Below are 57428 nucleotides of genomic sequence, written 5' to 3'. Positions count from 1 at the left end.
TTCTGGGCGAGCGCCGCCTGCGCCGCGGTGACCGACGCCATCTGCTGCTTCGTGGGCGGCGGGCGCGCCGGCCCGAGGACTTGCCGGGCCTCGGCGAAGGTCTTCTCGAGGTCCTTCGTCGCCCACTGCTTGTCGAGCTTGACGTTCGCGTCTTCCTTGAGGGCCGACTCGAACGCCTTCTTCGCCGCGTCGAGCTTCTTCTTGCCCGCGCCCTGCACGACGCCGATCGCCATCTGGATCTCGGCGCGCACGCTCGGCTCGCAGGCCTTGCCCTTGCACGCCTTGAGCGCGGTATCGAGCCGAGACAGGGCCTTGTCGTACTTGCCCTCGACGAACTCGTTCATCGCCTCGGCGACCGCGACGAGCCCATCAGCGTCCTTGTCCCCCGCGTACGAGGGCCCGGCGTCCGTGAGCCCGACGAGCGCGAAGACGGCCGCCGGCAGCAGGAACGCGCGGATCAGTTGTCGGGCGCGCCGCACTTGATCCACTCCTCGATGGTGGTGAACTCCATCTGATTGATCCGGGCATCATCGACGGTGTCGTCGGGATCGACCTGCGGCATGAGCGCGCCGCAGTTCGGCGGCTTCACGACCCCCATCTCGACACGCAGGTTGCAGAGCATCTTCGAGTCTCCCGGTGTTTCACACGCGATGTACGGGCCCCCCACCACGCTGATCCCGAGGAGCTCGGTGCGGAGCTTCTCCGCGTCGCCCGCGGTCAGCGTGAGCGTGCCTGCGCCCATGCCGTGACACTGGGCGTCCGCGCACTTGCCCTTCGTTTCGAGGATCGGGAGCACGTCGGTCGCGAAGCTCACGGCGCACATGGGATCACTCATGCACGTGCCGCCGCCCGAGGACGAGGAAGCCCCCGCGCCTCCCACGACCTTCGCTGGATCGCCGTAGGGCGGGATCTCCTCGGTGGCGCATCCAGCGATCGCCATCGGGAGCGCCGCAACAGCGGCGAGAAGAAGGATGAATGAGGGCTTGTGCATCTTACCGGGCAGGTTCGCCATCATAGCCGGGCCCGCGAAAGAGGGACAAGCTCTCCTATCAGGGATCGGCGGCGGCTTTCCGGATCGCCGCGAGGACCTCCTCGACGGTGCAGGGGCCCGAGAGTCGCGCGACCTCGCGCCCCTCGGCGTCGAGCACGACCGTCGTCGGCACGGAGCTCGCGCCGTACCGCGCAGCCCATAACTCGGCGTCCGGCGTCTCCTCCGTGAGATCGATGCGCAGCGCCACGATCGGCATGCGCTGGAGCTGGATGCGTGGATCGGACCAGACCTCCCGCGCCATGGCGATCGACGCCGCGGACCAAGCGGCCGAGAGGTGCACGACGAGCGGCACCCCTTCCCGCGCGGCGCGGGCGCGGGCGCGAGGTTCGTCCGTCTCCCACACCCACGGATGAAGCCGCGGCGAGGACGCTGTGCCTTTCGGATCTGGATCTCCGACGGCGACCACGGCAGGCGCGCCGCCGGGGATCGCCACGACGGGCGCAGGCTCGGGCGCGCGCGCGGCGCACGCGACGAGGCATGCGCTCGCGGCGAGGACAAACGCGCGTGGATCGATCGTGGGTTTGGAGAAACGAACGGGGAAGAAGCGGGCGGGGCTCCGCGGATCCGCGGGTCGGGAGCCCCCTCCCGGAAGGGTCACTTGCCCTTGGCGGAGCAGCGCATCGCGCACATGAGATCGCCAGGCGCGCAGCCGCAGGAGCTCGGCTTCGCCGTGGGCTTCGCCGTGGACGCGGGCGCCGTACCGCCGCCGCTCGTGGGCGCCGTGCCGGCCTTCGTCGTCGTGCCGCCCGCCTTCGACGTCGTGCCGCCCGCCTTCGACGTGCCGCCCTTCGAGTTCGCAGCGAGCGCGGACGCGCTGGCCGCGGGCGCTTCGGTCTCGGCGACGGTAGGCGTCGGCGCGGGCGGCGCGGTCTCGAGCGGAGGCGGCGTGTTCGCGGGCGCGGCCGACTGCGCCGTCGTCTCCTCCGGCGGAGGCCCGCCGTTCATGACCATGAACGCACCGACGATCGCGCCGACGGCGACGAGCGCGCCGATGCCGATGAAGAGCGGCGTGCGGTTCTTCTGCGGCTTCGTCTCCTCGGGGATCGGGATCGGGGCCGCCGCGGGCGCCGTGACGGGCGGCGCCGCGAGCTCGAACAAGCCGCCGGAGTCGCCGAGCAAGCTCGCCGCAGCGGACGTCGTGGACGGCGCGGCGGACGCGCCGGCGGCGAGCGCCTTCAGGTCGATGAGGCCGGAGTCATCGGAGTTCATCGACTTCGACGGCGTCGACGCGAGCGCGCCGAGGCTGCTGAGGCTGCTCGCGGCCGAAGAAGAAGTCTGGCCTGCGCGGTTCGTCAGCGCGCTGAGCGAGAAGAGCGCGGATTGCTCTTCCTTGCCGGCGCCGATGCGCATGGGCGCGGCCGCCGCGCGGGGCGAGGAGCCGCCCATGCCCGAGGCGCTCGTCGACACGTCGGAGGCGCCGTCGGAGCCGAAGAGATCGCGCGCTCCGCCGCGGGCCCCGTCCTTCTTGACGGCAGCTCGCGCGGGCTCGGGCGCAGGCTGCGGCGCGCTTGCGCCTTGCGCGGCCGCGTTGAGCGCGTCCACGATCGCCGGCACCTGGCCGAGGGGCTGCCAGTCGCCCATGCCATCGGCCCAGACGTACGTGTCTGCGGTGATGACCGAGCTGTTGTAGGCCTGGACGATCTCTTGCAGCGACATCGTTCGCTGATCGCCCTCGGCCACGTTGACCTGGTACGCCCCGCCGTCCGCCGCCGCCTCTTCGGCGCCCGCGGCCGAGGCGGCGTCAGCGTTCGTCGTGGTCGCCCCGCTGCTGTTGACGAGGATCGTCGCGCCGCACTTACGGCACTTGATCTTGACGGTCTTGCCTTGGACCTTCTCGTCCGAAACCGTGTACTTCGACTGGCAAGATTGGCAGGTGATCTTCATGTCGCGTCTGGTTCGGAGGGTCGACTGTTTACCTCGGGTCGGTCTTCGCTCGAAGACTCTACCAGGGCGCCCTGTCGTTTCGGACCTTTCCTGACGTATCAGCCACGAGGAAGACTCGAATCTGCCAAAAATTCGTCTCCACGTGCAATTTCTTGGAGCTCGATCCAAAAAAGCGCTTGCAAGCGTGTCGAAAGCGGCCCCCATCGGGAAGCGGGACCGCAAGACAGCGGACGAACCCGACCGGCGAGGCCCCTCGCCGCCGGGTCGACGCACGCTGGATCAAGGGAAGGATCAGGAAAGACAGCGGCCCGCGTCGAGGTCGCCCGCGGCGCTGGGAACGCTCGGCGCTTCTTCCGAGGCGGGCGGCGGCGCCTCCTCGGCGCTGTCTTGCGGGCTCTCGGCCTCCTGCGCCTCCTGCGCCTCGGGCGCCTCGTGGCTGCCGACGTGCTCGCCGTACGCCTGGAGCTTCGAGTAGAGCCCACGCCGGCTGATGCCGAGCACGCGCGCTGCGCGCTGCTTGTTGCCGCGCACGGCCTCGAGCGTCAGCAGGATCAGCTTGCGCTCGGCGTCGGCGAGGCGCGTGCCCACGGGCAAACGCAGCACGAGCGGGTGCTCGCTGCGATCGCCGCCCTCGCGGGCTTCAAGGTCGTGCGACGACGGCGTCGTCGCGCGGATCGGCGCCTGGGCAAACGACGCGGACGCCGACGGCGGCGGCGGCTCGGTGAGCGAAGGCGGAGGCTCGCGCCCCTCGAGCTCCGCGATCGCCGGCGGCGGCGTCGTCGTGATCGGCGCCGTCGGCACGTGGTGCTCCGGCTCCGCGTGCGGCGGGTTCGCGTGGACCTGGAGGTCGTGGTGCGAGCGACGGCCCGTGCGCCGCTCGATGCGGCCCTGGCCGATCTGGACCTCCTCCGGCGCGACGATCTCGCCCGCCGCGAAGAGCGCCGTCTGTTCGACGACGTTGCGGAGCTCGCGCACGTTGCCCGGCCAGTCGTGCCCGTAGAGCCTCTGGATCGCGCCCTCGGAGAAGCGACGCGCGGGCGTGCCGTAGCGCTTCGCGAACTTCACGAGGAAACGCTCGGCGATCGGCAGGATGTCCTCCACGCGTTCGCGCAGCGGAGGCAGCGTGATCGTGAAGACGTTGAGGCGGTAGTAGAGGTCCTCGCGGAAGACGTTCTCGTCCACCAGATCGAGCAGGTCCTTGTTCGTCGCGGCGACGATCCGGACGTCGGCCTCGATCTCCTTGCGGCCGCCGACGCGCGTGAAGCGGTAGGTCTCGAGCACGCGCAGCAGGCTCACCTGCACAGCGCTGTCCATCGTGCCGACCTCGTCGAGGAACACGGTGCCGCCCGTCGCCGCCTCGAACTTGCCCTCGGCCGAGGAGAAGGCGCCGGTGAACGAGCCCTTCTCGTGACCGAAGAGCTCGCTACCGATGAGCTCGCGCGGGATCGCGCCCGTGTGCACGGGGATGAAGGGTCCGTTCTTGCGCGGGCTGCGGTTGTGGATCGCGCGCGCCACGAGCTCCTTGCCCGTGCCGCTCTCGCCCACGATGAGCACGGGCGCCATCGTCGATGCGACCCGGTCGATCCGGGCGAACACCTCGCGCATGCCGCGCGATCCGCCCACCATGCCCTCGAACACGAGCGGCCCGGCCGCGGCGTCGTCGTCCTCGCCTTCGGCCTCGCGGACGTTGTCCGAGGACAAGAGCTCGCGCACGAGCGAGACGAGCCGCGCCGGATCGAGCGGCTTTTGCAGGTAGTCGGCCGCGCCGAGCTTGAGCGCGTCGACCGCGCTCGACACCGAGCCCGACCCCGTCACGACCACCACCGCGGGCGCGGGCGTGGTCGTCTTGATGGCCTCGTCCTCCGTCGGAGGCGTGAGGCGACGCATGAGATCCATGCCGGTCATCCCGGGGAGGTTCAGATCGGTCACGAGCACATCGGCGGGCGTCCGGTGCTGGATCTCGAGGGCCTGCTCGCCGCTCGAAGCGACGAGGACGTCCAGCCCCTCGTGCCGGAGCACGGCCTCCAGGATCGCAGCTTGATCGGGCTCGTCCTCGACGAGCAAGACACGCCCCGTATGGTGCCCGGCCGCCCGGTGCGCGCGGAGCATCGATCCCCTCGCATGCACTGAAGCGCTCGCTCCCAAGCTTTTCCTCCCCGGAGGTTCTCCGCGCGATCTACGCGGCGCCTCCACGCTTTCGGTGAAGGAACTCTAGCGAAGAGGTTCGCTCACGCCACCCGCCGGGATCAATTCAGGATCCCCCTCGTTTGGGTATCGCGATACCCCGAGGTGCGTGTCAGGTACGGCCTGGACGCTCGTACGGAATGCCTCAGGGCGCCCGCGTGTCGGACGTCTCCTTGCGACGATAGATGCACCAGGCGAAGCCCGCGTCGAGCGGCACTTTGCCTGCGATCTCGTACGCCGGCAGGAAGCGTCGATCGCGGTAGATCACCTGCGATCCCGGGACAGACGGGTGCTTGCAGTCGATGTTCGAGGAGATGAGCAGGAAGTAGTCCGGGCGCTTGTCGAAGAAGCGATCGAGGAATCCGGGGCCGAGCTTGCGCGTGTAGCCGCCCTCGAGCTTGCTGATGACCGGATCGACGAGGCCGAGCAGATCGAGGATGGGGTAGTCCGTCGCGTACCCGACGTACCCGATGTCGCCGATCGCGATCTCGCCGGGCTTGCCGTTCTCGAGGAACCACTTCGCCGTGCCGCCCGCGGCCATCGTCCAGAAGCGCTCCTCCTTCTCGAGGATCTGCCGCTGCGCGCTCTGCATGTTCCCGACCCGCAAGGAGAAAGCGATGGTCAGGAACGCGGCGAGCGCGAGGTTCGCGGCGCGGCTCCGTCGATCGACGATCGCGCGCGTCGAGACGCAGATGAGCAGGAACGCGAACGGCTCGAAGGGCGCCATGAAGCGGAAGAACGGCATCCAGTCGCCGCCGACGAGCACGACGTAGAGCATCACGAAGATCGCGATCGCGGAGACCGCGAGCAGATCCCGACGCCGCCACACGAGGCCCATCGCGACCGCGAAGATCCCGAGGTAAAGCACGGGTCCGGCGTGGTTGACGTAGTTCCGGACGTAGTCGGCGCCGCCGTCGATCTGCGCCGACCAGTTGCCCGTCTTCGCCGAGAACGTGTTCGGCACGAACGAGCCGTAGTACGCGCGCCGGAACGCGAGGTGCGTCCCGACAGGCAGGACGAACGCCACGCCGCGCAGGAGGTTCTGCTTGCCGAGGAAGCCGCTCGGCGCGGTGAAGACGCGAGCCGCGACGTCTTTCGTGCCGAACGCATCCCGCCCGAAGGTCAGCACGAGCATGAGCAACCCGACGAACGCAGGCGCCTCGGGCCGCGTGATCCCGGCGAGGCCGAAGACGAGGCCCGACCAGGGGAAACGGAAGGTTGTTTTGGACGAACCTTCCGCGTCGGGATCGATCTCGCCGAGGAAGAGCCACGTGCCTGCGAGCAGGAGGAAGACGAAGAACGCGGTCTCGAGGCCGAAGACCGCGTACCCCGAGAAGACGACGGTGGTCGCGGCGAGCCACGTCGCGAGGCAGGGCGCCGCCGCGAGCGGCCGGAGCCGATCGGAGAGGCGGTACATCATGACGAGCGCGCCGAGCGCGGAGGCGGCGCCGAGGACCTTCGCCGTGACGTCGGGATCGAGGCCGATCTTGATCGCGCCGGCGAGGATCACGGTCCAGAGGAAGTTCGTGTAGCCCTCGATGCGCTCGCCGGCGTTGTAGACAAGGCCGAGGCCCTGCGCGAGGTTCCGCGCGTAGCGGTAGGAGATGTAGGCGTCGTCGATGGTGAACGAGAGGACGCGGCGCGCGTTCGCGAGCATCACGATCGCCGGAAGCACGAGGCCGAGGACGAGGTGCACGAACCGCGGCAAAGGCGCCCCCGCGGCCCAGTCGCGGAGCGTCACCGCCGGCGGACGTTTCCACGGGGGATCGGCCGCGTCGGGATCGGGATCATCGCGATCGTCGTCGGATTCCGGTTCTTCCGCGTCTGCGTCTGCTTCCGCTTCCGCGTTTGCTTCCGCTTCCGCGTTTGCTTCCGCCTCCGCGTCGCTTCCTCGCTCGTCGCCCTCGGGCTGCCTCTTCACGCCACGGCCATACCACCGGAGGGCCCGGTCTTGGCAAGCGTCGCCGTGCTTTCCGCCGCGACGAAGGCCAGGTATGGGCCGCTCCTCGATGTCGACCCGCGAAAACGGCCCCGTTGCCGCCTCGCCCGAGGCCCCCCCGACGAGCGCGCTTGCCTCCCTCCGCGCCTGGCTCGGCGGCGCGCCGCTCTCCCAACCCACGCACCTCGCGCTCGGGCTCGTCCTGCCGATGATGCTCGTCGTCGCGAACGCCTACCGCGTCGCGGGCTTCACGATCGACGACGCCTACATCTCCTTCCGCTACGCGCGGAACTTCGCGGAGGGACACGGGCTCGTCTACAACCTCGGCGAGCGCGTCGAGGGCTACACGAACTTCCTCTGGACCGTGCTCCTCGGCGTCTTCGCGACGCTCGGCGCGCGCCCCGAGATCACAGCGAAGGTGCTCGGCGTCGTCTGCGCATGCGCCTCGCTCGTCCCCGTCTACCGCATCGCGCGCAGGCTCGCGCCGCTCGGGTGGTCGCCGTGCCTCGCCACGTGGCTCTGCGCTTCGAGCTTCCCCCAGACGGGGTACGCCGTCTTTGGCCTCGAGTCGCCGCTCTTCGTCCTGCTCGTCCTCCTCGGCACCGAGCGCTTCCTCATCGAGGCGCACGACGACGCCGACGTCTTCCCCTGGTCGGGCCCGCTCTTCGCGCTCGCGGCCCTCACTCGCCCCGAGGCGCCGCTCTTCCTGCTCCTGCTCTACGTCTGGCATCCGGACAAACCCTTCTCCCGCCGGAGCCTCACGCGCCTCGCCACCGTCGCCGTCCCCGTCCTCGCGCACCTCGCGTTCCGCCGCCTCTACTACGGCGGCTTCTTCCCCAACACGCTCACCGCGAAGACGGGCGACATGAACCAGCAGCTCCACGGCGGCCTCGACTACCTGCGCCGCTACGCGATGCACGCCGGGCCCGCGCTCTGGGCCGGGGTCGCCGCCATCGCGGTCTTCGTCGTCCGCAAGCGACGCGACGGGCTCGCCATCGCGGCCATCGCCCTCACCTTCGGCCTCTACGTGCTCCTCGTCGGTGGCGACTGGATGCCGTACTACCGGTTCCTCGCGCCCGCCGAGCCCTTCGCGTTCCTGCTCGTCGACGCCGCCACGCGCACTGTCGCCGAGCGCAGGGAACGGGCCGTGGCGCTCGCCGTCGCCCTGTTCGTGATCCTCGTGGGCTTCACGCGCGTGGGCTCGCTGCGGGTCGCGCAGCGCGACATCTTCGAGAAGGACAAAGCCTTCTGGGACGACGCCGGCGGCCGGACTGCGGCATGGCTCTCGACGCACGGAAAACCCGGGCCCGTGGCCATCGCCGACATCGGCTACGTCGGCTACGCGACGGGTTTTCCCATCGTGGACATGCTCGGCCTGCTCGCGCCCGAGATCGCGCGCCTCCCGGGCGGCTACACGAACAAGACGGGCGCGGGATACGCCGACGCGATCTTCGCGCGCGACCCGCGCGCGAGGTAGGCCGGCACGCCGTCCTTGAATTGCAGGCTGATCTCCGCGCCTGCGGGGTTGTTCACCACGTTGATCGAGGCGATCCGCTTGTCCTTGCGGGCGAGCTCCGTCGCCGACGAGAGCGCGCGCCGGCCGGGCAGCGAGACCGTGAAACCCATCGCGCCTGCCGCGCCGTTCACCGTCTCAATCGGCCCGTCCATCTTCAGCTTCAGCACGATCGGGCTCCGCACGTTGCCCTTGCCGTACTGCTTGCCGTCGCCTTGCGTCTCGGCCTCGTCCGCGTCGCCGCCTTCGCTGTCGTCCGCCGCGGCCTGCGCGCCGTCGCCCTCGGGCGCGGGCGGCGGCGTCTGCGCGATCGTCCCATCGGGCTGCGTCGGCATCGCCGGCACCGGCTCCGTCGTCGAGAGCGGCGTCGCCCCGAAGAGCGGCACGTTCACGTTCGGCACCACGTTCGGATCTCCGGCCGCCATGTTCGCCGCCGTCGGCGCGGGCAGCGCTGCGGCCGATCCTGCCGCGTTCGCCTCCATGCCTTGTGCATCGGTCGGCGCCGCCGCGCGCGACGCACCGAGCAGCCGGATCCCGCCCACCACGACGAGCACCGCGGCGAGCCCGAGCGCGCTGCCCATGAGCGCGGCTTTCCGGCTCGATCGGGCCTTCGGAGCGGCCTCGGTCGTCTCCGCCTCTTCCTTGTCACGCACGAGCTTCTTGCCGGCTGCGCGCAGCGCGCCCGTCGGCGGCGCTGCGGTCGTTCGCCGCGTCGCTTGACCGTCCGTCGCCTCGGCTGCCTCCTCGCCGCGCCGCTTCCGGATCGCCGCGAACAAGCCTGACATCGCGCCCTTCGCGCGCGTCCCGATCCCACCCACGGCCGGACCGATCGCGCCGAACGCGGCCATCGTCGCGCCCTTGGCCTTCTCGGTCGCCCCGCGCAGCGCCGCGGAAAAGTCCTTCTTCGCGCCGACCGCCGGCGAGTCCAGCGACGGATCGTTTGCCTCGGCGGCCTCGTCGTTCTCCTCCTCGACCGCCGTGCGCAGCGCTGCGGACTCGGCCGACGCGCTCGGCCGCGTGGCCGGCGGCTTCGACCGCATCTCCTGCGTCCGGGCACGCGAGGGCACGACCGGCGACGAGAGAAGCTCGGCGCGAGCCTCCTTCTCCTTGGCCTCCTTGGCCTCCTTGGCCTCCTTGGCCTCCTTGGCCTCGCCGCTCCCCGCGCTCACCTCGGTCTTCGCGGCCGGACCCACGCCCGGCGTCGTGCGCTTGATCAGCGCGCCGAGCCCGAGGGACGGAGCTTCCTTGCTCGACTCCTTCTCCGGCGCCTTCGACGCGACCGCCTTCTCCGGCTCCTTCGCCGCGGCGACCGCCTTCTTCGACTCCTTCGCCTCGCCGAAGCGCAGCGACACCACGAGCTGCGGCACCTTCGTCGACGGGTCGATCTCCACCTTCACGGCGTCGACCATCGCGGCGCGTTTGTCGCCGTGGTCCATGTCCTCGAGCTCGAGCGACCGACCCACCTTGAGGAACTCCAGGTTCGAGCCCACGAGCACCTCGCCGCCCGCGGCTTCTCGCACCCGCGCCTTCATCGGCGAGCCGAGCCCGTCGATGTGCAGCCGCACGCGCGTCCCGGGGATCCCCATCGCGCCGATCCCGCTGCTCCCTTCGGTGGTCCCGCCGAGATCCTGGCACAGGCTGCGCAGCGTCGCCTCGGCGTCGGGGCTGTCGAAGCCCACGAAGCGCAGGCCGAACTCGCCGCCGCGGGGCGCTTCGCGGCGCCAGGTCACCTCGCCGTCGGCGACCACCTCGCCCGCGTCGCCTTCGAACCGGCACACGAGCCGATCGCCGATCTGCGGCAGGTAGGCCGTGCGCAGGCGCATGCCTTCGGGCGAGACGTCGATCGACTCGGCTTCGAAGCCGCCGCTGCCCTTGGCCTCGCCCACGGCCACCAGCGCCTCGAAGTGGACCCGGTGGTGGCCCGCGCGCCGGTCCGGCGTCCCGGGCGTCCCGGGCGTGGCCGTCGTGTTTGCCCGGCCGTTCGTGCCTTCCGCGGAGTCCTCTGCGCCTCGCATGCTCATGACAATCCTCCAAGGGGCTTGGGGCGCTGCTCGGCTTGTCCGAGCGCAGCTCCAAACGCCAACCGGTAGGGACTGGACAGACCCCGTCCCTGCCGCGCCCCACGCGGCTCACTCGCTTTCGCCCCGACTAAGTCACCCCGAGGAAGAGGGCCAAGTTTGCGTGTCGGGAAGAAACCGCCCCCGCGCAGGTTGTCCCGAAGAGCGGACGAGACCGGCGCCCCCGTCAGGGCGCAGGGACCTGGTCCAGGCTCCGCCATCGCGGACTTTTTTCCGTGATGACGACGGAAAGGCCTGGACAGTCCCGCTACGGAACCTTAGATCATCCGCTATAGCGGACAGTCGGCTACCGGGAGCACCGAGTTGCTTCTTGGGGTGGCCGTCGAGGAGGCCCCATGCGCATTGGTTGGATCGGGGGAGTCGAGCGTTACGAGGTGCAACTGGAGCGGCTCGCGAAGGCGGCCGGGCACGAGCTCGAATATCACCGAGGCGACGTGCGCGGCCGTGGGGCGCAATCGCTCGAGGGGCTCGTGGAGCGCTGCCAGATCATCGTGATCCTGACGGAGACGAACAGCCACGGCGCCGTCCAGCTCGCGCGCAAGCTCGCACGCCAGCGCGGCCGCGGAACGCTCCTCCTGCGCAAAAGCGGCATCGCCCGCTTCGCGCGATTGCTCGAGGCCATCGACCAGGCGACGGCGAAAGGCCTCTTCCACGCAGACGGCTCGGTGGGCACGGGCTACGAAGCGGCCCTGCTCGGTGCGTGACACGCCGCGTGTGCTCGGCCTTCCCGAGCGAAGCCGGGGCGCATCGCGGCTGCGATCTGCCCGAAACGTGACAAGCTTCCCGCGTGAGTGACGAGCCTGAAGCGCCCGAGCCGCCGTCCGCCAAGAGCGAGGTGACGGAGTCGAAGGCCGAGGACGTGGTGATGATCCACAGCCCGATGTCCGACGGACAGGGCTACCACGTGCTGCGGCTGCGCGAGGGCAACGTGGAGCTCGGCGCGATCCGCAACATGCGCGAAGGCGCGCCGGTGCACGGCGACGTCGTGAAGCTGTCGCAACGCAAAGAGCACGAGCGTTTCTATGACGTCGAGGTCCTCGTGAAGAGCCCGAGACCCCCGGAGGCGCCCCGATCGGGCCCGGCGCAGGTCGCGACGGACGCGTACCGGGCAAACTGGGACGCGATTTTCGGAGCGGGACGCGGGGACGGCGGCGGCGAGACGTTGAATTGAGCCCCTCGCGATTGCGGGACCCCGTGGCCATTGCGAGAGCGGGTCTTCCGCCTCGACGAGGTTTTGCTCCCCCTTGACCCCTCGCCGCACCCCGGCTTCCCTCCGCGCGCATGGATCCCCTCGCGCCCATCGCCGGCCTCTCGCTGGAGCAATACGCCGAGCTTCGCGCCCTCTGCGCGGATCACCCTGACGACGCCGACGCCTGCGCGCGCGTCGTGCAATCGAAAAACGTCTCCCGCGAGGACTGGCTCGCCGCGCATGCGGGCTGGCTCGCGCGGCTCGAGGATCCCGCGCTCGGCGGCGCCATCGCCGTGCGGTTCGTCCCGGCCTACCAGGCCGCGCTCGGCCGCGCCAAGGGCGCCGCGCCCGCGCTCTCGTTCGAGGAGTACGTCGGGCTCTCCGCGCAGATCATGCACGCGGGCCTCTCGTCCACGCTCGCGCGCCAGGACCTGGATCTCTTCCGCTACACGCAGATCGCGTTCCACTGGAACGCCGCCATGTCCCGCGACATGCAGCAGTTCGTCGCGTACGTGTGCGCCGTCGAGCAGGAGCTTTTGCGCCTGCACCGCGGCGGCGAGCGTCGCCCCATTCCCACGCTCGCCACGCTGATTGGCACACAAGCCACGGCCTACGCGCCCCCCTCGGAGGCCCCCGCGGCCCCCGCGGACGACCCCACGCCCGCCTCCATTCCTGCGCCTGCGCTCGCTGCCGTTCCTGCGCCTGCGCTCGCTGCCGTGCCTGCGCCCGCGCCCACGCCCGCCGCCATTCCTGCGCCCGCGCTCGCTGCCGTTCCCGCTCCCGCTGCCGTTCCCGCTCCCGCTGCCGTTCCTACACCCGAGCCCGTTCCCGCTCCCGCTGCCGTTCCCGCTCCCGTGCAACAGCCGAAGACCCTAGAGCAAGAGGCGAGCGACGCGGCCCACGCCGTCGGCGGCGCGCTCAAGAGCGGGTTCGACAAGCTCGGCCACGCGCTCGATTCGTTCGGCAGGAGCCTGTCCAAACCGGGCGTCGGATCGGCCGTGCTCGTCGCGTGGTCGGACGGAAACAAGTACCCGGGGACGGTCGCGCAAATCGCACAAGGTCAGTACTTCGTGACGATGTCCAACGGCGAGCAGTATTGGGTGGCCGAGCCGTACATCTCGGCTCCGTAGTCCCCGCACGCTTCGTGCTACACCCGCGGCGAACGATGCCCGCGACCGAAAAGGCAACCAGGGGCGCAGAGCTCCGCGCTTCCCTCGGCGAGATCGCCGGTGTCGAGGCCCTCGACGTCGAACTCGATCGCCCCGATCTAACGCCGGTCGAGCCCCTCCCCTCGTACGAACTCCCGCTCGATCGGCCGATCACCGCAACGCGTGATCTCGCCGCGCGTGTCCTCGGCGCGAAGGGTCCCACGATCCACGTCGTCTCCGTCGCGGGCGGCGCCACCGCGCTCGTCCTCCGCGCCCTCGCGAAAGCCACGCGCCGAAAGATCATCGCCGTCACGGCGGATCTCGAAGCCGCGCGCGCCCTCCACGCCGACGCATCGTTTCTGCTCGCCGGCGCGGATGCCGAGGAGCCGGACGCGGGCAAGACCACGCTCGGCGAGGTCCTGCTCTTCCCGCCGAACGAGTCGAGCCCCTACGCCGACGTGAACCCCGATCGCCGCGGCGCCGAGGCCCGCCTCGCCGCGCTCTTCCACCTCGCCGTGGATCTGCCGTGGCGCGCGCTCGTTTGTCCCGTCTCCGCCTTCGCCCGCAAGGTCGTCCCGCAGCCGGAGGTCCTCGAGCATGCCGAGCTCGTCGTGACCGAGCAGGAGATCGAGCGGGACGCCTTGATCCGCAGGCTCGCGCAGGCCGGCTACGTCCGGAGCCCGCTCGTCGAGGACCCCGGCACCTTCGCCGTGCGTGGCGCCCTGCTCGACGTCTGGCCGCCGAACGCGAGTTTTCCCGCGCGCATCGAGTTTTACGGCGACCTCGTCATGGGGATCAAATCGTTTGACCCCGAAGGACAAAAGACGATCGCCGACATCAAGGAGGTCTGGCTCCCGCAGGCGCGCGAGGCCGTGCTCACGCCCGAGAACGAGTCCCGCGCCCGCGAGCGCGTGCGGGCCGCGTGTGATGCGGTCGATCTTCCGTCGGTGAAGGCCCGCGCCCTCGTCGACGACGTCACGAGTGGTCGCACGTTCTTCGGGGCCGAAGGGTTTCTCCCGGCGTACCTCGACCTCGCGCCGCTCGCCTCGTACCTGCCCGACGACGCCATCGTCGTGCTCGAAGATCCCGCGGCGATCACGCGATCCTTGCGCGACGAGCTCGGCCGCGCCCTGGCCGATCTCGCCCACAAGTCACGTGACGCGCACTTCCCGCTCGACGCGTTCTACGAGACCGAGGGCGGCATCGCCGCGTGGATCGAAGGCCGCACGCACGTCGCGCTCCATCGGACCGGGATCGCCGGAGACGCGCCGGATCCTGCGTCCCTCGAACGTTTCGAGGTCGCGCCGGAGGAGGCGCCCTCGCTCGCCACCTTCGATCAGGGCGACCTCGAACGCGCCATCAAGGCCGCGCGTGCTTCCCGGGGGAAGACCGGCGCGCTCGATCCGCTCGTGCGCCGCATCCTCGCCTGGCAAGAGCACGGCATGCGCGTCGTCGTCGCGGCGCGCGCGGAGACGCAGGTCGAGCGCCTCGTCACGCTCCTGCGCCACCAGGGCGTCCGCGTCCGCGCCCGCCTCGGCGCGTTCGACCCCTCGCTCCTCGACGAGCAGGATGCCGAGGCCGCGCGCACCGCGCTCGTCGTGCGAGGGGGGCTCGCGCGGGGTGTCGTCGCGCCGGCAGAGCTCCTCGCGCTCGTCACCGAGGAAGAGGTCTTCGGCGCCCGCGCGCATCGGCGCGCCGCGCGTGGCGGCAAGGACACGAAGGCCTCGGCCCGACCCTTCCTCGAAGACCTGCGCAACCTCTCCGTCGGCGACTACGTCGTGCACGCCGATCACGGCATCGGCCGCTACCACGGGCTCGTGCACAAGCAGGTCGGCGGCATGGTCGTCGACCTCATCACGGTCGAGTATGCGGGCGGCGACAAACTCTACCTGCCCGTCTATCGCCTCAACCAGATCCAGAAGTTTCAGGGCGGCGAGGGCGCGCCCAAGCTCGACAGGCTCGGCGGACAAACGTTTGCCAAGACGAAGGCCAAAGTCGAGAAGAGCCTTCGCAAGATGGCCGACGAGCTGCTCCGCCTCTACGCCGAGCGAAGGAGCGCGATCGGCGAACCCACGGCTCCGCCCGACGACGACTACGCCGCGTTCGAGGCGACGTTCCCCTTCGACGAGACGCCCGATCAGGCCCGCGCGATCGGCGAGGTCTCCTCCGATCTCGAAGCCGCACGCCCGATGGATCGGCTCGTCTGCGGCGATGTCGGCTTCGGCAAGACCGAGGTCGCGATCCGCGCCGCGTTCCGCGTGGCCGCTTCGGGCCGCCAGGTCGCTGTCCTCTGCCCGACGACCGTGCTCGCGCAGCAGCACTACCTGAACTTCAAGGCCCGCATGAGCCCGTACGCGCTCGAAGTCCGGGCCATGTCGCGCTTCCAGTCGAACAAGGAGCAGGACGAGGTTACGCGGGGCCTGCGTGACGGCAAGGTCGACGTCGTCATCGGCACGCATCGTTTGCTCTCCAAGGACGTCCACTTCAAGAAGCTCGGCCTGCTCGTGGTGGACGAGGAGCAGCGGTTTGGCGTGACGCACAAGGAGCGCATCAAGGCGCTGAAGACGAACGTCGACGTCCTCACGCTCACGGCGACGCCGATCCCGCGCACGCTCCAGATGGCCGTCACGGGGCTGCGCGACATGTCCATCATCACCACGCCGCCCGCGGAGCGCCGCGCGATCCGGACGATCGTCACGCGGCACGACGAGAACGTCCTGCGCGAGGCCGTCGAGCGCGAGCTCGGCCGCGGCGGGCAGGTGTTTTACGTGTACAACCGCGTCGAGGGCCTCTACGAGCGGGCCGCGCGGCTCCAGGAGCTCGTGCCCTCGGCGCGCATCACGATCGCGCACGGGCAGATGAGCGAGACCACGCTGGAGCAGGCGATGCTCGACTTCGTCGAGGGCCGCTACGACATCCTGTGCTCGACGGCGATCATCGAGAGCGGCCTCGACATCCCACGCGCGAACACGATGATCGTCGATCGCGCCGACATGTTCGGCCTCTCGCAGCTCTACCAGCTCCGCGGCCGCGTGGGCCGCTCGAAGGAGCGCGCCTATTGTTACCTCGTCGTCCCGCCCGCGAACGCGATGACCGACGAGTCCCGCTCGCGCATCGAGGCGCTGGAGCGGCACACCGAGCTCGGCTCGGGCTTCCAGATCGCCTCGCTCGATCTGGAGCTGCGCGGCTCGGGCGACATCCTCGGCGCCGAGCAGAGCGGCAACGTGGCGCAGGTCGGCTTCGAGCTCTTCTGCCAGATGCTCGACGAGGCCGTGCACGAGCTCCAGGGCGAGCCCGTGGTGCACGAGGTCGACCCCGAGCTCGCCTTCGACGCGGACGCGCTCTTGCCCGAGGACTACGTGTCCGATGTCGGCGTGCGTTTGTCCTTCTACAAGCGCCTCGCGAGCGCATCGAGCCCGGACGAGGTGCAGGATCTCGCGAACGAGATGGAGGATCGCTTCGGCTCGCCGCCGATCGAGGCACGAAGGCTCGTGCACCTGATGAGCCTCAAGACCGAGCTCCGGAAGCTCCGCGCGCTCGCGTGTGAGGCGACGGCGAAGGGCGTGACGTTGCACCTGCGCGACGACACGCCGCTCGATCCCGCGAAGGTGATGAAGCTCGTGCAGCCCAAGGGCTCGCCGTACAAGCTCTCGCCGGACATGCGTTTGTCGAGGAGAACACGGGACACGGAGGTCTTCGCGAGCGGGCTCGAAGCGACGGACAAACTCCTCGCGGAGCTCGCGTCGTGCATGAAGGCGGGGGCGTAACGCGCGTCAGGAAGAGGCGTCCTCATCGCCCTCGTCGTCGTCCTCGTCTTCGTCCTCCTCCCAGTCGTCCTCGTCTTCGTCCTCGTCGTCTGCGCCTCCGTCGACCCAGTACTTCGCAGCCTCGTTCGGCGCGCGGAGGAGATGGAGCATGACATCGCGCGTGTCCTCCACTTGCACCCGCGGCAGGACCTCGGCGAACAGCTCCTCCATCCCCTCCGGCTTCCGGAGCCACAAGGGATCGTGCAGCTCCTGGGTGACCCGTGGATCGGGCGAGATCAAGCACGCGGCGACGTGCTGCCGGTAGCTCGCGAGCGGGACCTTGTTGTCGATGAGCGCGCCGCAGATCGCGGCACGCGCGCGGGCCGGGGCTCGATCCAGGATGCCCGGGAGCCGCGCGTCGTCCTCCGCGAGGATCTCCTGCCAAACCAGCACATACGCCGCTTCGGCCGCCGCCGCGCCGCCTCGCGCAGTCGAGGCGAGCACGCGCGTGAGCGCTTCGAGGATCGGCGCGGGCGAGGATTTGCGGACGAGCCTCGCGGCGAGGGCAAACAGCGGCGCCTCGGGCTGCGCGAGCGCAGACAGGATCCACGCATCGTCGAGGCGGTTGGCCTGCACGAGCGCCAAGGCGGCGCGGTAGACCGGGCCGAACGCCTCGGGATCGCCGTCGTAGGCGGACAGGGCGGCCGGCGCGACGTCCAGCACCTCCGCCGCCTTTCGCTCCGACCCGAGGTACATCAGCCGATCGAAGAGCTCGAAGCGCTTCTGCTGGAGCGCCTCTCCTGCCGCCGTCGCGATCCGCGCGTCGAGCCACGGGGCCTCGGTCACGTCGCGCAGCACGATCATCGCCCATCGCGACGCATCCGCGTTCGACCGCACCCCCTTGCTCCGTGCGTCCGCGGGGTCGTCCGGCGCGATCAGGATCGACCAGAGCCGCTCCACGCAGTCCTCCGGCGCCCCCACGACCGAGAGCGTGAGGAGCGGCCCCGGCGCGTTGTCCCACGCAGGCGACGCGAGCGCCGCGCGCGCGATGTCTCGCAGCCGCTCGCGCTGCGCTGGGCCAAGCATCCCTTCCCGCGCCGCGCTCGTGAGCGCATCGAGCCAGCCGCGGGCGACCCCCGCGAGGGCCGACGCCTCCGCGAGGCTCGCGAGCCCCTCGAACGCGAGCGTGCCGAAGCGCCGGAGCAGCAGCTTGGCCCAGTCGGCCTCCCCCAGGTTGCCCAGCGTCGGGTGCTTGTAGAGCCTGCCGGACGTGCGCAACGTGAAGAGCAGCAAGGCGAGCGCTTCACGCTGGGACGAAGAGAGCTGCGCAGGCGGCGCGCTCGCCTCGGGCGCCTCGGCGAGCAGCGCGTCCACCATCGTGAAGCGCGCCTCCTGCGAGGCGCCGCGGAGCACGGTCAGGCACGCGGAAAACCGATCGCTCGGCGGCCCTTCGAGCAGGAACACGGGCACCCCGGCGAGGGGCGACGCCGGCAACGCGCCCCCGAACCGCTCGAACCAGATCCCCTTCACACGCTCGACGAGGTCGTGGTCGGAGCCCCCTGCCGCCTCGAGGAGCCGCGGACGCGCGACCTCCTCCGGCAAGAGCACGAGCGCGCTGATGGCGGCGTACCGATGAAGGCCGCTCGGCTCGGCGAGCACACGATCGATCCGGTGGATGGCCCGCTCTGGATAACCGGCGGCGAGCGCCTTCAGCGCCCAATCGGCGTCGAGCCCGGGTCGGTCCCGGGAGATGTGCGCACCGCCGCCCTCCACGATGATCTCGAGCGGCTTCCACCCTTCCGCCGGGGGCGCCCCCCGGAGCGCGTCGATCAGCGCCTCCTCGTACTCGTCGATGCGATCAAAGGCGCTCATCCCAGCGCCGCGGTCGAGCGGGTGGCGCACGGCGTCTTCGAGCAGCCAGAGCACGTCTTCCTCGCGCTGCGTCCATCCCTTCATCTGCGCGAGGATGAAGAGCGCATAATACCGAAGGCGCGCGTGGGGCGTCCGGAGGGCGCGGCGAAGCGCAGGGATCGCCACCGGATAGTCGTCGAGCGAGAGCCATCGGATCGCGAGCGCGCGGACGTCCCATACCCGCGTCGTGTCGGCGAGCTCCGCGAGCCGCGCGCCGAGGTCGGGGTAACGTCCTTCGAGCTCCTTCTCGGCCACGGTGCGATCGACGACGAACGCGAGGTTTTTGTCGCCGGAGCGCGCGGCCTCGACGATCAGATCGACCACCTCGGGGTGGCGATCCGGGATGGGCAGCCACGCGAGCTGGAACATGTCGGTCTTGCGGATCGGCGTGGCCTTGATGTGACGGGCGATCAGCCGAAGCAAGCGGACGGCCTCCAGGGGATGCCGGGACATGCCGAGGATCTCGAAGCCGATCCGCCGCGCAAAGCGCTTCAGGCGCGCCGCGGCGGCGGCCTGCGCCGGCGGAGACGCGAGCGCCCATGCTTTGCGCACGTCCTTCGCGAGCTCCTCGCAGACGAGCGCCGCGTGTTCGGCGAAGCCTTCCGAGGCTGCCGGATCGAGGTTCGGCGCCGGAGGGGCATCGGCTTGCGGTGGCGGCGCTTCGGGCGGCGGCGCCATGCGCCAGGCGAAACGCGAGGCCAGCGCGGGATCGAGCACGTCACGCTTCGGCTTGGGTCCGTCGGACATCCGCTCAAGGATACAGCGATTCTGGCCCCACACACGGCGTGCGGAGCGTGAGCGAAAACGAAAGCGTGTGCGCCGGGAATCCCGCGACCTTCACGAGCCCCGCGGGCTCCTCGGTTTGCCCAGGCGCGCAATGGACGCCATCGCCATCGCTGTCGAGCCAGCCGTAGACGACGAGCCCATCCCCTTCGTCGAGCGGATACAGCACGGTCTCGCGCATCGGCCCCACGCCGGTCACCGTGCGCGTCTCGAAGACGCCGAGCGGATGTTCGAGGTCGCCCTCGCCGAACGTCCTCGCCACGTGGAATTCGAGGTGCACGACGCCCGCGCTCGGCACGCCATTCGGCACGGCGACCTGCCCGTCGAGCTCGATTTCGTAAAGGTGCGTCTCCTCGTTGATGCACCCCGCGAGCACGAAAACGAGGGCTGCCGCGAAAACGAGGTGAACCCGGCTCATCGATCCCCTCCGAAATGCAAGCCGAGGTGCACGCCGGGCAGCGCGATCGTGTCCGGCGCACCGACCCAGCCGTAGTTGATGCCGAGGTCGAGCCCGATCCCCCGCGAAATCGCGAATCCGAGCCCCAGCGTCGCCCACGGCGTCCACTCGTGCCGCACCGACCAGCTCGTCTCGGTCCCCGAGGCGCGCTCGATCGTCAGGAGATCCGGCAGGAAGGCGTGGCGCGTGCCGATCACGAGGTACGGGACGAACCGGCGCACCGGAATGGCGAGGCGAAACCGAAGCTCGCCGTTCGGGCCACGCCGGTTTTCCTCGCTGCGCTGAAAGAGCCAGCCGGCGAGGAATTCGCCCGTCAGGCGCACGTGGGTTGCCTCGGCGAGGCGCACGCCGATCCCCAGCATCGGACGATACCGACGTCCAATGGCCGATTCGAGCTCGCTTTGCAGGGAGATCCGGTCCGACAACCCCACCTGCGCGCGCAGGAACGAGAACGGCCAGCCGCCTTGCGCCGACAGGACGTACGCCCCTTGGGCCGGGCTGCCGCCCACGGCGTCGAGCGCGGCGTGCGCGGGAAAGGGCGCCCGCGGCTCCGCAGCGGCGGCCTCGGAAGCGCCGAGGATCGAGGCCATCACACAGGCGCCGAACGTCACGCCCCAACGCATGTTCATTCGGCCGCCTCCGCGGGAACCGTCACGCCGAACACGCGCGCAAAGTTCCCCGCGAGGACGCCAGCCGCTTCCTGCTCCGTGTATCCGGTGTCCTTCATCGCGGCGACCGTTCGTTCGAGGTATCCCTTCACGAACCCCGGGCTCTGCGGCCCGTCGCTGCCATAAATCACGCGGTCCGTGATCCCGGCCTCGCGCATACGGCGCAGGGCTTCCTTCAGGTTCGCGCCCGTCGGATCCGACGACGCTGAGCCGAGCGCCGAGGGCTCGAGGAACACGTTGGGGTACGTCTTTGCCAGCCGAATGCACGTTTCGAGGCCCGCGTGGCGCTTCTGCTCGAAATCGTAGCCGAGGTGCCCGAGGATGAAGGTGGCGTTCGGAAATTGCTGGATCGCCGTCTCCAGGTACGTCGGGTCCGTATAGGCCGGCTCCTGCGACGTCCCCGGGAACGGGCTCGTCCCCGTATGCAAATAGAGCGGTTTGCCCAGGGAGGCCGCGACCTCGTAGATCGGAAAAAACGCGGGATCATCCATGCGAAAATGCTGATGCGCGTGGGCCAGCTTGATCCCGACGAACCCCGGCCGCGAGAGCGTGCTCTTCAATTGATCGAGCTCCGCGTCGCGATCCGTCGTCCACCGGTCGACCCGCAAGGACGCGAGCCCAAAGAAGCGATCCGGGGCAAACGTGAGATCCTCGGCGACGAGCTCGTTCGACGCGACGCCCACGGTGCGCGGGGCATAGATGGCAAAGAGGCCCGCGCCCCAGATGCCCGCGTCGTCGATCTCGCCAAGGATGCTCTCGGGCAAGAGCGAGCCCTTCGCCGCCGCCTCAGCGTCGAGCCCGATCGGGAACGGGAACCGCGAGGCCAAAAACTTCCGGGTGTCCTCGGGGACGTGATCCCAATCGCCCGGGTGCAGGTGCATGTCGATCGCCGGCAGGCGCTTGCCGTTCCAGTCGACGCCGCGCGGCGGCGTGCCACAGCCGACGTCGAGCGAGACGAGCGTGCTCAGCGCGAAGGCCGAGGCGAGCGCGAGCGGGGTTGCTCTACCGAACCGACGTTTCACATCCGGACCATCGACGCCGCCCACGTGATGCCGGCCCCGAGCGCGCAAAGCAGCACGTTTTGCCCGGGTTTTACGCGGCCATCCCGCACAGCCTCGTCGAGCGCGATCGGAATCGAAGCCGCGCCCGTGTTGCCCACGTCGGCGAGGTTCTCGATGAACTTGCTACGCGAATACCCGAGCCGCTCGGCGATCCGATCCACGATCCTGCGGTTCGCCTGCTGCGGGATCACCCAGTCGAGTTTGTCCGAGAGCAGCCCCGCCGCCTTCAGCGCCTCCATGCTCGCGACCTGGAGTTTTTTCACGCTGACCTGGAAGAGGTCCGGCCCCTCCATCTGCACCTTGTTCCGCTTCGCCGCGAGCCGCTCCAGCGTCATCGGCTCGCCCGTGCCCCCGCCCGGGATCGAGAGCAACGAGGCCATCGTGCCGTCGGCGCCGAGCCGCATCGAGAGGATGCCTCGGCCATCGTCGCCCGCCGCGCCGAGGATCACCGCGCCCGCGCCGTCGCCGAAGAGCGCCGCCGTCGTCCGATCCTCGGGATCCACGCGGCGCGAGAGCATGTCCGCGCCAACGACGAGCGCCGTGCGCGTCGCCCCCGCGGAGATCGACTGCTCCGCCACGGCGAGCGCGTAGAGGAAGCCTGCATGCGAGGCCGCGAGGTCGAACGAAGGGACGAGCTCGGTGCCGAGCTTCTGCTGGACCGTGGCCGCCGTGGCCGGCATGGGGCTGTCGCCGCTCCCGGTCGCCACGATGATGAGGTCGAGATCCGCAGGCGAGAGCCCCGCCGCATCGAGCGCAGCACGCGCAGCCGCCGTGGCCATGTCGCTCGTCGTCTCGCCCTCGGCCGCAACGTGGCGGCGCTCGACGCCAACGTGCTCTTTGAGCCACGCATCCGAGGTTCCTGCGCGCGCAGCGATCTCGTCGTTCGCGACGACACGGGCAGGCAGGTAGCGGCCAGTGCCGAGAATCCGGGCGCGCGGGGGGCTCGCTCTCATGGGCGCGGAGGGTAACAGAAGGTTTGAGAAGCGGGGCGGAGGAAGGTAGAGTCCGCGCGCCATGGCCGAGAAAGAACCGGACGAGGACAAGGACGAAGGCGGAGCCGAGGACGAGGGCCACGACGAGCCCGAAGCCGAAGCAAAGGAAGAGGCTCCGAAGGCCGAGGCAAAAGCCGAAGCAAAGGCCCCCGCCGCCGCAAAAGCCGCGCCTGCAAAGGCGCCCACGAAGAAGCAGCCGAAGGCCGGCAAAGCCGCGCCAAGGCGCGCGCCGCCGCCGAGCTCGGCGTCGCTCGGCAAGAGCATGGTGCTCTTCGTGGTCGTCGTAGGCACGCTGGCCGCAGGCTTCGCGCTGCTCGGTCAAGAGCGCGGCGGCGGCGGTCCGCGCGGGCCCGCATGGAAGCCGGGCCAGACCGTGGACGTCGAGATCACGCTGGTCGCCGGCGACAAACGCGAGCTCAACTGCGCCGCGACGGACGAGGTCGCAGGCAGACACTGCAGCTTCGAGACGCCGACGAAGGTCTGGGGCAAGGGCGACGCCGGCGACGACAAGAAGACGCTGCGGCCCTACACGTCGACGGACAACGTGCAGTTCGTCGCGGCCGGCCTCTGGAGCGAGCCGGCACTCGCGAACAACCTGCCAACCACGCGCTTCAGCGTGAAGTGCAAGTACACGGTGGAAGGCAAGCTCAAGAGCCCAACCTTCCACTGGGAGAGCGGCTGGGAAGGCCAGCCCCGCGGCGAAATGCTCGCGGGCGTCCTCACCGGTTGCACGCTCGTTCCCTGAGCCTCTTCTTCACTCTCCTCCCCTCCCCCGAAAGGGAGAGGGGCTGGGGGTGAGGCATTCTACCCTATCGGCGCGAGTGCCCCGAAGCCGTGGGCGCGAACCCAGTTCACGTGCACGCCACGGCATGAGGCGTTCTCGCGGCAGTCCTTGCAGCGGAGTGCCTTTGTGTAGAAGCCGTCGGCCACGTAGCGCTTCGTGAATGCTGTCATGTCGATGCGCGCGTCTGCGCCGAGCATCGCGAGATCCAGCGTCCGCGCCGCGGAACGTACGGGCCTGCCTGCCACGCACGCGGGCACGTTCTCCACGGGGACCGGATGCGGGTACGTCGCGAAAAACGATTTCGTGTCGACGTCGTTTGCGTGGGCGTCGGAAACGAGGTCGTAGTTCTTCTGCACGAGCACGAGGGTTGCCGGCGGGGGCTCGAGCCTGCGGATCACGGGCTCGGTCGCCTTCGTGAGGAAGGTGCGGACCTCGAAGGACGGGGGGATCCCGAGCAGCGGCTCGATCGCGGCGGGATCATCGGTGTAACAAGCCACGAGCTTCTTGCCGAAGAGCAGACCTTCGGGCGAGAGCGCCTCGGACAACCCCTCGTAGGACGCGAGCTCGAGCTCGATCGAGCCCGGCGCCGCCTTCGCCGCGAGCGCCGCGGCCTCTTCCAGGTTTGCCGCCGCGATCCGCGCCGCGTGCGCGTCCGGCAGCTTGCCTGCGCGCGGCGGCTCGCCCGCGTAGCGGAGCACGTCCACCTCGTCGGCCTTGCGCACGTCGATCACCTCGTCGAGCGTGTCGCAGAGGCTCTGCAGGTAGCAGTATTTGCAGCGCTCGGGCTCGCGGCACATGAGCTTCTTGCCGAGCGACAGGTACCGATCGTACTCCTCGCGCCGGCCGCGCACCTCGTCATTGAGCTTGTACGGATCCTGGATCAGATCCTCAAATCCCTCGGCGTAGGGCGGCGGAAAGCGGTTCAGCCAGATGTGGATGTCGGGCCTCCGCGCGTAGGCGAAGGCCTGCTGGAGGTACTCGAGGTTGCCGTCGAGGTCGTAGAAGAGGTGGTGCCGCGCGTCGCTCCACGCGTTGCCGAAGGGGATCACGTGGAGCAGGTCGAACTCCTTCACGCCCCAGCCGATGAACGTCTCCAGCATCTCCGGCAGGTGCCGGACGTTTTGCTTGTTGATGACGATGTCGACGTTGACGATGAAGCGCCCCGACGCGAGCGCGGCTTTGAGCCCCCCGACCTCCTCGACGAACGCGCCGGGCGTGCCGACGAGCGCGTCGTGCAGCTTCGCCGTGTGGCCGTGCAGGGAGAAGGTGATCTCGTGCAGGCCGTTGTCCGCGGCCTTGTTGAGGAACTCGGGGTAGCGGAACATGCGCCCGTTCGTCACGGTCTGGATCTTCCGGTAGCCGGCGAGGCGCCCGAGCTTGACGAAGTCGAGGAAGTTCGGGTGCATCGTGGGCTCGCCGCCCGAGAGGATCAGCCGATCGGCGCCGCGCCGCCGGCCCTCGACGATCTGCACCTTGATGTCCTGCGTCGCCCGCATCGTGCCGTCGTGCGCATTCGAATCGAGGCAGAACGTGCAGTGGTTGTTGCAATCGTAGGAGAGCCGCACCCAGTTGCGCTTCTCGTGCGCGGCGGCTTCGTGCGCGAGCGTCTTCTCTCCGCCCTCCGCGTCGCCGAGCAACGCCTCGTTCTGGAAATCGGCGAAGGACGTCTCGACGGCGCTTGCCGGGAGGACCGGGAGCTTGCGGGGGGACGGTGCTGAAGCAGTCACGACGGCATTTCTCCCGTGCGCTCGTAGCGCAACATCCACTGATTGCTGGTCTCGCGGCCGACGTCGCGGCATTCGAGCAGGCGCAAGGGTTTGTCTTCGAGGCGCCGCGCGGTCCGGGCCGCGTCGTCGTTGCGGAAATGCTCGAAGCGGTTTCCGGGCGCGTTCTCCGCGCGCGTGGCGTGCGCGCGGCTGCGGACGAGGCCAAAGGCCACGTTGTCCACGAGCGTGAGCGTGCCGCCGGGCCGCAGCCGCGCGATCGCCGCGCCGAACGCGCGCGCCGGATCTTCGAGGTGGTTCACGCTGCGGAGCGCGAGCACGTGGTCGAACGTGCCGAGCGCCTCGTCGAGCTCCTCCGCGCGGCCCTCCACGAACTGCGCGAACGGGTGGCGCGACGCGAGGACGGCGAGCCGCTGCGGATCCGGATCGACGCCGACGTACGTGATGTGCCCTTCCGCCGCGCGCCGCGCGAGCGCTTCGAGGTACGGCCCTTCGCCGCAGCCGAGGTCGAGCACGCGACCCGAGAGGTTCGCGAGGATCTCCATCACGTCGCGATCATCACGCGTAAACACGTCGGCGGGCACCGGCTCCCATGCGCCGGTGCAACGCGGGCGCTCAGGGCACGCCTCGCACTCGGCCGCGGGGCGGAGCTTCCGTAAGTCCTTCGCGAAGTCGTCGGGGGCGAGCTTCGTCGACACGTCGAGGTAGAGCTGGCCGGCGCTCTCCTTGGTGGCGAAGAGCTCCTCGTCGGAGAAGTCCCGCGTCTCGGTGCGGAAGAGGCGCATCCGGTCCTTGAGGCGGAGCAGCAGCGTGCGGCCGCGATCGTACGGGCTCGTGCCGTCCGCGCGGATCGGGCACGGCGCGCCGGGCGGGCGCGCGAGGTCGCGCTCGGGGACGAAGTTGTACGAGTTCGCCCGAGGGCGGTCCGTGACGGGCCGGAGCGCGCTCGCGCCGTGGATCTCGTGGTAGCCGCGGTACAGCCCCGGACACGCGCCGCGCAGCGCGCAGTCGCCGCAGACCTCCTCGGGCTGGATCTTCGCCACGTCGTCGACGGGCACGAAGTCGTCCTCGTCGGACTCGATCATCGTCGCGTACCGATGCGTCTTGAGATCGTCGTAGAGGTGTTCGTATCCAGGCAGCAGGCAAAACGGCAGGCCGTCGTGCGCGAAGCGCGGGCCGCGCTCGGTTCGCCGCGAGAGCCCGTACGCGATCGCCTCGTTCACGCGCGCGGCGCAGGCGGCGACCTCGGGCACGATGACGTCGAAGGCACGGTTCGCCGCGCCCTTCGGCTGCGTCATCGAGAACTTGATGCAGAGATCTTCGAACGGGAGCAGCCGATCGACGAGGCCCTTCAAGTGCTTCAGGTTCGCCGTCGTGATCACGCAGTTGATCGTGAGATCGGGGATCCTGCCGTGCAGGTTCTCGATGGCCTGCATCGCCTTGTGAAAGGTGTCGGCGCGGACGACGGAGCCGTGCACCTTGGGCTCGCCGCCGTGGAGGGACATGTACACGTAGCGGAGACGGCACTCGCCCACGAGCTCGTCGACGACGTTCCGGTACGAGAGCATCAGCCCGTTCGTGACGAGGCCAAAATCGAGGCCGTGTGCGGCGATGCGGCGCGCCCAGCGCGAGAGCTCGGGCCGCATCGTGGGTTCGCCGCCGGAGAGGACGACCATGGACGCGCCGAGGCGCTTGGCGCGATCGATCTTCCAGTCGACCCGCTCGGACGTGTCGTCGAGGTGGCGGATGTCGGCCGTATGGCAGAACGTGCAGTTCTCGTTGCACGCGTAGCCGACTTTGATCAGCGCCTTCACGACAGCGCGATCTTAGTACGAAGCAGGTCCTAGACCGCGGGCGAAAAGACCTTGTTGGGGTGCTTGCGCTCGAAATACCCGATGATCGCGCGGCCGAGGGACTCGATCACGACCGCCGCGATGCTCGCCCGGATCACGATGCCCGCCGGGCCGGGGACGAAGGAGGCGGCGCGCGTGGCCACGAACTTGAGGCCCGCGCCCATGACCTCGAGGCCGCCGCCCGCGGCGAGGCTCTTCAGGTTGCCCACGGGCTCTTCGTACACGTTGCCGATGAAGTTGATCATGTGGACCTCGAGAGCGGCGAGGCCCGCCGTCGTGGAGACCGGGAGCGGGAGGGTGGCGAACGCCGCACCTCCGATCGCGTACCGATGCACCCAGCGCGTCGCTTCTTGTCTGCACGTGATCGCCATACGTCGAGGCTGCACCAGCCCGAGCCGGTTTGCACGCTCGGCGCTGCCGCGTTTGTGCGGCAAAATCAGCCGATCGTGGCGCTCGACGTGGGGCCCATCGCAGCGGGGAGAGGCTCTCCATCCTCCGTGATCACGAGCCGGTGCTTCAGCCGACGTCGTCGTACGAACGCGCGAGCAGGGTCACGGCGTCGCCGACGCGGAGCTCCCCTTCCCCTTCGGCGACCATGTTCCAGCCGAAGTACACGCGGTTCGCCCGCGCCCGGAACGTCGCCAGCGTCGCCAGCGGATCCTTGCCCCGCACGCCCGTCGCCTGGTCCACGGTGACCACGCTGCAACGGCTGCACGGCTTGCGCAGGTGGAAGACCACGGAGCCGATGGACAGGCTCGTCCACGCGTCCTCGGCCCAGGGCGGCGCCCCGCGGACCACGAGGTTCGGCCGGAACCGATCCATCGGCACGGCCTCGCGCAGGCGCGCGTTCAGGTCCGCGAGCGAGCCCTCCGAGGTGATCAGGTACGGAAACCCGTCGGCGAACGCGACCCGCTCCTTGCGGTTCACGTAGCGGCCGTCCACACGCCGCGCGGCGTCGTCGGGCATGTACACGAGCTCCACGCGGCGGCCGAGGGCGTCGCTCAGGTACGCGGCGGCCTCGTCGCCGACGAACACGGCGCGGCACTTGTCGCTCCAGACCCGGACGCGCCGATCCGTGGGGCCTTCGGGGCGGAGCGGGAGGCGGAGCGGGCCGTGGTCCTTCGCGCGGAGGACGAGCGTGTCGCCCTCGATCGCCGTTTCGAGCAGGGCCATCTCGGGGTGCTCGCGTTGCGTGAGGAACTCGCCGTCCGGGTCGACGATCATGAACCGCCGGTCGTGCTCGATGCCGAGGCTCTGCGCCCGAGCCCGGTCGAGGGCGATGCCGCGCGCGCCCTTGACGGGATACACGAAGAGTCCGCTCAGGGTGATGGTGCTCATGGGGACCCTGGGAGGCATAAAGCGGCCTCGCTCGCGCGTCGAGAGGATGAAAGGCGCTCGCCTGGACGCCCGGCCGGCCCTAGAACGGGGGGCATGTCGCAAGGTTCGTTTCGCCGGGTCGCGTGGGCGACGCTCGCCGCCACGCTCGGCGTGATCCTCTGGGGCGCCTACGTCCGCGCCACCGGCGCGGGCGCGGGCTGCGGGAGCCACTGGCCCACCTGCAACGGCGAGGTCATTCCCCGCGCGCCCAGCGTGAAGACCCTGATCGAGTACACGCATCGGCTCACCTCGGGGGTCGCCTTCCTGCTCACGTTGCTCCAGCTCGTGTGGGCCTTCCGCGCCTTCCCACGCCGGCACGCGGTGCGGTTCGGCGCGGTCGCGTCGATGTTCTTCATGGTCACCGAAGCGGCCGTCGGCGCGGGCATCGTCCTCTTCGAGCGCGTCGCGGGCGACACGTCGATCGCGCGTGGCTACTGGATGAGCGCGCATCTGATCAACACGTTCCTGCTCGTCGCAGCGATGACGCTCACGGTGCTCTGGGCCTCGGGCGGCCCCTTGCCGCGTCGCTCCTCGGGCACGCCGACCTACGTGCTCGGCGGTGGCCTCCTCGGCGTCGTGGCCGTCGGCGTGACGGGCGCGATCGCGGCCCTCGGCGACACGCTCTTCCCCGCAAAGACGCTGAGCGAAGGCCTCGCCGCGGACGTGTCGCAGGCCGCGCACGTGTTCGTGCAGCTCCGCGTCTACCACCCGATCGTGGCCGGCGTGGTGGCGGCGTACTTGCTCTTCGCGACGGGCTTCGTCGCGTCGCAACGCCCAGCGCTGCTCAAGCCCGCGCGGCTCGTGTCGGCGCTCGTGATCGTGCAGATCGGCGCGGGCTTTCTGAACCTCTTCCTCCTCGCGCCCGTGGCGATGCAGCTCGTGCACCTCCTGCTCGCCGATCTCGTGTGGATGGCGCTCGTCGTGCTCACGGCGTGGTCCTTCGCCGAAGCCCCCGAGGCCGCTTCGTCCGAGCCTGCGGGATCAGACGCGGCTCTGCCTTGGTCGGGTCTCACGGACGAGTTCGCGCGCCCGAAGGAGACGCCTCCGCGGTAGGATGCCTCCATTCCACCGCGCGGACGGCGCGTGGCTCACGCTTGGAAGGGAGACAGACGATGAGGCTTGGTTTGTACGCGCTCGGGCTCGCAGCGCTCGGCTCTTTGTTCGTGTCCGTGGGATGCGGTGACGATACGGGCGGCTCGGGTGGCGCGGGCGGCTCCGGCAACGGTTCGTCTTCGAGCTCCTCGGGCAGCAGCTCGTCGAGCTCCGCAGGCGGCGGCTCGTCGAGCTCCGCGGGCGGCGGCTCGTCGAGCTCCTCCGGCAGCGGCGGCAGTTCGTCGAGCTCCTCCGGCAGCGGCGGCAGCGGCAGCTACTCGGTCTGCAGCGACTGCACGAACAACACCACGGGCGCGTACGCAAACGAGTGCAAGGCGCTCGCAGACGCCTGCGTCGCCGACGCCGCCTGCAAGGCCCTCGCCGATTGCTCCTACGACAACTGCGCGCTCAGCACGGACGGCGGCTGCTGCACGCTCAAGTGTGCGCAGGACCTCAACACGCCCGCAGGCGCGCTCCAGAAGTTCGAGGCCCTCGACTCCTGCGTCTTCTGCCAGACCTGCAAGACGATCTGCATGAGCGACGGCGCGCCCGAGTACTGCGCCGTCGTCGAAGCCGCAAACCCGAACTGCCCCTGACGGGAGGCGCGGAGCTGGGGCAACGCCCCAGCTCTGCGCTTCACCTCAAGGAATCCACGACTCCGTCATGCATTCCCCTGCGACACACTGCTCGTAGGCTTCGAGCAGCTTCCGCCCCTCGGTCCCGTCGGCGGAGTCGTCGCAGGCGGTGCAGTCCCCGATCGAGGTGCAGAACTTCACGCAATCGCGGTACACCCCGCACCGCGCGTCGGCTTCGCATGCCTTCAGGTAGCCCGTGCAATCGCCGTTGTTCATGAACGTCCGGCAGAGCTCATAGTCCTGCGGGTAGAACGTGCAGGGCGGCGAGCACTTCACCTCCTGCGCGCAGTTCACGACGGCGAGGTGCTGATCCTTTCCGGCCGGGAAGCGGTCCTGGCAGTACAGGAAGCATGCGCTCTCGTCCTGCGGCGAGTCGCTGAGGTTCACGCACACCGTCTCGATGCACGCCTCGATGGAGCGACAATCGGGACCACATGCCTTCTCGGCCTGCCCGCAGGTCCCCTCCAGGCACTCGTCGCACTGGCTCCAGGGGCCTGCGTCGGCGCTTGGCCCGGGGCCGGGGCCGAAGGCGTCGGGATCGACGCCGCCGTCGCCGCCGCCTGATCCGCCCGGCACCACGCAGACGTTGCTGATGCAGCGCAGCGGCACCGCGCAATCGTCCGTCTTGGTGCAGCTATCGCCGGGGAAGCCGGGCCGCGGCTCCAGTCCGTCCTCCTCGGTGCACCCGGCTGCGCCCGAGAGCCACGCGAACAGGAGCGGCGCTCCGACGAGCGAAAGGAACGCCCAGCGCGTACGCGAAAGCCTCTTGCCGCCTCGATCCATGCCCCGACCATGCCACGAGGACGGCCCGGGCGGAACACGCAGAAGCGTCCCTCCGCGCACTAGGGCGCGAGGACCTCGGCGATCCGCGAGAGCCGCTCCAGATCGTGGATGTCGTAGGGGAACGCCGGCACGTGCGCGAGCAGGCTCCCGCCCGAGGCCTCGTCTTCCAGCGCCGCCTCGAGCCCCACGAGGTGCAGCGCGTCGAGCTTGCCCATGCGGCTCTCGTCCTCCGCCGCGCGCCGGAGCCTCGCCGGCGCGTCTGGCCCGAGCGAGATCGCGCTCCGCGAAAGGGCCGCCTCCACCTCCGCCGCGTCCGGCACGCGCCCGTACGTCGGGTGCACGCGGTTCACCACGAACGCGTCGCGCCGCATGTCCTGCTCGCGCAGCCGGTCCGCGAAGAACATCACCTCGCGCACGGCGAGCGGGTCCGGTGTCGTCACGAGCACGTAGGCCACGTCGGGCCCGCGCAGCGCCGTGCTCACGGCGTCCGCGCGTTTCTTCCACCCGCCGAAGACCGAGTTGATCTCCGCGATGAACGCCGCCATCTGCTCCAAGAACCCGCTGCCCGACACCTTTCCGATGCCCCGCACGATCGCGGCTGCGCCCTTCGCGAGCACGTTGAGCGAAAACTTCCCCGAGCTCTGCACGGCCTGCACGAGCCACCGCGTCGCGGCGCTGTCGATCGCGCCCACGAGCCGCTCCGGCGCGTCGAGGAAGTCGAGCGCGTTGGGCGTCGGCGGCGTATCGAGCAGGATCAGGTCGTAGCTCGGATCGCCCTTCGTCGCGTAGAGCTTCTCCATCGCCATGTACTCCTGGGTACCGGCGAGCGACGTCGAGATGTACTTGTAGAGCACGTTGTTCAGGATGCGATCGCGCTGCTCGACGGAGGGCGCGAGCTCTCGGACGAGCGAGTCGAACGTGCTCTTCGTGTCCAGCATCATCACGGTCATCGAGCCCGTGACCGGTACACCCGCCTGCGCGAAGAGGGCCGGATCGATCGTCTGCGCCTCGGTCTTCATCTCCTCGATGCCGAGGCTCTGCGAGAGGCGCCGCGCCGGGTCGATCGTCAAGCAGAGCACGCGCTTGCCGCGACGTGCTGCCGCGAGACCGAGCGCCGCCGTGGTCGTCGTCTTGCCGACCCCGCCGCAGCCGACGACGAGGAGGACCCGCCGCGAATCGAGGAGCTTGCCGAGCCCGCCGGGCGAGGACGAACGAGAATCCGAAGCTGCCACGGGGCGCCCTTTAGCACGGCTCGGGAGGTTCGGGGATGACGGAAAGCGCGGAGGCCGCCCGCAAGATCTGCCGGCGACCTGCGGGAGAGCCCCTCGCGAGGTTCAGCCGAAGGTGATCTGCGGGTTGCCGGCGGCGAGGGCTTCGGCGCGGATCGGAGCGGGGGGATAGATCCAGGCGGTGTTGATCATCCGCTTGCGCTCCTTCCCCTCGGCGCCGGTGAGCTTGACCTGACGGTCCCAGCCTTCCGTGTAGACGGCCCCCCATTCCCCGAGATCGAGGCAGGTGGCGTAGAAGACCTGGCGATATTCGAGGGTCGGAAGGCCGAGCAGATCGGCCACGGCGTTGTGCCCGCCGAAGCGGCCCATGAAGATCGCGTGCTGGCAGGACATGAGGGCGTAGTTGCCCTGATCATCGGAGCGCGCGTGCGCGACGTCGCCCGCGGCGAAGACGTGATCGGTGCCGACGACGCGCAGGTCCGGCGTGACCTCGACGCGGCCGAGCGGATCGAGCGAGGAAGAGACCTGCGCGGTCAAGCTGCTGGCGCGCATGCCGCCGGTCCAGACGACGGTGCCGGCGTCGATGCGTGTTCCTGCGGCGGTCACGACGCCCGTGGCATCGATGGCCGCGACACCCGCGCCGCCCCGGAAGTCCACGCCGAGAGAGCCGAGCGCCTCCGCAATGGCGGGACGTGGATTCGCGCCGAGGCCCGCGCCGACCTCCGCGGCCCTGTCGACGAGGACGACCGAAACCTTTGCCTCCGCGCCGAGGACCGCGCGCAAGCGCTGGGGCAGCTCGGTCGCGAGCTCGAGCCCCGTGAAGCCACCTCCCACGACCACGACCGTATTGCGCGCGGGTGACGCGGGCAGGCCGGCGAGGCTCGCGAGGTGCTTGTCGAGCTCGACGGCGTCCTCGACCTGATCCACCGAAAAGGCATGCTCCTCCAGGCCGGGGACAGGCGGGCGGAAGAGCTTGCTGCCGCTCGTGAGCAGGAGCCGGTCATACGGCAGCGTGAGCCTACCGCCGTCCGTGGTGAGCACGTCCACCTCCTTTGCGCCGCTCCGGATCTCCGCGACGGAGCCCTCGACGAACCGGACGCCGATGGCCTCGAGCAGCGGCAGGAGGGGCGCGCTCATGTCCTGCGGAGAGGGCTCATAGAGCCGCGGGCGGATGTCGAGGGCGGGTTTGGGCGAGATGAGGGTGATCTCGACGTCCGCGCCCGTCTTGCCCTGCTCGTCGAGCAGCCGCGCGGCGGCGAGGGCGCCCCATACGCCAGCGAAGCCGGCGCCGACGATCAATACTTTCTTCGACATGCTGCCTTTTGTTCCTCTCGTTCAGGCGAACCCAGCCTTCGCGCTGGAGGTGCGGAAGGCCGGAGCACGCTATCGTCCTAGGGCGTAGGTCGAGAGGGACGCCGCGGGCATGCCATTGATCCCTGATTTTCTGCCAACGTCCACGTGCCAGCCTCGGCTCCTCCTGTTCGTGGCGTTTCCCGGCATGGGGCTGCTCGACATGACCGGGCCACAGACCGCGTTCTGGTCCGCGTCGCGGTACGCGGAGGAACGTGGGCTGCCCGGGTACGTGCGGCGGACGGTGAGCCTCGGGGGCGGGCTCGTGCCCTCGGCGGAGGGCGTGGAGCTCGACACGCTGCCGCTCTCGGCGTTCGCGGACCACGAGGTGGACACGCTGATCGTGCCTGGCGCGCCGGCGATCGAGCAGGCGCTGGAGGGCTCCGCGGATCTGGTGGCGTGGCTCTCCGCGATGTCCCGCAAGGTGCGGCGAACGGCCTCGGTGTGCAGCGGGACGTTCTTGCTGGCGCAGGCGGGGCTCCTCCAGGGCAAACGCGCGGCGACGCACTGGGCGATGTGTGACCTGCTGAAGCGGCGGTTTCCCTCGATCAAGGTCGAGCCGGACGCGATCTACGTGCAGGAGGGGCCGGTGTGGACGTCGGCGGGCGTGACGGCGGGGATCGACCTCTCCCTGGCGCTGGTGGAGGCGGACTGCGGGCGTGACATCGCGATGAAGGTCGCGCGGGATCTCGTGGTCTTCTTGAAGCGACCGGGCGGACAGTCGCAGTTCAGCGAGGTGCTGCAAGCGCAGGCAGACGACCACGCGGGCTTCGACGACTTGCACCAGTGGATCGCCGAGCACCTCGGCCGCGAGGATCTGACGGTGGAGCAGCTCGCGAAGAGGGCGGGGATGAGCCCGCGGAACTTTGCGCGGGTCTACAAGCAGAAGACGGGGAGAACGCCGGCGAAGGCGATGGAGGTGTTCCGGCTCGCGGCGGCGCGACGGCTGCTGGAGGCGTCGGAGCGGAACGTCGACGAGATCGCGCGGCAGTGTGGATTCGGCGACGTGGAGCGGATGCGGATGACCTTCCAGCGGCACCTCGCGGTGTCGCCGACGGAGTACCGCCGCAGATTCTCACGATGAGGGAGACCACGTCTTCGCGTGGCTCCCATGCGAAGCGATTTTTCTTGACGATTTCGGGACGGCGGTGGGCGGCTCAGGCCGCCTGCAAGATCCGCCGGCAGCCTGCGGCTGCGCGGGCGATGAAGGCCGACCGGTCCTCCCCTCCTCCACGCACCGCAAGCAGCGCCTCGGCCGTGCCGAGGGGGAGCGCGCGCACGAGCACCTCGCGCGAGAGATCGGCGATCCGTGTGCCGACGGCTGCGGATGTGGGCAGGTCGGGCTCGGCGAGCAGCGGCGCGTAGGCGGCGAGCTCCTCGCAGACGGGCCATGAGCCGGCGCCTGCGACGAGGCAGCCTCGATCGTCGACGAGCACGAGGGCCTCGAGCTTCCCTTCGCTGCGCGCGACCGAGAGCTGGTAGTGCAGCGCCGTGATCGGGTCTTCGCTCCTCCGCCTGCGGCGCTCGGCTCCGAGCGACGGCGGCGGGGCCTCGGTGGGATCCATCCTCGACAAGAGAGAACCTCCTTCGCGGGAAATGGTCGCCCGTTCGCCGCGCTGGGGTCCACTTTCCGGCGAGATCCCGTTCCTGTATGCTCCGCCCCCGGCGTGATCGTCACGCGTTCGAACGGAGGCGGTTTCCATGGGACTCATCGAAAAGCGGCTCATCAAGGAAGCGAAGGAGTCCTGGCTTCCGGGCGAGCAAAAAGACATCCAGGACGTCGCGGGCGCCCCCATCGTCGTCGACGTCGACTGGCCGACCTTCGAGACGGACGAGGCTGCGCTGAAGAACGTCCAGCACCTCGGCGTCCGCAAGCTCGCCAACGCCTTCCGCGTCATCTGCGTCGACGAGCTTGGCAAGGAGGCCGTCCGCGACGGCGTCAAGCGCATCGTCGTCACGAACCAGAAGGAGGGCGCCCCTTCCGTCGTGCTCGACAACAGCGTCGTCACCCTCGCGTGTGTCTTCGCCAAGGGCTCCGACGGCTGCCTGACGGATCTCGAAATCGCGAAGATCCTCACCCGCGCCCTCTGAGAGGGGGCTCCACAGCCCTTCCACTCTTCTCTGCATCGACCGCATCGCGGTCGATGCACCCTCGGTCCAGGCCGTGCCTGGTCCGGGTCGAGGGGCGGATAGCCCCTCGTCGGGCCCGGGGTGAAACCCCGGCGAGACGCTGTGCGCGCGCGCCCTCCTCAAAAACTGCTAGGTTCGCGCGGCGCGTGATGACGGGGTACATCGACCTTCACTGCCACTGGGTGGTTGGCATCGACGACGGCGTGAAGACCGTCGCGGACAGCCGCGCCTTGCTCATGGGCCTCGCGGGTGCGGGGTTCGGCAAGGTCGTTGCCACGCCGCACATGCGCCCTGGGATGTTCGACAACACCAAGGGCGACCTCGCGCGCGCTTACGAGGCCACGCGGCAGGCCCTCGCGGATGTGCCCGGCTTGCCTGAGCTCGCGCTCTCGTCGGAACACTTCTTCGACGACGTCGTCTACGAGCGCCTCATGCGCGGCGACGCCCTCCCCTACCCTGGCGAGCGTGCTGTCCTGGTCGAGCTCTCCCCGCGCGCCTTCCCTGCGCGCCTTGCGTCTCGCTTCGCCGACCTCCGCCGCAAGAAAAAGCTCCGCCCTGTCCTCGCGCACCCCGAGCGGTACGAACCCGTCTGGAACGACCGCACTGTGCTCGATCCGCTGCTCGACGGCGGCGTCGTCCTTCTGCTCGACATCGCTTCGCTCGTTGGCAAGTACGGACGGGCGACACGCAAGTGCGCGGAGACGCTCCTGGAAGAGGGCTACTACTACGCGGCGTGCAGCGACGCCCATCGCCCGGGGGACGTCGAGGACGTCGCTGCGGGCATCGAACACCTGCACCGCGCGCTCGGCGCGGCGGAGGCACGCGACATGCTGATCGAAGGACCGCTTTCCATCCTGGAGGGCCGGGTCGACTCGTGAAAGGGACAGGCATCGTGCAGGAGCTTCTCAAGAAGATCGAGGATCGTAGCGCGCACATCGTCGTCGTGGGCATTGGCTACGTCGGGCTGCCGCTCGTCGTGGAGTTCGCTCAAGCCGGCTTCTCCGTCACCGGCTACGACAAGGATCGCGAGAAGGTTCGGCTGCTCGGCCAAGGCGTTTCGTACATCGGCGACATCCCGTCCTCGGCGCTCGCGCCGCACGTCGCGGCGGGCCGCCTCCGCGCCACGACCGACCCTGACGTCCTTGGCTCGGCCGACGCGATTGTCGTCTGCGTCCCGACGCCGCTCAACAAGACCAAAGACCCCGACATGCGCTTCATCCTGTCGGCGAGCGACGAGATTGCGGAGCACCAGCACTCGAACATGCTCATCGTGCTCGAGTCGACGACGTACCCGGGCACGACGCGCGAGGTCCTGGTCCCGAAGCTCACGGCTGGCCGCTACGAGCTCGGCAAGGACGTCTTCATTGCCTTCAGTCCCGAGCGCGTCGACCCTGGCAACAAGACGTATGGCACGCGCAACACGCCGAAGGTCCTCGGCGGCGCGACGCCCGGCTGCCTCGAAGTCGCGATGGCGCTCTATGGCAAGATCATCGAGACCGTGGTCCCGGTGTCGAGCACCGACGCGGCCGAAATGGTCAAGCTCCTGGAGAACACGTTCCGCGCGGTCAACATCGGCCTCGTGAACGAGGTCGCGCTGATGAGCCGCAAGCTCGGCATCGACGTCTGGGAGGTCATCCGGGCGGCAGCGACGAAGCCGTTTGGCTTCATGCCCTTCTTCCCGGGCCCGGGCCTCGGCGGCCACTGCATTCCGATCGACCCGCTCTACCTCTCGTGGCGGATGCGGACGCTGAAGTACCAGGCGCGCTTCATCGAGCTCGCCGACACGATCAACAGCGGGATGCCTGAATACGTCGTGCACCTCGTGCAACAGGCGCTCAACGGCGAGCGCAAGGCGGCGAATGGATCGAAGATCCTGGTGAGCGGCGTGGCGTACAAGCGCGACGTGGCCGATTACCGCGAGTCGCCGGCGTTCGACATCATCCACCAGCTCCAGGAGCTCGGCGCCGACGTGCGGTATCACGATCCGTACGTGGCTGAATGCGACGAAGGCGGCATCGTGATGAAATCGGAGCCGAACAACGTGGCGTACGGCGAATACGATGCGGTCGTGATCGTGACGGATCACGCGTCGGTCGATTATGCGCGGATCCTCCGCGAGGCGAAGCTCGTGGTCGACACGCGTGATGCGCTCCGCAAGGTCGAGGGCGACAAGACGAAGGTCGTGCGGCTCTAGCTCGACCCTGCCACACGCCCGCGCGGGCTACGGCGGGCAGCCGTGCTCCGTGACGTGCCACTTCCCACCCGAGCAAAGCGCGCTCTTCCCGCAGCACGTCGTCCCGCAGGACGCGCCCTCGGGCGCGCAGCGCTCGCCTTCGGCGAAACCAGCACCACATCCGCCGGAGGTCAATCCTTGGCAGCGCCACACGAACTTGAGCGGCGGCGCCTGCCGGGGCACGCCGCTGCACGGCTGCGGCGGCATGTCGAGGTTGTAGGTGCACGCTGTGGCTCCGGAATAGAGGCACACAGGGCTTTTCTCGAGCGGCGTCGCCGGAGCGCGCTCCCGCTCCGGCTCCGGGGCGCAAGCGCCGTCCCGATGCGCGTCCGTGCACGCCACGGGGAGGGCCACGCGCCACGTCCCGAGGTGGCAATCGTATACGGTCCCGCATCCCTGGGACGAGGCATACGTACAGAGGCGACCGGCGGTGTCGCAGGCGCCGAGCTCCTTGGGCTCGGCGGCGGGGCAGCCCTCCTCGAGCGGCACCGTCGTTACCTCCGCTACCGCCTTCGCGGTTGCCGCCTTCGCGGGCGGCTCGTTCCCCTCCGCGCCCGGTCGCGGAGCGCTCGAGGCACATCCGAAAGCTCCCGCCGAGACGGCGACGAAGACGTGGAAAGGAACGCGTGCGAAGCGGCGCATGAGCACACGCTAACACGTACGCCAGCCCGCTTGTTTTCAATCGGAAACCCGTGTCCTACCTCCCAGCCCACCTCCCCCTTCTGCCCCCTCTGCCTATCCCCGGAACCGGGAAGCCGCTACCCTGCCGCGGGTGACACGAATCCCCCTCGGCTTGCTCGCGCTCGGCGTCGCCGCGCTTTCGAGCTGCCATGCAGAAACACCTGCGCCCGCCGCGGCGCCGACCGTGGTGATGGCCCCGCCCCCCGCGGCCCCTCCGCCCGCGGCCCCCGCCCCTCCCGCAAAGCCGCCGCCCGCGCCGTCGATGCCGCTGCGCCTGGGCTCATTCGACAGCGGGCACTGCGACCTCGTGGCGACCCCGACGCATGTCTACTGGCTCGAAATCCACGATCGGCATTCCGCGCCTCCCCCTACGCCGAGCGGCTCGGGCGCCTATGGTGCCGCCCTCATGTGCGACGAGGCCGGCGGCGCGCTCACGCGGACGTCGAGACACGAAGGCAAAAAGGTCACGCTCGCCGCGCTCGACTACCGCCCCTACGGCCTGACCGCGCAGGGCGAGACCCTTTACTGGACCGGCGCGCCGTGCACCGGGGGGGCGCGCTCGGGGGCGCATCCCGATTGGCTCTGGTCCTACCGCGAAGGCACGTCCTCCAAGCCGTCCGTGATTGGCGCAAAGGATCGGAACTACCTCGGCGTGATCGCCTCGCCGACGAGCGTGTTCGTCTCCGATCGTTTCGGCAAGGGCGGCGCGCTCCGCGTCGACGAGGCGCACCCCGCAGGCGAGGCCATCTTGCCGGACAAGGAGCAGCCCTGGCTCATCGCCGCAGACGCGCGGACCCTCGCGTGGGCCGACCGGAGCTGGGAAATCACGCTCACCGACCTCGCCACGCGAAAGACGACCCGCGGGATACCGCTCGGCGAAATGCCCTCGGACGGCAGCGCCTTCCCAGGCGGTTGGCTCGTCCGCACAACGGAAGCCGTCATCGTGGTCTCCGCCGACGGCATGAAGGAGCAAAAACGTTTCCCGATCAGAACCTACGGCGACCGGGGAAACGGCGCATTCGCGAGCGGGCGCTACTATTACTGGGCAGACGGCGACGACACGCTCTCTCGCATCGACGTCACGACCGGAGCGGTCGTCCGCGTACACGCCCCGGAGGCAAAACGAGCCTGCGGCGTCGCCGTCGAAGGGGACACGATCTTCTGGGCCGACCGCGGCAAAGAAGCCGTCTTCGCCTGGCGCACGAGCATCTTCGACGAGACCCCGCCGGAGAATCCCGGCAACGTTCCTGCCAAGGAAAAAACCGGAGGTTGAAATGCTCAAAGTCGATCACATCGGTCTGGCCGCTCGGGACGCGCGCGCGTCGGCCGAAACCCTCGCCGCGATCCTGGGAGCCGCCGCGCCGACGGTCGAAGGCGCCGACGACGACATGTATCGAATCGACCTCGACCACGGAGCCTTCCTGCTCTTCAACCCAGCCACGACCGTCCACCCGGACCACGTCGCCTTTCGCGTCGACGAAACAAGGTTCGCCGAGGTCGTGAAGCGGCTCGAAGCGCGCGGCATGTCTTTCGGCAACGATCCGGAGGATCCCCGCAATGGGAAGACGGACGACCCTCTCGGCGGCGCAGGCCGGGTGTACTTCGTGGACGAGAATGGGCACCTGTTCGAGGTGACCTGCTGAGATCGGTCTCCTCACCTGTTCCTCTGCCCACCCTCACTGTGTTACAGAAGCCACCTTCGACAGGGAGGTACCATGAGCAGAGTCTCCAAGATGGGGGCCAATCGTGCGGCGGAAGCGCAGTCATGATCGGTCGATGGTCCCCCCTCACGCGTGCTTATGTCGGCCTTCTGCTCGTGCGGATCGCCCTGCTCGTCGCGGGCTATGGGTTCGTCTTGCGGCAATACCCCCCTTGGGCCTTCCTGGAGCCGGCCCTCGGCATCGTGGGGATGACCCTCGGGCTCTCCTGGCTTCATCAAACCTGGGCGCGTATTCCCAAGCCGCAACGTCAGGCCTACGACGGCCAGCGCATCGAGCCGGACCAGGCGGTCTGGAAGCTGTTCATCCCCGTCTACGGCATCTACTGGCTCTTCGTCGCCAATACGGGTCTCTGTGGCGCCATCGAGCGTCGCCTGAAGCGGGTTCATGCGCGCTCGGTCGAGGTCCCGTCGACGCTCGCGTTCGTGGCTTGCCTCGTCCAGCTCGTGCCCGTGCTGAACCTCGCCCTCTCCCCGTTCCTGTGGGGCCTTTTCATGGCGCGCGCGGACGCCGCGCAGGCGGAGGCGGATAGGCTGGACGCGGAGATCGTCGCCCCCAAGTCGCTCGGATGGCTCGAGGTCCTCGCCATTCTCGGCGCCTCGCTCCTCGCCATGTGGGGCATCCTCATCGTCACATTCGCCGCGATCTGGCAATTCTTGAGCCCGGCGAAGCCGTAACGACCACGCCTTGCGGCTCGACCGCCTCGCGCGGGCGTCCTCAGGGATCCAAGCGGGTCACGAAGATGGCGCGCGGCTGGCCGCTGTCGTTCACGAGCGCGCCTTGTCCGAAGTCGATCTGGCTCGTGAAATAACCGGCCATGTACCGACGGCCTTCGCTGTCGAGCGCGATTTGAACAGCGTAATCCTCCCCGGGCCCTCCGTACGTCGCGGATTGCAAGAAAGTCCCTTGCTCGTCGATCTCGGCGACGGTGATGTCTTCATAAGACTGGCCTGTGAGCGTCGACCCGTTGATGTTCATGGTCCCTTCGAGCCCAAGGGCCAGCCATGCGCGTCCAGGGGCGCTCTTCGTGAGCGTCGTGTGGACGGCGTAGAATTCTTCTCCCTCGACGAACCAATCGCTGCTCCCGTCGGGTGAGTGGTGCTGGAGGGAGGAATAACAATGCTCCGCGGGGTCCTCTGCGCGGGCCATGAAGTATCCTTCTTTGCCGTCGGGCGCGAAGGCGAACGCGTCGACCCAGCAGACGCTCTCGGTCACCTCGAGCTCCAGCTCCCCCCATTTTTTGAACTTTTGCACCCGTGCTTTTTGATAATACGAGGAGCGCGCGAGCCAGAAGTCCCCATTCGGCTCCACGTCGATCTTCCAGAACACGGTTTTCATCGCCGGCATCGTGTGTGTGTCCAGGAGCATGGCTTCGCCGGGCGATCGAATCGACACCTCGGAGTCGGTCTGGTCCGACACGAACGGGCTCGAAATCCAAGCGGCGATATACACGTTGCCCTTGCCGTCGGCGCCGACGTCGTTGAAGCGATACGCGGGCGGATCGCTGGGGGTCTGCTGGCTGTCGGTGACGTAGGCCCATCGAATGTTTCCGCTGGGATCGAGGCGCACGACGAACGGAGCCTCCTCGTAGGTCTGGAACTTGTTCCCCCAAAAATCGAGGTCCGCCTGCGACGCCGGCTTGCGCTTCGCATACCCGGAGAAGAGCACGTTGCCTTCCGCGTCGGTCTTGATGGCGATGGGCTCGACGTCGATGTCCGGGCCGTCGATGGTCCCTTTGAACACGATGTTGCCATAGGGATCGAGCTTCGTGATCCAGGCACTCTCCCATACCGTGTCGCCGGGGACTTCCTCGGTGGTGATCCCGCCAAACACCCAGGCGGAGCCGTCGGGCGCGACGGCGAGGGGATAGGTCGCGAGTTTGCCCGAGAGCACGAGGCCATACGGCGCGCCAGGTCCGACGCCGCCGCCGCCCGTGCTGGACGAGCTTGCAATGCTGCTCCCGCCCCCGGCGCCGCCGCTGCCGGTGCTGGACGAGGCGTCGCCGCTGCCGATGTCCACTTCGAGGGCGGACTTGCCGCCGCACGCGTAACCGAAAAGTCCCACGAGCCCGAGCGCCACACCACGAAATCTCATGAGCGCTTCTTTGCCCAAGCGAACACGAAGGGCAAAGAACCCCGCCCCCGCCTCCGCTCCCGCCTTGCCCCCGCCCGTTCGTCCTGCCACCCTGCGCGCCGTGTCCGCCGCGGACGAGCCTCTCCCGCCTGCACCTACGCCCGGTCCGAGCGTCGCCCCCGAACGCCCCCAAACCCCCTGGCGCAGCCGCCTCGCCATCTCCCTCCTCTGCGGCGTCGGCCTCGTCTGGATCCTCCTGGATGGCGGCCTCCCCATCTACCCGCCGGACGGCGCGTTCGACCTCCTCCGCCCCTGGACCGTCGTCGCCTACGTGGCCTCCCTCGCCGCCGTCCACTGGTTCCGCGCGGCGCGCTGGCGCCACCTGCTCCGACCCCTCGGCCGGCTCTCCCTCCGCGAGGTCGTCGCCGTCTCCTGGGTCGGCTTCGGCGCCATCCTCCTCTCGCCTCTCCGCAGCGGCGAGGTCGTCCGGCCTTACCTCGTCACCACCCGCAGCTCCATCCGCATGTGGGAAGCGACGGGCAGCGTCGGGGCCGAGCGTGTCATCGATGGCCTCGCGCTCAGCACCATCCTCTTCATCGGCCTCCGCCGCGCCACGCCGCTCGACCCCCTCCCCGATCACATCGGTGATCTCGAGGTCCCCGTCGCCGCCGTGCCCAGCGCCGCCATGGGCGCGCTTTTTCTCTTTTGCTCGGCCTTCGTCACGATGGCCGTCTTCTTTTTCGCCCGCGATTTCGCTCGCCGCGCGACCCAAAAGGTCTTTGGCCTCGTCTCCGCGCCGCTCGGCGAGCGCGTCGCCGACATCGTCGACCGTGTCGCGCAGGGCATCCGCTTCTTGCCCTCGCCGCGCCACCTCGTGCCTTTCCTCCTGGAGACGGCCGCGTACTGGAGCATCAATGCCGCGGGCGTCTGGCTCCTCGCGTGGGGGTCGGGGCTCTCGGGGATCACGCTGGCCGAGGCTTGTGTGACCATGGGCTGCCTCGGCATCGGGATCCTCGTCCCCTCGGGGCCCGGGTATTTCGGCGCGTTTCAGCTCGCCACGTACATGGCCCTCGCCATGTTCTTCCCCGAGGACGTGCTCCGGGGCCCCGGCGCCGCGTTCGTGTTCGTGCTGTATGTGTCCCAGGTGGGATTCCACCTCGCCGCGCTCGGGCTCGGGATGAGGCTCTTGCGGCGGGCGCCGGAAACCTGGCCCAAGGCCGAAGCTTTGGGGTAGATGCTGGGAATGCGACGAAGGATCTGGGGCATGGCTCTTTGCGCGTTCCTCCTCGGGGGCGTGGTCCTCGTGCCCGCCTTCGAACGCGAGGCGCTCGCGGCCACGGCCTACGAGTCGCCCTACACCTTCGAGCAGACCTGGGGCACCACGGTTCGCCTCGTCCGCGTGGATCTCGGGCTCGAGATCACGGAGAAGGATTCCGAGCACGGCTACCTGCTCTTCAAGTACACGAGCCCCGAGAGCGGAAAACGCGTGCATGCAGGCTCGATCGAGATCGTGAAGAGCGGCAAGGACGTCGTGCGCGTCACGGTGCAGCTCGCCACGATGCCGAGCTACCACGAGCGGATGATCGTCGACGCGCTCGCGAAGAAGTTACACGTCGAGTACGGCGATCCGCCCCGCAAGCCCGATCCCCAGCCCCCGGCCCCGCCGCCCGAGAACGACGGCGCCAAGGACGGCAAGGACGGCAAGGACAGCAGCCTTCCCTGAAGGAACGATCATGCTGACAGTCTACAAATTCGGCCCTGCGTTTGGTTTGCCCGACCTCGGCCCGTTCGTCATCAAGGTCGAGACGTGGCTGCGCATGGCGGGCCTGCCCTATCGCAGCGAAATCGGTGATTTCCGCAAGGCGCCGAAGGGAAAAATCCCCTACGCGGAGGACGGGGACCGGCGGATCCCCGATTCGAGCCAGATCATCGATTACCTCATCGAGAAGCACGGGGATCGATTGAACGACGGCCGGTTCGGCCCGAAGGAGCGGGCGCTCGGGCTTGCCCTCAAATCGATGTTCGAGGCCGATCTTTATTACATCTTCGTCTACTTGCGCTGGTGGCGCGACGAGGATTTCGTCCACATCCGCCCCGCGATCGCGCAGAGCATGATGGCCGGCGGGGTCCCGCGCTTCGCCGTGTCGCCGCTGCTCTCGTTCGCGCAGCGGCAGACGCGCAGCATGCTCAAGGCGCAGGGGATCGGGCGGCACACGCGCGAAGAGGTGTATGCCATGGGCCGCTCGCTCGTGGACGCGGCCTCCGAATTGCTCGGCGACAAACCGTATTTCCTCGACGACGCGCCCTCGACGCTCGACACGACGGCGTACGGGATGCTCGCGCCGCTTGTCTTTTCGCCCCCCGAGAACCCCGTGAAGGCCCGCGCGCTGGAGAAGGCGAACCTGGTCGCGTTCTGCGAGCGGATCCGCGAAACGTACTGGGCGAACGAGCCCGCGGCCTAGATCTCGGGGCGCGGCGGCGGGTTCGGTGAGAGGGGGGCCCTGCGGAGGCGCGCCGCGGCCACGCCGGCCGCGCCGCCGAGCAGGATGCGGGCGGCGAGATCCGGCTCGAAGAGCGTGCGCGTGGGTTTCAGCATGTAATACACGGGCGTCACCCGCCGGAGCACCTCGGCGTCGTGGTTCATCGTCCGCAAGATCGAATCGCCGAAAAACGACGCGAACCGCGAGGGCGCCGGCAGATCACTCTTCACGCCCGGGAAACGCATGTCGGCGCTCGTCGCGAGGTTCCACGCGTCCCTGGCCGCGCGGTGCTGGCTGCCGAAAAAGACCCGCTCGAAGCCGGGATCCCCGAGCGAGACGCGCTCGAGCGTGGATTCGAGGGCGCGGGCCGAGAGCGTGGCGACGGTCATGCCCTGGCCGTACACCGGATTGAACGTGCAGACGCTGTCGCTCACGGCGACGAACCCCGGCAGGGGTTTTGTCAGCTTGTCGAAGCGGCGCAGGCGATTCTGGTTCGCGCGGCTCGAATAGACCGGCGAGACGGGCCGGCCGAGCTCCGCCATGCGCTGCAACACCGGAGACCGCAGCGCGCCGAGCGCCCGAAAAAACCCCTCCTCGTCGCTCGGCGGGTAGTGCTTGGCGTACCCGACGAGCGTGATGATCCAGCGGCGCCCCTCGACCGGGAAGAGCACGCCGCCGACGAAATGGTTCTCCTCGGGCGAAGGATCGAGCCAGACGAGCTTCCACCAACAATCCGCGGGCAATGCTTCGGGGGCCTCGTACCAGCGGGAGCTATACCCCGAGTGACAATCGACCACCTCCTCGCGCGGGACCTCCGCGCCGAGCGACGCGAGCCACGAAGGCGCCTTCGACGAACGGCCGCTCGCGTCGACCACGAGATCGGCCGGGAGCGTGAGGTTCGTCCCGCCGCCCCGCTGCACCGCGAGCACCCCCGCGGCCCGTCCGGGCGCGTCCGGGCGAACGTACAGGCCCGTCGCCTCGGTCCTCGGGAGGATCTCCACGCGGCCGCCTTCCCGCAGCCGCCGGCGCACGATGGATTCGGTCAGATCCCGCGTCGCCAAATACGCCGTGCAGCCGCTGCGCATCGGCTGCTGCCAGCCGGGATATCGCAGGACCGCGCCGTCGTAGGAGACGTCGAGCTTGTGGGCGCCTTTCGCCTCGTACTCCGCAAGGAAACCCGGGAACAGGGCGTCGAGCTCCTGGGCCCCACGCGTGACGAGGGCATGCACGTGCCTCGCCTGCGGCACCCCGGCCCGCGCGGTGGGGCCCTCCGGGAGCTCGTCCCGATCGAGGACCGTGATCTTCTCGAAGAATCGCTCGAGCACCCGCGCGGCCGAGAGGCCGGACATGCCCGCACCGATGACGACCGCGTGGTTTTGCATGACCCGAATCTCGTAAAGGAAGGTCAGATGGCGATCAAGGCCCGGGCCAGGCGATCGGGGCGCGGGGCCCCTTGCGCGTGGAACCACGCGTCGATGTCGCGGATTCGCGCCCGCCCCGCCTCGCCGCCTTCGAGCTCGCCCATGCGCCGCTCGATCAGGCGCGCGTAAAGCTCCATGTCCGAACGGCGGAACGAGGAGCGGGCGCGCGAAAGGGAGGCGAGGGCGCGATCGACGTCGCCGCGCCGCGCGAGCAGGGCCGCGCGAATGCCGAGCGCGCACGCGTCGGACCAAGGGGACCGCTCTTGATCGAGGCGATCGGCGAGGGAGAGGGCCTCGCGGACGAGGGGCTCGGGGCGGCGGATCTCGCGCGCGCGGGCGAGCGCCGTTCGCGCCTGGAGATCAAAGAGCCGGATCCGGATCGATTTGGCCGCGCGCGGCATCATCGCCGCGTGGAGGGCGCCGATCTGCCCATGCACGGCCGCGTACGCGCGGCTCCCTTCGCCGAGGTAGAGCAGGGCCTGGGTGCTCGAATAAAAGGAGCCCCAATGCATCGTGTGGTAGCCGCGCGTCGTCCAGCGCGACAGGGCGTGCCGGCTCGTCGCGATGGCCTCCTCGGGCCGGTCTTCGAGGAGCAGGCCCATCGGCGTCATGAGCACGCCGAGCGCGGTCTCCATGTACCGATCCCCGAGCGCGTCGGCCTCGCTGCGGCATTGCGGCAAGAGGTCGAGCAGGGAGCGGACGTCGCCGACGTAGAAGAGCGCCGTGAGGAGCCACCAGGCATACATGGAGGCGATTTCCCAGGCGATGTTGCTGCACGCCTCGCGGAAGAGCGCGATCGTGCGCTCGCAGAGCACGACGGCCTCGCGGAAGGCGTAGCCGTTGTGCGCCGCGAGCGCCTTGCCCGCGCACGACCACGCGAGCGCGTGCGGGTGGCCGATGCGGAGCGCGATCGCCTCCGCCCGCGCCGCGAGATCCCGCGCCTCGGCGATGTTCTGCGCGCCGCCGCCGAGGCTGCGGAGCACGGCCTCCCAGGCGAAGGCCCGCGCGATGCGGTAAGGCTCGCCGGCCGAAAGCGAGAGCGCGAGGTGCCGCGCTTGAAAATCTGCGCCGCGGACCGCGTCGACGCCGCCGAGCCCGTTGCCGAGCGACCAGCAGAGATCGATCCGGTGGAGCACCACGGGATCGATCGCGTGCTCGGGTTTTTCCTGGAAATCGTAGCCGCGGAACCGCTGCTTCACGCGGGCGACGGCGACGTTGACAAACGCGCGTCGCGGCGTCGCGGGATACGGAAGGCCCACGTCCGGCAGGAGCTCCCGCGCCGCGGTGAGCCCCTCGTCCATGTGACCCGCGCGCAAGAGATGCTCGACGGCCCGCTGCCGCGCCACGAGGGCCGGCCGCGCATCGAGCCGCGCCGCCGCGGAGAGGAACACGCTCGCCGCCTCGGCCCCACGCCCGGCCTTCGCGAGCGTGTCGCCGAGCCGGAGCTCGAGCGCCCCCACGTCCGCGGGCTCGGCGTGCTCCAGGGCCAGCCGATAGAGCGTCGCGGCCCGATCGAACGCGAGCACCTGCTCGGCCCGCTCCGCCGCGCGCTCCATGTAGGCCCGCGCGCGCGAAGGTTCGCCCGCCGTCCGGAAGTGCATCGCGAGCGCCGCCGGATCGGCGTTGCTCATCGTCTCCATGGCCTGGCCGAGCGCGAGGTGCCGCGCGCGCAGATCCGCCTCGGCGAGCCCCTGCACCACGGATTCGCGGATCTTGTCGTGGTACGTCTCGACGCGCGCCTCGTCCCGCCCGCCCTTCGCGCGGAGCAGGCCCTCGGCCCGCAGCAAGGCGAGCGCGCGGCGGTTCTCCTCGTCCCCGAGCGCCGCGGCCTCCTTGATGAGGACGGGCTCGATCGGCCGCCCCGCCGTGCTCACGATCTCCAGCACGAGCCGCGCCGACGCCGAAAGCAAGGCGACGCGCGCCGCCACGACCCCGCGCAGGTCGAGCCCCTCGCTCGTGTGCCCGGCGAGGAGGTACCTCGCGAGCTCCTGCACGAAAAACGGGCTCCCTGCGGCTTCCCGCGCGATCCGGGCCGCCGTCCTTTGCGCCTCCTCGCCGTCCTCGCCGTCCTCGCCGAGGATCGACCGCGCGAGCGCCTCGGCGTCCTCGGTCGCGAGCGGTCCCACGACGACCTCGCGCGCCACGAGGCCCGGCGTGGGCGCATGCGCCGAGGGCAAACGCCCGATGAGCTCGCACCCGCGTGCTTCCTCGGTCCGGTAGCTCGCGACGAGGAAAAGCGCGGGCGCGGGCGCCGCGAGCAGGGCTTCGAGCAGCGCGGCGCTGTCCGCGTCGGCCCATTGGAGGTCGTCGAGGGAGAGCACCACCGGCCGCTCGCCCGCGAGGTTCGCGAAGAGCCTGCGCAGGGCCTCGAACGCGCGCCGGCGCAGCTCGTGTGGATCGGGCGCCTCCGGCTCGCTCCCCTCCTCCGTGAGCCGGCCGAGCACCGGGAAGAGGCGCGCGAGCGAGGCGAACCCCGGGGGCAGGAGGCCCGCGCGATCGTCCGAATCGATCTCCCCGAGCAGCCGCGCGAGCGCGTCGATCGCGCCGTCGAACGCCTTGTACGGCACCCACTCGCGCTCGTGGCAGCGGCCTTCGAGCACGAGCGGCGCGCGCTCTTCGGCGAGCACGTCCAGGAAATGCCGCACGAGATCCGATTTGCCCATCCCGGACGTGCCGTGCACGTGCAGCACCACGGGCTGGTTTTCCTGGACGCACGTGTCGAACGCCTCGCGCATCGCCGCGACCTCGCGGGCGCGGCCCATGAAGCTCCGCCGCGCGCCGAGCGTCGTGGACGCCGGGGGCGGGGCGCTCTCCCCCGCGGCGCCGGTGATGCGAAAAATCTCCTCGGCCCCTGCCCGCGCGTTCGGGTCCCGCGCGAGCAGGCGCAGGGCGAGCTCCGCCAGATCCGCCGGCGCGGAAGGAACGATTTCCCGCGGATCGGGCGGATCGACGAGGTGCTTCGTGTAGAGCAGATCCTCGATGCTCGTCCCTTCGAAGAGGTGCGGCACGACGCCCGTGAGCGCCTCGTAGAGCATCACGCCGACCGAGTACCAGTCCGAGCTCCCATCCCCCGCCGCGCCCGTCGCTTGCTCCGGCGACATGTACGCGGGCGTGCCCACCACGAGCACGCGGTCGCGCGCGAGCGACTCGAACGATCCCACGAGTCCGAAATCGAGGATTTTTACGTGACCCTCCGGCGTGACGAGCACGTTCGAGGGCTTGAGGTCGCGGTGCACGCGGCCCGTGCGGTGGATGGCGGCGACGCCCTTCGCGAGCCCCACGAGGCTCTGGCGCAGCCGATCCACGTCGAGCTCGCCTTGCGCATCGTGCTGCTGGAGCGGCAGGCGCGGGGGCGCGGCGCCGTCGAGGGGCAGGGTCACCATGGCGATCGTCTCGTGCGGCCCCGCGACGACAGGCAGGTCCATGGTGACGGCGGTCGCGAACTCGGCGGCCATCGCGCGCTTCGCCGTGGGCAAGGGCGGGAGCGTGATCGCCGACGCGTCGCTTCGTTCCTCGCGGTTCGGCCGCACGTACCGGAGGAAGCTCACGCCGCGCACGAGCTCCATCGTCAGGTAGAAGCGGCCGTCGTCGAAGAAGAGCTCGTGCAGGCCGACGAGGTTCTCGTGCGCGACGTCGGCGAGCGCGCGGAACTCCTGCTTGAAGGCATAAAGCGCGGCCGGATCCATGGAGAGCAGCGCCTTCAAGGCGACGTCCGAGCCGAGGGATCGATCGAGCGCCTCGTACACCACACCGAAGCCGCCCTGCCCGAGGCAACGGCGAATCAGAAAACGCCGGCTGAGCTCCTCGGAGACGGACGGCAAGTGCGCGAGATGTTCCACGATCGGAAGCTCCCCTCCCCCCGAGCCCCTCTCGGCGGGAGAGGGGAGAAGGGTCGTTCTAGCCTCGCTTCACCGGGGCCGGAGAATCAAGTCGAACGTGGGGAAAAAATCGTTCGTTCGCACGGGAACCCTACGCCATCGCCCGTCGTCCCCTTTTTGGAGGACCTTTTCGCGCTGATCGTAATTGTACCAGATGCCGCCGAGCGCCACGCGCACCGTCTTGCCGAGCCCGATCTCGATCCCGACCTCGGCGCTCGCGTAGAACGGCGAGCGCGGCGGGTGCGGGCTCCGCCCGATCGCATATCCATTCACGGCGGCGCGGGCCCGCAGCCAATCGAGGATCGCGTAATCGTAGGCCAGGCCGGTCCGGACGCGGAAGCCGTTCAGCGCGGGCGCGAAGAGCAGCTCGAGCGGCGCGTACGACTCCAGCGGCGTCGCCGGGTTCTCGCCGAGCGAGAGGCCGACCGTCGTCTCCAGCCGTCCTGTGAGGACGCCGCGATCGCCGCCCGAAATCCAGAGCCCCGCCGTCGGCGCGACCACCCAGCCGGGCCGCTGCCCCGACGTCTCCCACGTCGGGAACAGATACCCCTGCGTCAGGCGCATCGCGCCCGTCGGTACGGAAAGTCCGTATTCACCCGTCACCACGACCCCCTTGCCGAGATGGCCGAGCTCGCCGCGGAACGTGATGTTCGGCGAGAGCAGGAGCCAGGGCACGATCATCGTCGTGACCTCCCAGCCGCCGCCGAGCCCGAGCTCGAACGGCGAGAGGAGCCCGCCGGAGAGTTTTCCCTTGTCGAGGACGCGCGCCGTCTCGCGCGCGGGCATCGGCTCGGCCTCGGCGAGGGCCGGCGAGAGCAGGGCGAGGAGCCCGATCGCTCCGAACATGGCTCGTTTCACGGCGTCCCTCCCCCGAGCACCCACGTCCCCACGACGGGCGCGTGATCGCTGAGCATCAGCGGATCACTCTGGATCCCTTGCCTGCCCGGCTCCTGGAGCACGTCCGTCGAGCCCGGGGCCCAGGCGTCGGCCTTTGTGATGAAGAGGTAATCGAGGGTGCGGTTCCAGAACTGCGGATTGCCCGTTTCATCCTTGTGCAGCGGCCCGGCCACGGTGTGCGTGAAATACCGCCGCTGCGCGGCCTCGGTGGTGCCGTAGGCTTCGAGGCTCACCCAGGGCACGTAATCGTCGTAGAATGTCTGCATGATCTCCGGCGTGTAGGGGGGCTGCTCGTACTCGGTGCCGATCGAGCTCGGGTGTTCGTCGGGGAAACCGACGAGCTTGATCGCGTTCGGCGGCAGCTCGTTGAAATCGCCGCCGAGCACGAACGGGAGCGTCTCCTTTTTGATTTCGTCGTAGATCTGCCGGATCTGCCGGCCTTTCGTGCCGTCGACGTCGTAGGCCTCGGTGTGCACCACGTACGCGGCCACGTCGCGGCCCGCGCCCACGTCGATCACGGCGCGCCCGATCATGCGGTGAATGTAGAACTTGGCCGTGATCCCGTCCTGATCGGTGCGATCCTCCTGCCGGATCCGCTCGGCGAACGTGATGGGGTATTTCGAGAAGATCGCGTTGCCGAGGTCCATCCGGCCGACGCCCTCGGAGGGGATGAAGCGGCTGTTCCAGGTCTGGATGTAGGCCGCGTAATTGAGGCTCGTGCCCTCCAGCATGCCCTGCACCATGTCGTAATAGGCGCTACGCCGGGAGTTCACCTCGATCTCCTCGGTCATGAGGATATCGGGGTCGTACTCGTTCACGAGGCGGTAGAGGTCGGCCATGTTCTCGGCGACCTCCTGCTTCGTCATCTGCACGCGGTCGCCCCAGTAATCGAACCAGAAGTCGATCCGCGCGGCGCCGTATTTCACGTTCCAGGCCATCACCTTGAGCGTGGCGGGCGCAGGATCGGCGGGCGGCACGAGCGTGCTGCGCGTCGTGACCTGGACCTCCTGGCGGACGAAATCGAGGTCGTCCGCGAGCGGCTCGCAGGCCGGGAGCAAGGCGAGGAGCGCCGACATCGAGAGCGCGAAGGACGCGCTGCGGCGGGTGAGGAGTGCCATGACCGCCCATGCTACCCGTCACGCCCCGACGGTTGAAAGATCCTTACAAGTGGCCCCCGTCACGGGCCGGTTCAGCCGGCGCGGAAAAGCTCTGCGGGCCTGCAATTCCTTCGAATGATCGCGCCGGGTTCTCGCTTGACACAATCGTGCCGCTCGATTCTCCTCGCAGGATGTCCCGCGCCTCCCTCCTCCTCGCATTCGCTCCTCTGGCCGCCGCCGCGCTCCTCGTAGCTCCCGACGCGTCGGCGACGAACTTCTCGCTCTGGATTCACGGCCGGAACACCGGCACGGCGACCAAGGCGGGCAATTACACCGACTTCTCCTACTGGGGTTCGTCGGGGACCGCGGCCGGCGTCAACAAGAAGGCCGTCAACTGGGACGGCAAGAGCCGCATCTCCGAGCAGAACTACCGCATCCGCGACGCCCTCGATTGCTACTGTACGGGCTCGAACTGGTGTTACATCGCCGCCCACAGCGCCGGCGACGCCCAGATCGGCTACGCGCTGGCGCAATTCGGCGGCTCGTCGCGCAGCATCAAGAACGCCACCCCGGCCGCCGACGGCACGTGTGGCAATGCGGGCGGCACGCAGACCGGCTGGAACATCAAGTGGGTCGACGTCGCGAGCGGCGCCGGCGGCGGCAGCGAGCTCGCGAACATCGGCGCCTGGGCGGTGAGCGACAAGCTCACGGACGACCTGAAGACGGCCACGATGCGCGCCCTCTACGACCACAACCAGACCCGCGGAAAGTGGTTTTACATGTTCGCGGGCGCGAAGGGCACGCTCTACTCGGGCACGCTGGCCGGCCAGGACGACGAGGCGGTCGGGTACCACTCGACCGGCGGCGTCTCCGTGACAGGCGGCTTCTGCAACCCGGGCGACCTCCTGTGCGACGGCACGCTCACGACGGGCTCGGGCACGACCAGCAACGGCAAGGCGAAGTGGTCGTACCACTCGGTCCTTCTCCGCGACGACGCCGAGCAGTACAACCATTACGCGAACGGCGCCTGGGCGGGGATCATCGCCCCGGTGCGCGCCGACATGGTCGCCGACGCCCTGTAAATCCTCCGCGTGACGAAACGATTGCCAGGAAAAACGACCTCCCCGCGGTCGGGACGGCGACGCCTCGCCCTCGGGGCGGTCGTCCTCGCCGCAGGCCTCCTGCTTTTCTGGCAGCGCGATCGCCTCTCGCCGCGGCGCGCGCCCTCCGAAGACGAGCTCTTCGCCGCAGCCCCCGCGCGCGCGGCAAGCGACACGCCCGCCCCTCGCCAGGACGGCCCGAAGTCCCGATGGGTGGACCCCAAAGCCGCAGGCGACGACGGGGCGGGCGCGCGTGAACGCGCCGAAAGGCGCCTGGAACGCACGCGACACACGCTCGAAGGGTATTTGCAGGCGACACGGTACCCGCCCGGCGCGCGCCCCCTCTCGGAAAAACCCGATCTCCAGAAGGCGCATTCCGTCGCGAAGAGCACGCAGCCGCTCGCGCGATCGGACAAGAAGCTCACGGACGCCCGCGTGACGCTGGAGCAAGATCGCCTGTATCTCGTCGGCGACGAGGCCGCGCGCCTCAAGGTCTCGTGCACCACGAGCGAAGGCCCTGCGCGGTGCGAGGTCCTGCGCGCCGAGGCCCGCGTCCCGGAGACGATGCCGCAGGCAGGCAACATGCCCGCGGCCCCCGTCGTGTTCGCCGACGAAGGCGGATCCGCCGTCACCACGCTCTTCGCCCCAGCGAAGGAGGGGTTCGGCGGATACCACGGGCCCATCGCCGTAAACCTCGATCTGCGCATCGACGGCGAGGAAGGTGGCGCGCGGTTCGACGTCATCTACACGCCCGCGCCGCCGGCCCGCCTGACGGGCGACGTGCGCGAGGTCCTCGAAAACGGCTCGCTGTGCTTGTACCTGCGCCTCGCCGTGGACAAACCGGGCCGTTACGTGGTCGTAGGCCGCGTGGACGACGCCGACGGGGACGGGTTCGCGTACCTGGAGCACAACGATCCGCTCGACGCGGGCACGCAGGAGGCGAAAATGTGCATTTTCGGCAAACTCGTCCTCGACGAGCGAGCGAAATCCCCGTTCGTGCTGCGCGACGTGGAGGCATACCTGCTGAAAGAAGACACCTACCCCGACCGCGAACTCGTCCCAGGGCGCGACGGGCCTTTCTACACGACGAAGGCCTATGCGGAGAGCGTGTTTTCGGATGCGGAATGGCAAAGCGAGGAGCGGGACCGCCACGTGAAGGAGTTCACGAAGGACGTGAAGGAGGCGGAAGGCGCGCTCGAAGCCCTTCCGTGAGGCCCGAAGCGGACCGGACCGGGGCGCCGCCCCGGACCCCGCGGGGGGCTGTCCGCCCCCTCGACCCCGGACCAGCCAGGGGCTGGACCCAGGGTTGAAAAACTGCGCTCCGCGCAGTTTTTCAAACAGGCCGACGAACAACCCTGGTCGCCAGCCGAACCCGCAGCGCGGCTGTCTTGGTCGGCAACGCCGCTGTCGGTCTTGACCGGGCCTGTTCGATGAGCTGCGCACCGCGCAGTTCATCGAGCTTGGGTCCAGCCCCTGGCTGGTCCGGGTGCAGGGGCGGACAGCCCCTGCTGGGGCCTGGGGCAAAGCCCCAGTACAGCGCCGCAACGTTGCGCGAGGGCGCCGCACGGGATGGACGACGGTGCAGCATCGTTGCGCGAGGCGCAGCCGCGACAGGGATGCCGGTCGCGTAACGTTGCCGAGCCCACCGCCATGAGGTGATCGCCGCTCGCGCAACGTTTCCGAGCGCACTTCCAGGACCTGGACGCCGCTTGCGCAACGTTTCCGCACCCTCGGCCACGGCGTGGCCGCGCCTTGCGCAACGGTTCCGGGGCGACCGCCAGGAGGTGGGCGTCGCTCGCGCAACGATGCGCGGCGCGCGCCATGCGCCACCGCGTGCGGGTGCGGGGAATCCTGCTACTGGGGCGGTTCGATCTGGAACACGTCCCAGGCGGGCGTGTGGTTGTTCTCCTCGGGGACCTGCGACGTCACGTACAGCGCGGGGTAGGTCTTTTCGATGACCTCGGAGCCGTCGGGCTGCACCTTCGTCACGACGCCGCTCACGAAGAGCTGCGGGTTGTTCAGATCGCGCCGCTTCGAGCTGAACGTCAGCCAGTAATACCTCTTCCCCTGGAACACCTCGGCGCTCGGCGCCCAGCGCGGCCACGAGTTCGTGATGCCCGGGCTCGATCGGTTCACGCAGGCCGGCGGATCGTTGGCGGCGACGCGCACCGGCTCGCCGCCCTTCGCCGGCACGACGAAGACCTCGGCCATCGGCTCGTCGTACGAATCCGCCCAGTTCACGCCGTCGAACTTGTAGGGCGCGAACCGATTGAACGCGAGCAACGTGTCCCCCGGCGAGATGACGGGGTAAAACTCCAGAAACCCCGGATCACTCGCGCCGGGCAGCGGCGTCGCATTGCCGCCTTGTCGGTCGTTGAAGGGCACCGTGTAGATGTCCATCGTCGTGTCGGCGTCCGTGATGCCCGTGACGACGCCTTCGCCGGAGGTCGTGGCCGTCGTGTACGCGATCGTCGTCCCGTCGTGCCAGAACGTCGGCGACGCGGGGGCGTGGGTATCCCCGACCCGCGGGAGAATGCCCGAGCCCGTCGCCGGATCCTGGGTATGCAGGTCGGTCCAGACGAGCTCGTTCCTGTTCGCCGTGAACGCAGGGTCGATCATCACCGTGATGGCGACGGCGTCCTGCGCCGTAAAATGCTTCTCCGAGAGCGTCGGCGCCGATTGCTTTTGCCGCCCGAGCAGGCCGAGCGCGACGGCCGAGACCTGCGCCTCCGTGGGCAAACCCGCCGTCCCGTCCACCTTTCGCGCCGTGACGGTCCGCGTCCCGATCGACGCGTCACGCGTGAAAAACGTGAGCGCGCCGTCCGGCGACGAGGCGTGGCAGGCCACGCATGTCGTATCGCCGCCCATGATCTCGGGCGAGAGCACCGTCGTCAACTGGGTGTCGCCGATGGCAAAACCCTTCAATGCGGTCTTGCCCGAGCCCGGCGCGCCCGTCGTCCAGTAAACGATCGAGCCCGGCGCCGCCACGGGCGCCACGTGGACCACGCCCTCGGTCCCTGCGAGCGGACCTGCGACGAGCTGGCCGCCGTCGATCTGGGCGCTTCGCACGGCCATCTTGATGTCGCGGCCCGCGCTGTGCCCCGCGAGCCCGGACCAGATCTCCGCGGGAATCGTGTACGACGTGGCCGACGTGTAGACCACGAGCTCGTTCACCTGGTTGTCGACCTTGAGCCGAAGCTCGAAGACGTTGTGCCCCGGCGGCGCGATCCATTCGAAGCGCAGCGGGGTCCAGTTCGTCGGGACGAGCGCGTCCACCGGCGGCTCCGAGACGCACGGTCCGCCCTGCGGCTCTCCGGGCGTGCCCTGGAAGAGTCCGGGCGCCTCGGCCGGCGCGCCCATGTCGAGCTGCGGGCCGGCGGGGAAATCGAGGAACGGTCCGTCGGGATTGGGGCCGCTGCCAATGAACGTCCCCCCTTCCCCGCCCGCGCCGGCCGAGCCGCCCGATCCAGAAGCACCGGCCCCGCCGGTTCCCTGGGTCGCGGACGAGTCCCCGTTGTTGCTGTTCGCGGAACACGATACCCCGGTCGCGCCGAGCGCAGCGGCCGAGGCCAAGGCCAAGAGGAGCGCGATATCGCGCCGAAGTGTGATTGTCATGGACGGATGATCGGGAGCCACCGGCCGGCGTCAAGGCAGAGACGCCGAGCTCGCCCGATTGCGACAGGAGGCCCGCGGTTGACATGCAAGCCCTTGGCGCCACGGGACCTACATGGCGGCGAGGGGGAGACAGAGGACGGTCATCGCGCTCTCGGGCGGCGTGATCGCGGGCATTTTCGGCGGGATCGTGCTGAGCCTGTACGGGCTCCTGTCGGCGGTCGCGCGCGGGGGCGACCCGTGGGTCGTGTTCAAGGGAGCCTCGGCGCCGTTCCTCGCCGAACGCGCGTTCGCGCCCGGCTTCGACGCGGGCGCCGTGGTGCTCGGCATCCTCCTGCATTTCGCCGTCTCGATCGGCTGGGGCGCGCTGTTCGGCTTGCTCGTCCTCGGCGCGAACGTGTTCCGCACGCTCGTGTTCGGCGCGGCGTACGGCGTGATCGTCTGGTTCGTCATGTACCGGGTTGTCCTGCCCGCGGCGGGACTCGGCGCACTCGCGACGAGCGCGCCCGTGGGTCCCGCGATCCTCGAACACGTGATCTTCGGGCTCGCACTCGCGATCGGGTTTCTCCCGTTCCAGCGACGCGCCCCCACGGTTTGACCGAGGAGCGCCACGTTCCGCCCCTTCCGAAGGAGCGTTCGCCTCGACTAGGATGCGGGGCATGCCCCTCTCGGTTTCG

49 protein-coding genes (2 of these 49 running past the window's edge) are annotated in these 57428 nt (G+C 69.5%); 22 read left to right on the top strand and 27 right to left on the bottom strand.

Annotated elements, in window-relative coordinates:
* The 6 genes from POL67_RS53670 to POL67_RS20330 form a co-directional block, all read right to left on the bottom strand.
* Positions 1–479 carry the 5' portion of a DUF3570 domain-containing protein gene (locus POL67_RS53670; protein WP_271919475.1) on the bottom strand. 1627 nt of this gene lie to the left of the window's left edge, so only the first 479 of its 2106 coding nucleotides appear in the window; the start codon lies at positions 477–479; the stop codon falls past the left edge of the window.
* Positions 458–991, bottom strand: coding sequence for a hypothetical protein (locus POL67_RS20350; protein ID WP_271919473.1), 534 nt, complete (start codon positions 989–991; stop codon positions 458–460). The genes POL67_RS53670 and POL67_RS20350 overlap by 22 nt, the downstream gene beginning before the upstream one ends.
* Before the next feature lie 58 nt (positions 992–1049).
* The gene (locus POL67_RS20345; RefSeq protein WP_271919471.1) at positions 1050–1649 is read right to left on the bottom strand and encodes a thioredoxin family protein; all 600 of its coding nucleotides are present in this window, start codon (positions 1647–1649) and stop codon (positions 1050–1052) included.
* Positions 1646–2935: a zinc-ribbon domain-containing protein gene (locus POL67_RS20340; RefSeq protein WP_271919469.1), complete on the bottom strand. Its 1290-nt coding sequence runs from the start codon at positions 2933–2935 to the stop codon at positions 1646–1648. The genes POL67_RS20345 and POL67_RS20340 overlap by 4 nt, the downstream gene beginning before the upstream one ends.
* 291 nt (positions 2936–3226) lie before the next feature.
* Positions 3227–5044: a sigma-54-dependent transcriptional regulator gene (locus tag POL67_RS20335; RefSeq protein WP_271919467.1), complete on the bottom strand. Its 1818-nt coding sequence runs from the start codon at positions 5042–5044 to the stop codon at positions 3227–3229.
* 220 nt (positions 5045–5264) lie between these two features.
* Positions 5265–7040 carry a DUF8728 domain-containing protein gene (locus tag POL67_RS20330; RefSeq protein ID WP_271919465.1) on the bottom strand — a complete coding sequence of 592 codons (1776 nt, stop codon included), beginning with the start codon at positions 7038–7040 and terminating at the stop codon, positions 5265–5267.
* Positions 7041–7128: 88 nt separating this feature from the next.
* Between POL67_RS20330 and POL67_RS20325 the strand changes: the two genes are divergently transcribed.
* On the top strand, positions 7129–8535 hold the full coding sequence (locus POL67_RS20325) for a DUF8728 domain-containing protein (RefSeq protein WP_271919463.1): 1407 nt from the start codon (positions 7129–7131) through the stop codon (positions 8533–8535).
* Here POL67_RS20325 and POL67_RS20320 read toward each other — a convergent pair.
* A complete protein-coding gene (locus tag POL67_RS20320; protein ID WP_271919461.1) occupies positions 8469–10592 on the bottom strand; it encodes a PilZ domain-containing protein in 2124 nt (707 codons plus the stop codon). The genes POL67_RS20325 and POL67_RS20320 overlap by 67 nt on opposite strands.
* A gap of 392 nt (positions 10593–10984) precedes the next feature.
* On the opposite strand from POL67_RS20320, the gene POL67_RS20315 reads away from it, so the two are divergent.
* The 4 genes from POL67_RS20315 to mfd all read left to right on the top strand — a co-directional run bounded on the left by POL67_RS20315 (position 10985) and on the right by mfd (position 16753).
* Positions 10985–11353, top strand: coding sequence for a DUF2325 domain-containing protein (locus POL67_RS20315; RefSeq protein ID WP_271919459.1), 369 nt, complete (start codon positions 10985–10987; stop codon positions 11351–11353).
* Between the two features lie 83 nt (positions 11354–11436).
* Positions 11437–11820, top strand: coding sequence for a hypothetical protein (locus POL67_RS20310; protein ID WP_271919457.1), 384 nt, complete (start codon positions 11437–11439; stop codon positions 11818–11820).
* Positions 11821–11930: 110 nt separating this feature from the next.
* Positions 11931–12968, top strand: coding sequence for a tudor domain-containing protein (locus POL67_RS20305; RefSeq protein WP_271919455.1), 1038 nt, complete (start codon positions 11931–11933; stop codon positions 12966–12968).
* Positions 12969–13003: 35 nt separating this feature from the next.
* Complete coding sequence (gene mfd / locus POL67_RS20300) at positions 13004–16753, top strand: transcription-repair coupling factor (RefSeq protein ID WP_271919453.1); 3750 nt, start codon at positions 13004–13006, stop codon at positions 16751–16753.
* Positions 16754–16759: 6 nt separating this feature from the next.
* Here the strand turns inward: mfd and POL67_RS20295 are convergent, their stop codons facing one another.
* Genes POL67_RS20295 through POL67_RS20275 form a run of 5 tightly spaced genes read right to left on the bottom strand, consistent with a single transcriptional unit; the run spans position 16760 to position 22565 of the window.
* Positions 16760–19390: a hypothetical protein gene (locus POL67_RS20295; protein ID WP_271919451.1), complete on the bottom strand. Its 2631-nt coding sequence runs from the start codon at positions 19388–19390 to the stop codon at positions 16760–16762.
* Between the two features lie 4 nt (positions 19391–19394).
* Positions 19395–19844: a hypothetical protein gene (locus tag POL67_RS20290; protein WP_271919449.1), complete on the bottom strand. Its 450-nt coding sequence runs from the start codon at positions 19842–19844 to the stop codon at positions 19395–19397.
* Entirely contained in the window at positions 19841–20512 is a 672-nt protein-coding gene (locus POL67_RS20285) for a hypothetical protein (protein ID WP_271919447.1), read from the bottom strand. Before POL67_RS20285 ends, POL67_RS20290 begins: the two co-directional genes overlap by 4 nt.
* Positions 20509–21573, bottom strand: coding sequence for an amidohydrolase family protein (locus POL67_RS20280; RefSeq protein WP_271919445.1), 1065 nt, complete (start codon positions 21571–21573; stop codon positions 20509–20511). The genes POL67_RS20285 and POL67_RS20280 overlap by 4 nt, the downstream gene beginning before the upstream one ends.
* Positions 21570–22565, bottom strand: a complete 996-nt coding sequence (locus POL67_RS20275; RefSeq protein ID WP_271919443.1) for a beta-ketoacyl-ACP synthase III — start codon at positions 22563–22565, stop codon at positions 21570–21572. The genes POL67_RS20280 and POL67_RS20275 overlap by 4 nt, the downstream gene beginning before the upstream one ends.
* A gap of 61 nt (positions 22566–22626) precedes the next feature.
* On the opposite strand from POL67_RS20275, the gene POL67_RS20270 reads away from it, so the two are divergent.
* Complete coding sequence (locus tag POL67_RS20270; RefSeq protein WP_271919441.1) at positions 22627–23349, top strand: hypothetical protein; 723 nt, start codon at positions 22627–22629, stop codon at positions 23347–23349.
* 59 nt (positions 23350–23408) lie between these two features.
* Here POL67_RS20270 and POL67_RS20265 read toward each other — a convergent pair whose 3' ends face one another.
* The 4 genes from POL67_RS20265 to POL67_RS20250 form a co-directional block, all read right to left on the bottom strand.
* Complete coding sequence (locus POL67_RS20265) at positions 23409–25115, bottom strand: radical SAM protein (RefSeq protein WP_271919439.1); 1707 nt, start codon at positions 25113–25115, stop codon at positions 23409–23411.
* Positions 25112–26926 carry a radical SAM protein gene (locus tag POL67_RS20260; protein WP_271919437.1) on the bottom strand — a complete coding sequence of 605 codons (1815 nt, stop codon included), beginning with the start codon at positions 26924–26926 and terminating at the stop codon, positions 25112–25114. The genes POL67_RS20265 and POL67_RS20260 overlap by 4 nt, the downstream gene beginning before the upstream one ends.
* A 29-nt stretch (positions 26927–26955) precedes the next feature.
* A complete protein-coding gene (locus tag POL67_RS20255; RefSeq protein ID WP_271919435.1) occupies positions 26956–27351 on the bottom strand; it encodes a hypothetical protein in 396 nt (131 codons plus the stop codon).
* A 130-nt stretch (positions 27352–27481) separates the two neighbouring features.
* On the bottom strand, positions 27482–28303 hold the full coding sequence (locus POL67_RS20250; protein WP_271919433.1) for an MOSC domain-containing protein: 822 nt from the start codon (positions 28301–28303) through the stop codon (positions 27482–27484).
* A gap of 93 nt (positions 28304–28396) precedes the next feature.
* Here POL67_RS20250 and POL67_RS20245 point away from each other — a divergent pair, with 93 nt between their 5' ends.
* Complete coding sequence (locus POL67_RS20245) at positions 28397–29395, top strand: COX15/CtaA family protein (protein WP_271919431.1); 999 nt, start codon at positions 28397–28399, stop codon at positions 29393–29395.
* 59 nt (positions 29396–29454) lie between these two features.
* Positions 29455–30030 carry a hypothetical protein gene (locus POL67_RS20240; protein ID WP_271919430.1) on the top strand — a complete coding sequence of 192 codons (576 nt, stop codon included), beginning with the start codon at positions 29455–29457 and terminating at the stop codon, positions 30028–30030.
* 45 nt (positions 30031–30075) lie between these two features.
* Here POL67_RS20240 and POL67_RS20235 read toward each other — a convergent pair whose 3' ends face one another.
* The 3 genes from POL67_RS20235 to POL67_RS20225 all read right to left on the bottom strand — a co-directional run bounded on the left by POL67_RS20235 (position 30076) and on the right by POL67_RS20225 (position 33395).
* Positions 30076–30852: a hypothetical protein gene (locus tag POL67_RS20235; protein WP_271919428.1), complete on the bottom strand. Its 777-nt coding sequence runs from the start codon at positions 30850–30852 to the stop codon at positions 30076–30078.
* Between the two features lie 59 nt (positions 30853–30911).
* Positions 30912–32084, bottom strand: a complete 1173-nt coding sequence (locus POL67_RS20230; protein ID WP_271919426.1) for an ArsA family ATPase — start codon at positions 32082–32084, stop codon at positions 30912–30914.
* Between the two features lie 102 nt (positions 32085–32186).
* The gene (locus POL67_RS20225) at positions 32187–33395 is read right to left on the bottom strand and encodes an NAD(P)/FAD-dependent oxidoreductase (RefSeq protein ID WP_271919424.1); all 1209 of its coding nucleotides are present in this window, start codon (positions 33393–33395) and stop codon (positions 32187–32189) included.
* A 169-nt stretch (positions 33396–33564) separates the two neighbouring features.
* Between POL67_RS20225 and POL67_RS20220 the strand changes: the two genes are divergently transcribed.
* Positions 33565–34515: a GlxA family transcriptional regulator gene (locus POL67_RS20220; protein ID WP_271919422.1), complete on the top strand. Its 951-nt coding sequence runs from the start codon at positions 33565–33567 to the stop codon at positions 34513–34515.
* 73 nt (positions 34516–34588) lie between these two features.
* Here the strand turns inward: POL67_RS20220 and POL67_RS20215 are convergent, their stop codons facing one another.
* The gene (locus POL67_RS20215; RefSeq protein WP_271930854.1) at positions 34589–34996 is read right to left on the bottom strand and encodes a hypothetical protein; all 408 of its coding nucleotides are present in this window, start codon (positions 34994–34996) and stop codon (positions 34589–34591) included.
* A 136-nt stretch (positions 34997–35132) separates the two neighbouring features.
* Here POL67_RS20215 and POL67_RS20210 point away from each other — a divergent pair, with 136 nt between their 5' ends.
* The 3 genes from POL67_RS20210 to POL67_RS20200 all read left to right on the top strand — a co-directional run bounded on the left by POL67_RS20210 (position 35133) and on the right by POL67_RS20200 (position 37755).
* Positions 35133–35522 (top strand): hypothetical protein, encoded by a 390-nt coding sequence (locus tag POL67_RS20210; protein WP_271919420.1) that lies wholly within the window; start codon positions 35133–35135, stop codon positions 35520–35522.
* Positions 35523–35710: 188 nt separating this feature from the next.
* The gene (locus tag POL67_RS20205) at positions 35711–36439 is read left to right on the top strand and encodes a tyrosine-protein phosphatase (RefSeq protein WP_271930851.1); all 729 of its coding nucleotides are present in this window, start codon (positions 35711–35713) and stop codon (positions 36437–36439) included.
* A 14-nt stretch (positions 36440–36453) separates the two neighbouring features.
* On the top strand, positions 36454–37755 hold the full coding sequence (locus POL67_RS20200; protein ID WP_271919418.1) for a nucleotide sugar dehydrogenase: 1302 nt from the start codon (positions 36454–36456) through the stop codon (positions 37753–37755).
* Between the two features lie 27 nt (positions 37756–37782).
* On the opposite strand, the gene POL67_RS20195 is transcribed toward POL67_RS20200, so the two are convergent.
* Entirely contained in the window at positions 37783–38283 is a 501-nt protein-coding gene (locus tag POL67_RS20195; RefSeq protein ID WP_271919416.1) for a hypothetical protein, read from the bottom strand.
* A gap of 283 nt (positions 38284–38566) precedes the next feature.
* Between POL67_RS20195 and POL67_RS20190 the strand changes: the two genes are divergently transcribed.
* From POL67_RS20190 to POL67_RS20180, 3 genes are all read left to right on the top strand, one after another.
* Positions 38567–39748 (top strand): YncE family protein, encoded by a 1182-nt coding sequence (locus tag POL67_RS20190; protein WP_271919414.1) that lies wholly within the window; start codon positions 38567–38569, stop codon positions 39746–39748.
* A gap of 1 nt (position 39749) precedes the next feature.
* The gene (locus tag POL67_RS20185; protein WP_271919412.1) at positions 39750–40118 is read left to right on the top strand and encodes a VOC family protein; all 369 of its coding nucleotides are present in this window, start codon (positions 39750–39752) and stop codon (positions 40116–40118) included.
* Between the two features lie 122 nt (positions 40119–40240).
* Complete coding sequence (locus tag POL67_RS20180; protein WP_271919410.1) at positions 40241–40870, top strand: hypothetical protein; 630 nt, start codon at positions 40241–40243, stop codon at positions 40868–40870.
* 40 nt (positions 40871–40910) lie between these two features.
* On the opposite strand, the gene POL67_RS20175 is transcribed toward POL67_RS20180, so the two are convergent.
* Positions 40911–42287, bottom strand: coding sequence for an NHL repeat-containing protein (locus tag POL67_RS20175; protein ID WP_271919408.1), 1377 nt, complete (start codon positions 42285–42287; stop codon positions 40911–40913).
* A gap of 100 nt (positions 42288–42387) precedes the next feature.
* On the opposite strand from POL67_RS20175, the gene POL67_RS20170 reads away from it, so the two are divergent.
* Genes POL67_RS20170 through POL67_RS20160 form a run of 3 tightly spaced genes read left to right on the top strand, consistent with a single transcriptional unit; the run spans position 42388 to position 44728 of the window.
* Positions 42388–43500 (top strand): lysylphosphatidylglycerol synthase transmembrane domain-containing protein, encoded by a 1113-nt coding sequence (locus POL67_RS20170; RefSeq protein WP_271919406.1) that lies wholly within the window; start codon positions 42388–42390, stop codon positions 43498–43500.
* Positions 43501–43530: 30 nt separating this feature from the next.
* Positions 43531–43989, top strand: coding sequence for a hypothetical protein (locus POL67_RS20165; RefSeq protein ID WP_271919405.1), 459 nt, complete (start codon positions 43531–43533; stop codon positions 43987–43989).
* 10 nt (positions 43990–43999) lie between these two features.
* Positions 44000–44728 (top strand): glutathione S-transferase C-terminal domain-containing protein, encoded by a 729-nt coding sequence (locus tag POL67_RS20160; protein ID WP_271919403.1) that lies wholly within the window; start codon positions 44000–44002, stop codon positions 44726–44728.
* Here POL67_RS20160 and POL67_RS20155 read toward each other — a convergent pair.
* The 4 genes from POL67_RS20155 to POL67_RS20140 form a co-directional block, all read right to left on the bottom strand.
* Positions 44725–46128, bottom strand: a complete 1404-nt coding sequence (locus POL67_RS20155) for an FAD-dependent oxidoreductase (protein ID WP_271919401.1) — start codon at positions 46126–46128, stop codon at positions 44725–44727. The two genes, POL67_RS20160 and POL67_RS20155, sit on opposite strands and share 4 nt — an antisense overlap.
* A 23-nt stretch (positions 46129–46151) precedes the next feature.
* Positions 46152–50006, bottom strand: a complete 3855-nt coding sequence (locus tag POL67_RS20150) for a serine/threonine-protein kinase (RefSeq protein WP_271919399.1) — start codon at positions 50004–50006, stop codon at positions 46152–46154.
* Positions 50007–50075: 69 nt separating this feature from the next.
* Positions 50076–50903 carry a hypothetical protein gene (locus POL67_RS20145; protein WP_271919397.1) on the bottom strand — a complete coding sequence of 276 codons (828 nt, stop codon included), beginning with the start codon at positions 50901–50903 and terminating at the stop codon, positions 50076–50078.
* A complete protein-coding gene (locus POL67_RS20140; protein ID WP_271919395.1) occupies positions 50900–52060 on the bottom strand; it encodes an endonuclease/exonuclease/phosphatase family protein in 1161 nt (386 codons plus the stop codon). The genes POL67_RS20145 and POL67_RS20140 overlap by 4 nt, the downstream gene beginning before the upstream one ends.
* A 170-nt stretch (positions 52061–52230) precedes the next feature.
* On the opposite strand from POL67_RS20140, the gene POL67_RS20135 reads away from it, so the two are divergent.
* Positions 52231–53121, top strand: coding sequence for a hypothetical protein (locus POL67_RS20135; protein ID WP_271919393.1), 891 nt, complete (start codon positions 52231–52233; stop codon positions 53119–53121).
* A gap of 9 nt (positions 53122–53130) precedes the next feature.
* The gene (locus POL67_RS20130) at positions 53131–54351 is read left to right on the top strand and encodes a hypothetical protein (protein ID WP_271919391.1); all 1221 of its coding nucleotides are present in this window, start codon (positions 53131–53133) and stop codon (positions 54349–54351) included.
* A gap of 642 nt (positions 54352–54993) precedes the next feature.
* Here POL67_RS20130 and POL67_RS20125 read toward each other — a convergent pair.
* Positions 54994–56754 (bottom strand): TolB-like translocation protein, encoded by a 1761-nt coding sequence (locus POL67_RS20125; RefSeq protein ID WP_271919389.1) that lies wholly within the window; start codon positions 56752–56754, stop codon positions 54994–54996.
* A gap of 112 nt (positions 56755–56866) precedes the next feature.
* Between POL67_RS20125 and POL67_RS20120 the strand changes: the two genes are divergently transcribed.
* Together POL67_RS20120 and POL67_RS20115 are read left to right on the top strand one after the other, a co-directional pair.
* Positions 56867–57349: a hypothetical protein gene (locus tag POL67_RS20120; RefSeq protein WP_271919386.1), complete on the top strand. Its 483-nt coding sequence runs from the start codon at positions 56867–56869 to the stop codon at positions 57347–57349.
* A gap of 61 nt (positions 57350–57410) precedes the next feature.
* On the top strand, positions 57411–57428 hold the beginning of the coding sequence (locus tag POL67_RS20115; protein ID WP_271919384.1) for a cyclic nucleotide-binding domain-containing protein. Its footprint extends 1245 nt past the window's final position; only the first 18 of its 1263 coding nucleotides appear in the window; its start codon is at positions 57411–57413; the stop codon falls past the right edge of the window.

The organism is Polyangium mundeleinium, assembly GCF_028369105.1.
GTDB classification, from domain to species: domain Bacteria; phylum Myxococcota_A; class Polyangia; order Polyangiales; family Polyangiaceae; genus Polyangium; species Polyangium mundeleinium.
Note: the sequence above shows the minus strand (reverse complement) of the source record. Positions and strands in the feature narration are given on the sequence as shown.

Bases quoted from the DNA above. Each gene is read 5' to 3' on its own strand.
- POL67_RS20350 (WP_271919473.1), bottom strand. From the start codon at position 991: ATGCACAAGCCCTCATTCATCCTTCTTCTCGCCGCTGTTGCGGCGCTC.
- POL67_RS20340 (WP_271919469.1), bottom strand. From the start codon at position 2,935: ATGAAGATCACCTGCCAATCTTGCCAGTCGAAGTACACGGTTTCGGAC.
- POL67_RS20335 (WP_271919467.1), bottom strand. From the start codon at position 5,044: ATGCTCCGCGCGCACCGGGCGGCCGGGCACCATACGGGGCGTGTCTTG.
- POL67_RS20325 (WP_271919463.1), top strand. From the start codon at position 7,129: ATGTCGACCCGCGAAAACGGCCCCGTTGCCGCCTCGCCCGAGGCCCCC.
- POL67_RS20320 (WP_271919461.1), bottom strand. From the start codon at position 10,592: ATGAGCATGCGAGGCGCAGAGGACTCCGCGGAAGGCACGAACGGCCGG.
- POL67_RS20315 (WP_271919459.1), top strand. From the start codon at position 10,985: ATGCGCATTGGTTGGATCGGGGGAGTCGAGCGTTACGAGGTGCAACTG.
- POL67_RS20305 (WP_271919455.1), top strand. From the start codon at position 11,931: ATGGATCCCCTCGCGCCCATCGCCGGCCTCTCGCTGGAGCAATACGCC.
- mfd (WP_271919453.1), top strand. From the start codon at position 13,004: ATGCCCGCGACCGAAAAGGCAACCAGGGGCGCAGAGCTCCGCGCTTCC.
- POL67_RS20295 (WP_271919451.1), bottom strand. From the start codon at position 19,390: ATGTCCGACGGACCCAAGCCGAAGCGTGACGTGCTCGATCCCGCGCTG.
- POL67_RS20290 (WP_271919449.1), bottom strand. From the start codon at position 19,844: ATGAGCCGGGTTCACCTCGTTTTCGCGGCAGCCCTCGTTTTCGTGCTC.
- POL67_RS20285 (WP_271919447.1), bottom strand. From the start codon at position 20,512: ATGAACATGCGTTGGGGCGTGACGTTCGGCGCCTGTGTGATGGCCTCG.
- POL67_RS20275 (WP_271919443.1), bottom strand. From the start codon at position 22,565: ATGAGAGCGAGCCCCCCGCGCGCCCGGATTCTCGGCACTGGCCGCTAC.
- POL67_RS20270 (WP_271919441.1), top strand. From the start codon at position 22,627: ATGGCCGAGAAAGAACCGGACGAGGACAAGGACGAAGGCGGAGCCGAG.
- POL67_RS20250 (WP_271919433.1), bottom strand. From the start codon at position 28,303: ATGAGCACCATCACCCTGAGCGGACTCTTCGTGTATCCCGTCAAGGGC.
- POL67_RS20245 (WP_271919431.1), top strand. From the start codon at position 28,397: ATGTCGCAAGGTTCGTTTCGCCGGGTCGCGTGGGCGACGCTCGCCGCC.
- POL67_RS20240 (WP_271919430.1), top strand. From the start codon at position 29,455: ATGAGGCTTGGTTTGTACGCGCTCGGGCTCGCAGCGCTCGGCTCTTTG.
- POL67_RS20235 (WP_271919428.1), bottom strand. From the start codon at position 30,852: ATGGATCGAGGCGGCAAGAGGCTTTCGCGTACGCGCTGGGCGTTCCTT.
- POL67_RS20225 (WP_271919424.1), bottom strand. From the start codon at position 33,395: ATGTCGAAGAAAGTATTGATCGTCGGCGCCGGCTTCGCTGGCGTATGG.
- POL67_RS20215 (WP_271930854.1), bottom strand. From the start codon at position 34,996: ATGGATCCCACCGAGGCCCCGCCGCCGTCGCTCGGAGCCGAGCGCCGC.
- POL67_RS20210 (WP_271919420.1), top strand. From the start codon at position 35,133: ATGGGACTCATCGAAAAGCGGCTCATCAAGGAAGCGAAGGAGTCCTGG.
- POL67_RS20205 (WP_271930851.1), top strand. From the start codon at position 35,711: ATGACGGGGTACATCGACCTTCACTGCCACTGGGTGGTTGGCATCGAC.
- POL67_RS20185 (WP_271919412.1), top strand. From the start codon at position 39,750: ATGCTCAAAGTCGATCACATCGGTCTGGCCGCTCGGGACGCGCGCGCG.
- POL67_RS20180 (WP_271919410.1), top strand. From the start codon at position 40,241: ATGATCGGTCGATGGTCCCCCCTCACGCGTGCTTATGTCGGCCTTCTG.
- POL67_RS20175 (WP_271919408.1), bottom strand. From the start codon at position 42,287: ATGAGATTTCGTGGTGTGGCGCTCGGGCTCGTGGGACTTTTCGGTTAC.
- POL67_RS20165 (WP_271919405.1), top strand. From the start codon at position 43,531: ATGGCTCTTTGCGCGTTCCTCCTCGGGGGCGTGGTCCTCGTGCCCGCC.
- POL67_RS20160 (WP_271919403.1), top strand. From the start codon at position 44,000: ATGCTGACAGTCTACAAATTCGGCCCTGCGTTTGGTTTGCCCGACCTC.
- POL67_RS20155 (WP_271919401.1), bottom strand. From the start codon at position 46,128: ATGCAAAACCACGCGGTCGTCATCGGTGCGGGCATGTCCGGCCTCTCG.
- POL67_RS20140 (WP_271919395.1), bottom strand. From the start codon at position 52,060: ATGGCACTCCTCACCCGCCGCAGCGCGTCCTTCGCGCTCTCGATGTCG.
- POL67_RS20135 (WP_271919393.1), top strand. From the start codon at position 52,231: ATGTCCCGCGCCTCCCTCCTCCTCGCATTCGCTCCTCTGGCCGCCGCC.
- POL67_RS20125 (WP_271919389.1), bottom strand. From the start codon at position 56,754: ATGACAATCACACTTCGGCGCGATATCGCGCTCCTCTTGGCCTTGGCC.
- POL67_RS20120 (WP_271919386.1), top strand. From the start codon at position 56,867: ATGGCGGCGAGGGGGAGACAGAGGACGGTCATCGCGCTCTCGGGCGGC.